Source organism: Neorhizobium galegae (assembly GCF_017877055.1).
Taxonomy (GTDB): Bacteria; Pseudomonadota; Alphaproteobacteria; order Rhizobiales; family Rhizobiaceae; genus Neorhizobium; species Neorhizobium galegae_D.
Genome location: NZ_JAGIPG010000007.1, coordinates 114,491 through 170,557, shown reverse-complemented (window position 1 = coordinate 170,557; position 56,067 = coordinate 114,491). Strand labels below are relative to the sequence as shown.

The following is a 56,067-nucleotide window of genomic DNA, read 5'->3' as shown; positions in this document are numbered from 1 at the left end:
AGAAAGCTCGGGTCCAGCCCGACGAGGGTGACGAGTTCGATCAGGCGCGGTCCGCGAGCAGCACCCTTGTGCAGCCCATGGGCATCAAGCGCTTCCGACAGCACCGCGCGGATGGTCTTGCGCGGGTTGAGGCTGGCATAGGGGTCCTGGAAGATGATCTGCATCTCCTTGCGCAGGCTGCGCATCTGAACCGTCGAGATGCTGTTCAGATCCTGCCCGCCAAAACGCATCACGTCGCTCTGGGAGTCGATCAGGCGCAGGATGGCGCGGCCGATCGTGCTTTTTCCGGAGCCGCTTTCGCCAACGAGGCCAAGCACTTCGCCCGGCGCGACGCTGAAGCTGACATCGTGCAGCACTTTCAGGGATCGCTTGGAGAAAAGCCCGGTCCGTCCGATCGAATAGCTTTTCTCGAGATTCTGGACGTCGAGAAGGGGGGCGGCTGTCATGCGGCCTCCGTCTGGTGGTTCTTCATCAGGCCGGCCGGGGCTTCCGGCGCCCGCAGACAGCGCACGGCGCGCTCCCCATCGGCGCTTGGATAGAGTACCGGCCGGATTTCGGCGCAGGTGGGCATCGCGATCGGACAGCGGTCACGGAAGGCGCAGCCGGAAGGGCGGGCCGACGGCAGCGGCGGCGTGCCGGAAATTGCCGGAAGCCGGTCACCGTCGGTGGAGTGCAGCCCTTCATGCGAGGACGGCATGCTTTCGATGAGCGCGCGTGTATAGGGATGATGCGGATCGCGCAGGATCTGGTTGGCGGGACCTTCCTCGACGATCTGGCCCGAATACATCACTGCCACGCGGTCGGCGATATCGGCGACGACGCCGAGATTGTGGGTGATGAACAGCAGGCTGAGGCCGTTTCCCTGGTCCTGGCGCAAGGTTTGCAGCAGTTCTATGATCTCGGCCTGAATCGTCACGTCGAGCGCGGTGGTCGGTTCGTCGGCGATCAGCAGGCGCGGTTCGCAGGTGAGCGCCATGCCAATCATGACGCGCTGGCGCATGCCGCCCGACATCTGGTCCGGATAGCTGTCGATCCGCCGTTCGGCGTCATTCATGCCGACGCGTTTCAACAGCTGGATGGCATGGGCGCGGGCGTCGGATTTCGACATCGGCCGATGCGCCTGAATGGCCTCGATCATTTGATCGCTGATCTTGTGGATCGGATTGAGCGAGGTCATCGGTTCCTGGAAGATCATGGCGATGTCGTTGCCGCGGATATTTTCGAGCGTACGCGCGTCCAGAAAGCCGAGGTCGACGACTTCCCCGGTCTTGCGTCGCAATTGCAAGGTGCCGGAGGCCTGCCGGATCGCACCAGGCAGGAGGCCCATCAGCGCCAGCGACGAGAGCGATTTACCCGATCCGCTTTCGCCGACAAGGGCCGTGCACTCGTTGGCGCGCAGTGTAAGCGACACGTCTTCGATAACGGCCGCAGGTGTTCCGAAGCGGGTGGTCTCGAGCCGCAGCTTGTTGATGACGGCAACCACGTTCGGGTCCCTGATGGCCGGTGCGTCGGCCAAGGCCAGCGGCTTGGAAACCTCATCCATGCCGCTGCCGGACGCGCCCTTCGGGTCCAGCGTGTCGCGCAGGCGGTCGCAGAAGAAGTTGATCGCGTAGATCGTCAGCACCAGGGCGGCGCACGGGATCATGATGCCGAGCGGGTCTTGGTTCATGAACTGCCGCGCACCGCGGATCATCTGTCCCCAGGAGGGTGCCGGCGGTACGACGCCGAGGCCGAGGAAGGACAGACCGCTTTCGATGGTGATCGCCGCTGCGGCCGTCAGCGAATACTGCACCGACAACGGGCCGGCGATATTCGGCAGGATGGTGCCGAGCACGATGCGGCGCGACGGCGTGCCGAGAGCGCGGGACGCTTCGACGAAATCGAGCGAGGTAACGCGCAACGCTTCGGAAAAGGTGATGCGCGCAAAAGTTGGGAAATAGAGGACGGAAAGCACGGCCACCAGCGTGCCTGCCCCCGGTCCGAACAGGGTGACGACCAGCAGCGCCAGCAGGATGGGCGGAAAACAGAGGACGATGTCGGATAGCCGGCTTGTTATGAATTCTGAGGGGCCGCGGAAATAGGCGCCGATCAGACCAAAAAACGTGCCGATGATGAAGGCGATGGTGGTCGCGACGAAGGCTACGGTCAACGATACCTGTCCGCCATGAAGTACCCGGGCCAGCCGGTCGCGACCGAATTCGTCACGTCCCAGCCAGTGTTGCAGGTCCGGCGCCGCCAGCCGGTAGCGGACGGCGATTTTGATCGGGTCTTCAGCGGTGATCAGCGGAGCGGAAAAGGGGATGATGATCAGTGCTGCCAGCAGGACGCTTGGCAGGAGCATGCGCTTGGGAAAGTTACGGGCCGACATCATTGCAGGCGGATCCTCGGATCTAGCAGCGATGACAGGATATCGATCACCAGATTGATACCGATGAAGATGGTGGAGACGGTCAGGATGACGGCGCGAACCGTCGGGTAATCCCGCTGTTCGACCGCCGAGACCAGCAGGCCGCTGAGGCCCGGCCAGTTGTAGATGAACTCGACGAGAACGGTGGAGCCGAGAAGGATACCGAGTTGCAGGCCAACCACGGTGATGATCGGGCCGAGCGCGTTGTAGAGGATGTGCCGGCGGACCACGCGCTTGCGACGAAGGCCCTTGGCAACGGCGGTGCGCACCCAGTCGTGGCCGCGCATTTCGAGAACGCTGGCCCGCGTCATGCGAAACACGATCGTGGCCAAGTGCAGGCCGACAGTCAGCGAGGGCAGGACCAGCATCTGCAGATGTTGAGCGGGATTGGTCGCGAAGGCGACATAACCGCCGGCCGGCAGCCAGCCCAGGATCTGCGCGAAGAAGTAGATGAACAGGGTGCCGAGCACGAAACCCGGCACGGAGGTCAAGAGCGCGTTGATGGCAGACGTGGCAATGTCGAACTTGCCACCGGCCCGCAATCCCGCCGCCGTGCCTGCCGGAATTGCCAGCAGCAGCGCAAAAATCGTACCGGCGACGATGATTTCCAGCGTGCGCGGCAGGCGCAGAGCGATAACGGACGAGATCGAGCCGTTATCGACGATCGATGTGCCGAAATCCAGCCGTGCCGTGTTGTAGAGGAAGGTTACGTATTGAGTAAGGACGGGCTGGTCGAGCCCCATATTGGCCCGCAGATTGGCAATGGCTTCCGCGGAAGCGGAGCCGCCGCCCGTCGACAGCAGGAGTTCGGCCGGGTCGCCCGGTACAATGATGAGAAGCGAGAAGATGATCGTGCCGATAACCAGCAGCATGGCAGCAGCTGCTGCCATGCGACGAGAGATGAAGGCCAGCATGAAGCGCTCCTTATGCGAATTTGGTCTCGTCGAGTGCGTAGCCTGATGAACCGCTGAGGAAGCCGGGCAACTGTTCGAACCCTTCGACCGACTGCTTCATCGCATAGGCCTGGATGCGCCAGTTGAGCGGAACCTGCGGCACTTCCTCGTAATAGGCGACGACCAGTTGCTGGTAGATCGCCTTACGCTTGTCCGGATCGACCTGGTTGCGGCCCTGTTCGAGCAGGCCGTCGATGCGGGCGCTCTTGAAGCCGAAGGACTGTAGGTAGGACGGATTGCCGGAATAGAGCAGCGACCAGAGCGCATCCGGATCATTGTAGTTGCCCGACGTGCCGTGGACGGCGATGTCGTATTTGCCTTCCTTGCCCGCCGTGACGCGTGTGCCCCAGTCGGGAAGATGGAGCGTCGCATTGATGCCGATGGCGCCAAGATAGGCCTGAACAACGGAAGCAGTGTCCTGATGCATGCCGTAGGTTGCGGTGGCCAGCAGGCGGCATTCGAAGCCGTTGGCATAACCGGCCTCGGCGAGCAGTGCCTTGGCTTTCTCGACGTCGTATTTCCATTCATGGGCCGGATCGGCCAGATCGAATTTGGACCCTCGGGGGTTGGGGAGACCGAAAAGCGGCTCGCCACGGCCGGCAAAGGCGGCATCGACGACATCCTGCCGTTCGATCGCATAGCCGACTGCCTGGCGCACCTTTGGATTGGCGAACGGGCCGCTGGTGACGTTGAACAGCAGGAACATGAACGGTCCCAGCGTGGTCTTCATCTTCAGCGCCTTGGAAGCTTCGACCGCGTCGAACTGGGTCCAGGGAAGATATTCGATGAGGTCGACGTCGCCTGCTTCGAGTGCCGCATAACGCAGATTTTCGTCGGCATAGGCGACGAAGCGGATGCCGTCGACCTTCGGCTGATCCGCCTGATAGAAGTCCTTGAAGCGGGCAACCTCGATATAGACGTTCTTTTCGCTGCCCTTCAGCGTGAACGGACCGGCGCCGATGATCTCGCTGTCGGTGCTCCTCTTCGAAATGACCGGGCAGCAATAGCTGGCCATCAGGTCGAGGAAAATCGCGCTCGGCGCTTTTAGCGTGATTTTTACCGCTTTGTCGTCCACCGCCTCAACTGCCGAGATGATTTTGAGGTCGCTCTTCAGATAGGCCGTGGAACCCTCCTTGGTGACCTCGTTCAGCGAAAAGGCGACGTCTGCGGACGTCACCGGGCTGCCGTCATGGAAGACTGCGTTCGCGCGCAACTTGAAAACGACAGTGGTCGGATCGGTCCACGAGAAGCTGTCGGCCAGTTCCGTCACCAGAGTGCCGCTGGCGTCGTAACCCATCAGGCCGCGGTACAGCATCAGCTTGACGGTGTTGGCAGCGCCGCCGGTGTTGTCGAAGGGCTTGATGGTCGGCGGGAAGGTCGAGAGGCCGAATTTCAGGACAGGGGTCGGCGTCTGGGCCAGCGTGCGCTGCGGCAAGGTGAGCGCGACAATGCTGGCGCCGAGGCTGATCAGTACACTGCGTCTGGTGGGGGTCAGGCAATCGGAAGGTGTCACAGCTACCTCGGGTTTGTTGGAGGAAAAGTGCGGCTTCGGTTGTTCCCGCAATCCAGCTTCCTTGACGTCTGCTGTCCAATCGAAAAAATTTTGATGGGATATAGATTTCTTTGCCGGCCAATGAATTGATGGCGCTGCCTGTTAAATCAGCGATTGATTCTTATGCACAAATCATAATCAGGCATGCTTTGTTGGCAAGCCTGTAGCGTCATCGAATTTTTTCGCCGGCCAACGAATTTTCCGTTCGAACTACGGTGTGAAGGTGTCCGTCAGGCGCTTTGATCATGGTTTGACGGCAGCTGCCTTGAGCGATCCGATCGATTAATGCCAGAGATGATAACCTCAGGCTGAGCATCGGCCGTTAGGGGTGGCAACTGGCCCGTTCCTTGCTTTTGATCTGTCATGAAGACTTCAAAACCCCAGCGTCTGCAAACAGTCACGGACGTCACATGGCGGCGCCTGTTCCGGGCGCTTAACAAGGATGGGCAGGCTCTCAACCTGCAGATCCGCCGGATGATCGTCAACGCGATCGAAACCGGCGTGCTCAGTCGCAATACGAGATTGCCATCGACAAGACAGCTTGCGGCCCTTCTTGGCGTTGCCCGCAACACGGTGACCACCGCCTATCAATTGCTGGCCGACGAAGGTTTCCTGGTCTCCAAGGAACGCAGCGGCATCTATGTGGCGGCGGGTGGAGCGGCGCCGGTGGTCAACAATCAGCCGTCGGGCTCCGTCGGTGATTGGCAGGCGCGGTTCGCCATCCAGCCGTCGGCCCAGCGGCAGATCTGCAAGCCGCGCGACTGGATGGACTATCCCTATCCGTTCCTGTTCGGGCAATATGATCCGGCGCTCTTCCCGACCAACAACTGGCGCGAAGCCGTGCGCGCGGCGTCCAGCGTCAAGGAGATCCAAGGCTGGGCGGGCGACATGATTGACGACGACGATCCGGACCTCGTCGAGCAGTTGCGCAGCCAGGTTCTGCCACGTCGAGGTATCTTCGCCGGGGCCGGCGAGATCATCGTGACGATCGGCTCGCAGCAGGCCCTGTCGATGCTCGTGCAGTTGCTGGTTGGCCGCCGCACGACGGCCAGTGTCGAGGATCCGGGATACCCCGATGTGCGCAACATGGTCAGCCTTGCGACATCGAATATGGTCTGCCTCAATCTCGACCGCCACGGCGTGATCCCCGATGCAGATTTCGCGCGCAGCGACGTAGCTTTCCTGACGGTCAGCCATCAGTGCCCGACGACCTCCGTGATGCCGCTCGAGCGCCGCCGTCTGTTGCTGCAGGCGGCCCGATCCGACGACGTCCTGATCGTAGAGGATGATTACGAGGCCGATCTTTCGATCGAAAGCGACGGCGACATTCCATCGCTGAAGAGCCTGGATAGCGATGGCCGAGTGATCTATGTCGGCAGTTTTTCGAAGGTGCTCGCACCGGGCCTGCGGGTAGGCTACATCGTCGCGCCGCGGCCGGTGATCGACGAGCTGCGGGTGCTGCGCCGGCTGATGCTGCGTCATCCGCCGACCAACAACCAGCGCGCCCTGGCAAACTTCATCGCGCTGGGGCATTACCGCCAGCATCTCAACCGCACCGGAACGGTGATGCTGCAAAGGGCGCAGATCATCGGCGAATGCCTTCCTCAGCTGCTGCCCTCCTGCAAGGTGACGCGCGGCGAGGGCGCAACCAGTTTCTGGATCGAGGGGCCAAAGGATTTTGATGCCCGACGCATGATGGAAGCGGCCCGGCAGGCCGGCATCCTCGTCGAAGCCGGCGACATCTTTTTCCACGACCCGGCGCGGGGCCGCCGTTTCTTCCGGCTCGGATTCGGGTCCATCGCGGCAAACCGCCTCGAAGCGGGGTTGTCGCGCCTGGCGCCATTCGTCGAACCGCCCCGGCCATCGGCTGCACCATCAGCGCCACGCCGCACGTCCGCATCGATCCATACGACCCTCACCGGACCGTGACGCCGTGGGTCCAGAACGGACAATCGATGGTGCCAGAAGCGGGTTACGTCGTCACAAGGCCTGTACCGCGTGTTATTCGAACACTCCACATTCAAGGAGATGCCCCGTGAATTCGGCGATATTACCCAACGATATTCAGGCCGTGATCGAAGCCGACCGCGCCCACGTCTGGCACCATCTGACACAGCACAAGACGTTCGAGACCGTCGATCCACGCATTTTTGTCGAGGGCCGCGGCATGCGGGTCTGGGATGCGACCGGGCGTGAATATCTGGATGCGCTCTCAGGCGGCGTGTGGACAGTCAATGTCGGTTTCGGTCGGGAAAGCATTGCCGACGTGGTGCGCGATCAACTGGTCAAGCTCAATTACTTCGCCAATTCCGCCGGCTCTGTCGCCGGTGCGCTTTTCGCGCAAAAGCTGATCGAGAAGATGCCCGGCATGAGCCGCGTCTATTATTCGAACTCGGGATCGGAGGCCAACGAGAAGGTCTTCAAGATGGTGCGGCAGATCTCGCATCGCCATCACGGCGGGCAGAAGTACAAGATCCTCTATCGCGAACGCGATTATCACGGCACCACGCTCGGCACGCTTGCCGCCGCCGGCCAGCCGGAACGGCGCGAACAGTACGGGCCGTTGCCCGAAGGTTTCCTCGAGGTGCCGCATTGCCTGGAATACCGCAGCCAGTACGGTGACATCGCCAATTATGGCGAGCGTGCCGCCGATGCCATCGAGGAGGTCATCCTGCGGGAGGGGCCGGAGACGATCGGCGCTCTCTGCCTCGAGCCGGTTACTGCGGGTGGCGGCGTCATCGTTCCGCCCGAAGGGTATTGGACGCGGGTGCAGGAGATCTGCCGGAAATACGACATTCTCCTTCATATCGACGAGGTTGTCTGCGGTATCGGCCGGACCGGAAAATGGTTCGGTTACCAGCATTTCGGCATTGAACCGGATTTCGTGACGATGGCCAAGGGTGTTGCCTCCGGCTATGCGGCGATTTCCTGCACCGTCACCAATGAGAAGGTTTTCGACCTCTTCAAGGACGACCCGTCGGATCCGATGTCCTATTTCCGCGACATCTCGACCTTTGGCGGCTGTGTCGCCGGGCCGGTGGCGGCGCTCGAAAACATGCGCATCATCGAAGAGGAAGACCTGTTGGACAACACCACCCGCATGGGTGAACGCATGCGCGCCAACCTGCGTGAATTGCAGGAGCGTCACGCCGTGATCGGCGACGTCCGGGGCTTGGGTCTTTTCTGCGGCGCGGAACTGGTCAGCGACCGGCAGTCGAAGATACCCGTCGAGGAAAAGCAGGTGCAGGCGGTCATCGGTGCCTGCATGGCCGACGGCGTGATCATCGGCGCGACCAACAGATCGCTGCCGGGCCTGAACAACACGCTGTGCTTCAGCCCGGCTTTGATCGCGACGGCTGCCGACATCGACACAATCACCTCCGCTGTCGATCGGGCACTGACAAAAGTGTTCGGCTGACGATTTGCCGATCTCGTTCGTCGGAACAAGGGCTCGGCAACACCTGCCGGCCGCTTGTTCATTTCGGTCAGGCCGGCTGATCGCGGTGGACCTGGAAGGGCGCCCAGGACTGGCTGACGGGCATGATCTCGAGGCTGTTGATGTTGACATGCGCCGGCAGGCTGGAGACCCAGTAGACCGTCTCGGCGATGTCCTCGGGCTGCAGCGGATTGGCGCCCTGATACAGCCGGTCGTAGGATGCCTGGTCGCCGCCGGTCCGCACCAGCGTGAATTCGCTTTCCGAAAGCCCCGGCTCGATCGAGGTTACCCGAACGCTCTTGCTCGACAGATCGCTGCGCAGGCCCAGTGAAAACTGGCGCACGAAGGCCTTGCTGGCACCATAGACATTGCCGCCCGGATAAGGCCAGTTGGCAGCGATCGACGCCAGGTTGACCACAAGGCCGCGGCGCGCAACCAGCGTTTCCAGAAGAAGCCGGGTGATGGTGACGAGACCGGTTATGTTGGTGTCGATCATCGTTTTCCATTCGGCGAGATCACATATGTCGGCCGGTCCGGTGCCGAGCGCCAGTCCGGCATTGTTGACGAGCGCATCGATCGCCTGAAAACCAGACGGCAATGATTGGATCGCATCGCGCGTCGCAGCCTCGTCCTGGATGTCGAAACACAGCCCGAAAGCGCGTGCTGTTCCTCCCAGTTCGATGACCAGCTGATCGAGACGGTCCTTCCGGCGGCCGGTCACGACGACATTCCAGCCTTCGGCCACGAAACGTCGGGCTATGGCCTGGCCGAAGCCCGAGGTGGCGCCGGTGATAAGCGCGATTTTCGACATGATATGTTCCTTTCGAGGGATCAAGCGGCAAGGAATGCGCCGATTGCTTGGACAAGGCCGATGGCGGCGATCAGAACCAGACCGCCGGAGGAAAGTCTATGCCAGAGGTTCGGTGATCTCCGGCGTGACAGGAAAAAGCCGACACCGAAGCCGGCGAGCGTCAGCGGGAAATAGAAGGCAAGCAGTTGCACAAGCTGCCAATCGATCGTGCCGATGAAGAACCGGCTGACGAGACTGGCGATGTCGATAACGCCGAAGAAGACCGCGAGTGTACCGCGAACATGCTGTTTCTGCGTTCCGCCGGCCAGCAGCCATGCGGCAGCCAGTGGCCCGCCGACAGCAAAGGCCGACAACAGCAGTCCGACGGCAAAACCGAACAGGATGCCGAATGGTTGGCTGGCCAGCCAGTGCGGCGGGTTGCGGATCATCGCCACGCAGGCCGCAAGGGCGACGACGATCGCGACCATCATCCGGGCCGTGTTTCCGTCGAGGTGTGCCGCCAGCAACCCTCCGCAAACTGCGCCGCAAAGACCGGACACGAGAAGGATGCGGCCCGCGGCCCAGTCGACCGAGCCATGTTTGCGATCCGTGAGCGTGAAGGCCGTCAGCAGCAGGTCGTTGAGCAGGATGAAAGGCACGCTGATGGCGGGCAGCATCAATGCTTCGGAAATGCCGAGCGAAGCGACCATCGCATACCCGAAGCCGGTCACGCCACGGAACGCCCCCGCGCCGATCGTTGCCATCGCAATTGCCAGCGTTTCCATGAAACCTCCAGAACCAGAGCGGTTCCCATACGATATCCGCACACCGGTCTAGGCAAATGGGACGGCGTGGGTCAGGGCCAGACGACATCAATGATGGGACCAGTGCGCATCCACTGGGCCAGATCGCTGGCGAATTGGCTGCAACTGGCTCTTTCGGCATGGCAATTGCTTCACGCTTAATACGGGCATCCATCCGGTCCTCTTTTAGGAGTGAAGTTCATGAACCGCCTGAGCAAAGCATTTGTATCCGCGGCCGTGACGTGCAGCGTGGTGTTCGGTGTGTCCGTCACCGCTTCGGCTGCGGACAAGAGCGTCACATTCGCCTATCAGGACATGATGACGCCGATCCGCGTCCTGATGGAGTCCGGCAAGCTCGAGGCCGAGACCGGCTACAAGATCAAGTGGGTGAAATTCGGTGGCGGCGGCGATGTCATCCGCGCCATGTCGTCAGGCGACGTCAATATCGGCGAAGCCGGTTCTTCGCCGGTTGCGGCGGCTGCGTCGCAGGGCCTGCCGATCAAGCTGTTCTGGATCCTCGACGACATCGCCAACGCCGAACAGCTAGTCGTCCGCAACGGCAGCAACATCAAGACGATCGCCGACCTGAAGGGCAAGACGGTCGCTGTGCCGTTCGTGTCGACCTCGCACTACCAGCTGATGTACGCGCTTTCCGAGGCGGGGATTTCCTCCAAGGACGTCAAGCTGCTCAACATGCGGCCGCCGGAAATTGCCGCCGCCTGGGAGCGGGGCGATATCGACGCGACGTTTATCTGGGCGCCGGTTCTCGATGTCGCCAAAAAAAGCGGCACTGTCATTGCCAGTGCCGGCGATTTCGCGGTCAAGGGCAAGGCAACATTTGACGGTATCGTCGTCACCGACGAGTTTGCCGGTGCCAATGCCGAGTTCATGACGAAATTCGTCAAGCTGCTGGCCGCCTCCGATGCCGACTATGCCAAGAACAAGGCCTCATGGACGCCGGAGTCGACCGAAGTCCGGGCCGTCGTCAAATGGACCGGCGCCAGCCCGGCCGATGTTCCGGCCGGCATGGCGGCCTACAAGTTCCTGCCGCTCGAGGAACAGGCATCTGCCGCATGGCTCGGTGGCGGCGCTGCTAAGGCACTGCAGTCGACGTCAGAATTCCTCAAGGAACAGGGCCGTGTTACCGACCTCGCGCCCGATTACGCGGCCTTTGTCACCGACGAATATGTGAAGGCGGCTGCCAAGTAAGCCGAGTTTTCCAAGGCCGGACCGATCACGTCGGTCCGGCGCAGTCTTTTCAAGGAGTGAGGCATGATGCTTCAGATACGCAATGTCAGCGTCCACTACGGAGAAGGCGAAAGCGGCACGGTCGCCTTGTCGCGCATTGATCTCGATATCGAGCCTGGCGAGTTCGTGGTGGCGCTTGGCGCCTCCGGTTGCGGCAAGACCACGCTTCTCTCCTGCATCGCCGGTTTCCAGCCGGTAACCGACGGCACGATCCTGATAGACGGAAACCCGGTGACCAGGCCGGGTGCCGATCGCGGCGTGGTTTTCCAGCGCCACGCATTGATGCCGTGGCTGTCGGTCGTCGAGAACGTGGCGTTCGGATTGCGCATGCAGGGCATGCCGAGGGCGGACCGGCTCAAGCGCGCCCGCCACATGCTCGATCTCGTCAGCCTCGACGGTTTTGCCGACAAGAAGATCTACGAGCTTTCGGGCGGCATGCAGCAGCGTGTCGGCATCGCCCGGGCGCTGGCGGCCGATCCGCGTATGCTGCTGATGGATGAGCCGCTGGGCGCGCTCGATGCCTTCACCCGCGAGCAGGTGCAGGAATTGATCCTCGGCGTCTGGGCCAAGACCAGCAAGATGGCCTTCTTCATCACCCACGACGTCGAGGAAGCTATTTTCCTCGCCACCAAGCTGATCATCATGACGCCGCGACCCGGCCGGATCGCCCGGATCATGCCGCTGGAGTTCAGCAGGCGGTTCCTCGACAGCGGCAATGCGCGGGCGGTGAAATCTTCGCCCGACTTCATCGCCGTTCGCGAGGAGGTGCTTGCCGCCATCCACAAGGGTGACGGGATGACACAGGATGCAGCAGCATGAGCGATCTCCCAACAAGCCATCCGGTCGCGGCAACTGTTCCTGTCCGGAAGCAGGCCGCAAGGGCGCGGCGCCGGGCGGGTCCGCTCAGTGGTGTGCAGATCGGCCTGATCAGTCTGCTGATGGTCGTGTTCATGCTGGCCGTCTGGATGATCATAACTCATCTCGGTCTGGTGAAGCAGTTGTTCCTGCCAAAGCCGGAGACGGTGCTGAAGGCTTTTTCAGACGCGATCGACGGCAGAATTGACGGCGCGCCGCTGACGGAGCATGTGGCGATGAGCCTTTTCCGGGTCATCTTCGCCTTTGTCCTCGCCGCCCTAATCGGCATTCCCGTCGGCCTTGCCATGGGCATCAGTCCCGCAATTCGCGCCATGCTCGACCCCTTCATCGAGTTTTACCGGCCGCTGCCACCGCTCGCCTACCTGCCGCTGGTGATCATCTGGTTCGGCATCGGCGAGACGTCCAAGGTGCTGCTGATCTTCCTCGCCTGTTTCGCGCCGGTGGCGCTGGCTGCGCGCGCCGGGGTGCTTGCCGCTTCGTCCGACCAGATCAACGCTGCGCGGGCGCTGGGTGCCAGTCGCCTTCAGCTTCTCCGCTTCGTCATCCTACCGGCAGCGCTTCCCGACATTCTGGTCGGGCTGAGGATCGGCATGGGCGTCGGCTGGACGACGCTGGTGGCCGCCGAAATGGTGGCGGCCTCGACAGGTGTCGGCCAGATGGTGCTAAACGCCTCCAACTTCCTGCGTACCGACATCGTGCTGATGGGCATTTTCGTGATAGGCTTCTTCGCAGTGGTTTTCGAGTTTGCCATGCGCTGGCTCGAGAAGAAGCTGGTTCCGTGGCGTGGCATGGCCTAGGAGGCGCTCCGGCTAGATTTGCATGACGGCGGCTAGGCTGATCTCCCGATTTTCTCGAAGCCGTCCGAATGTTTTGCGCTCACGCTGGCCTATGTTGCGTCCTTATCAAGGAGGTAACGACCGTCATACAGCCTGACGCGACATTCGGCCGGGATGGTGGCGAAAATGCTCGACGTCACGCCGCAGGCGGCGCGGCGGATCGTTGGGGAACTCGGCCTCAGAGAGATAATGGGGAGGGGATTTGCGACTCCAGATCAACTACCATCGATAACCTATAATTCTGGTTGACCGATTTACCCTAGGCGATTTGTCAGTCGATGGTGGACCGCCTGACCCCTGTCGCCACGATCGCCAACAGCCGGCGTAACTGCTCTATGTCAGCGGAGAAGCTCGCGGCCGCGACAACGCCAGACAGAACCACGGTGAGATCGTCTGACCGAACATCGTCCCTAATGGAGCCGTCGACAGATCCTGCAGAGATAAAGGAGGCGAGCGCTCCATCTATGCGTTTCTAGGTGACTGAGGTCGAGGCTTCGCGCGACATCAATGTATCGCGATAGCCATATTTGCAGCGCCTCAAGCGCACTGGTCTTGCTTATAAGTTCCGGAACTCCCGCGATCAGTTCGTCGAGGTCGGAGCGATAGACGGCCTCCGCCAGATGATCCCTGCTTGGGAAGTGTCGATGAAGGGTGCCGATCCCGACACCGGCGATCGTGGCGATCCGTTCTAGAGGGACTTTATCTCCGCCAGCCAGAAACGCATCGCGTGCGGCGGCAATGAGCCGCGCCGCGTTCCGTGCGGCATCTGCCCGGGGTCGCAATTGGTTTTACAAATGGAGATGCCTCCGTTTAATGATTTGGAAACGGAGGACATTCCGTTTTGTAATTCCTAGCACAGGACACTCGTATGACCCAGACCTCGCACCCGACGTCACTTGGTGGAACTGTCAATTTTGCGCGGTATTCCGTCGCGCGCGTGGGATACGGCGCAATGCAGCTTCGAAATAGTTCTGGTGATCGCGAAGCTGCAATTGCACTTGTGAAGCGGGCTATCGCGCTCGGCGTCAATCATATTGATACGGCCGAATTCTACGGTGACGGCTTCGTAAATCATGTGCTGCGGGATGCGCTTCGAGGCGAACCCGATGTCGTGGTCGCGACCAAGCTCGGCGCCGATCCGAATCCGGGTCAGGGATCTCCGATCAGGCTCGCTCAGCGACCCGAGGAATTGCGGGCGAGCGTTGAAAGAAACCTGAAAAGTCTCGGCCTGGAGCAGATCCCTTTGGTTAACCTGCGTCGCGCTGATATCGGTCCACATATTGCGAAAGGGGACCAGCTTGTCGACATCGAAGATTAGATCGCCACGATGGTGGCATTGCGCGAAGAAGGGAAAATTGCGACCATCGGTTTAAGCGCCGTCAGCTTGGACATCGTGCGCCGGGCCTCTTCGGCCGGTATCGCATGCGTTCAAAATGCTTACAGCCTTGTGGACCGGGAGTTTGAGGACGTCTTCAGATTTTGTGCGGAGACCAACTTAGCGTGGGTTCCTTTTTTCCCGTTGGGCGGTGCTGTTCGGGGCATGCCGAAAGTGACCGAGCAGCCCGAAGTGATCGCTGTGGCAGATCGGTTGGGTGCGACGCCCTCGCAGGTCGGTTTGGCTTGGCTACTGAAGCAATCTGAAAATACATTGCTCATCCCAGGAACGAGTAGCGTTGCCCACCTCGAGGAAAACTGCGCCGCGGGTTCAGTGACGCTTGACGAGGATGCAATGCGCGAACTCGATGCAATCAAAGTCGGCCAAGGGGCAATCTGCTAAAGCGAGGCTGTTCGGGTAGCGCAAAACCGTTCGGGATGTCAGTGAATAAGCGGCCGATGTAGGTGTTCTTGTGGGATCAACTCCGCTGCAGATGCAGGTCCTTTGGCCTCCCGTGGGCTCGGATGAGCAATCATGGTCAACGTCTAATACCCTCTTGAACAGGCCCGGCCAGGCGACCGAGACAATTCTTCAATCCAGCAAGCCCCTTTCATTCGAAGCGTCAAACTTCCTCACATCGCCCCGCATGCGTCCCTGCCACCGCGCAACGAAAGCTTTGGTCTCCTCCGCATCAAGATGAGCGCTCAGCGCCTCCTGATCGGCCCAGCGTTCCGTGATCAGCAGCCTACCCGTCTCGGGATTGTCAAGTGCCGCATCATAAGAGATGTTTCCGGGCCGCTGTCTCGTCACGATCGCAAGAACCTTCAGTTCCGCAAGAAATTGCGGAACCTCAGTCGGATCGGTGTGCATATATCCTGTTACTATCAGCATCATGCCTGCCTTAGTTGTAGAGCCTTCAGTGGGGTGACCGCACTCATGTGACCTGGCGTCATCAAACCGCCTTGAGTACGATCTTGCCTTGAATGCTCCCTTGCGAAGCGCGCTGATGGGCAGCAGATGCTTCCGCCAATGGAAACTCGCTGTCGATGACGACTCGAATTGCGCCGTCGTCGAGCAATCGACCGATTTCAGCCAGTTGCGCGCCATTTGATCGGACCTGGGTGGATGAGACGGTAATCCCACGCCTCGCAGCGTCCTCCTGGCCGGAGAAGCCCAACGGATTGACGAGGAAGAGAGCCCCACCCGGCCTGATAACGCTCAAGAAGCGTTCAATGTTCGGGCCACCAACGGCATCCATTACCAGATAGAAATCCTGTCCGACTGCTTCGATGGAAGTCTTGGTGTAGTCGATGAACTGGCTTGCGCCGAGTTCGCGAAGAAGCGTCTCGTGCTTCCCAGAGGCGACCGCAGTGACATTGGCACCCTTCCATTTCGCAACCTGAACCGCCAGGTGGCGGACGCCCCCGCCTGCGCCATTGATCAGGACACGTTTGCCCTCAAGCGGGATCGGGGCATGAGGAAATGGCTGGAAGGGGTTGGGTGCATCATGGCCAAGCTCCACGAGGAACTGCCAGACTGTAAGAGCTGACATCGGCGCGCCGGCCGCGTGGAGGTGATCGATCCCCGATGGCTTCTTTGCGAGTTCCGATGCGGGCACGCTCACATAGTCAGCATAAGCGCCACTCCCTTTCATCAGGTCGTCCGGGAAGCGGACCATGGCGTAGACCTCATCCCCAACACTGAATTGCGTAACCTGTTCGCCCGTTGCTGCAACGAGCCCGGATACGTCGGTGCCAAGGATCAGCGGAAATTTTGCATTGGGCCGCCATTCGGGAGGCAGAGCCCGATAGCCGTCACGCAAATAAAAGTCCGGTGGATTGAGGCTGGCCGCGTGGACACGGACGAGCACTTCGCCACTCGCTGGCACGGGTCGAGGAGCGTCCTCATAAACTAAAACATCGGGGCCACCGAATTCGTGCAGTCGGACTGCCTTCATCATCTCAGTCATTGTAACCTCGTCTGTGAAATTCCGTTGTCTCCAATCAAATAAGGAATAGTCCTGATATTGATAATCAGGCTGCATTTCCGTTTAGTAGTTCCATGACGGAACAAATCGGTTTGGACAGATTGACGGGTCTCATCGCGTTTGCAAAAGCGGGGTCTTTGGGAAGCTATACGGCCGCGGCCCGATCACTATCTATTTCCCCCTCAGCCGTCAGCAAGAGCGTCCAGCGCCTTGAACAACGTCTCGGGGTTTCGCTGTTCACCCGCACGACACGCTCGCTGACGCTGACCACCGAGGGGCGAGAATTGCATGAGCGGGCACTTCGCCTCCTGCGCGATGCAGAAGAAATCGAGCAAGTGGCAAAGGCCGCCCGCGCCGCACCCTCCGGCAACTTAAAAATTGCAGCGTCGCTTCCAATCGGCCTGCATGTCATCACTCCAGCCCTTGCGGAGTTCAGGAAGCGGTACCCAAGCGTGACGATTGACTTGCGTCTCAGTGATCAGATGATCGACCTTATCGCTGAAGGCATTGATCTAGCTATCCGCATCGGCGAACTTGACGACTCGCGTCTCCTATCGCGGCGTCTGTCTCCGCATCGGCTGTGCTGCTACGCATCGCCTGAATATTTGGCTGAACATGGTACTCCGCGGCATCCTGACGAGTTGGTGGAGCACGAGACGGTCAATTTACGTTACAAAAACACCGGCCAGCTTTTTCGATGGCCGTTCCGGGTAGGGGAGCGTGAGGTTGAAATCGTTCCGTCATCGGGTATCGTTGTCGATGCAAGCGAAGGCGTCATGACCGCAGTCGCGGCCGGCGCGGGAATAGGAATGGCCACAAGTTTTGCCGCGACCGCCTGGGTCAAGCGCGCGCGGTTGACGCCGATCCTTTCTGAATTTGCCGTCGAGAGACACAATGTCACTGCGGTTTGGCCTCAAAGCCGACGCACCAATCCGGCTGTTCGCGCCTTTATTGAGATGTTGATCGCCGCCGCCTAGCTCAAGCACCGGTCTGTGCGGCACGTGGTGCGGCCCTGAGTGGAGACAACGGGAGGCCACATAATCGGGCCTTCCGTCGATGATTAGATAACGGCGGTTGGAGGAAATCTCCGAGAACTGTCATGCGGCGGCAGCTTTTCGACCAAAAAGGACCTTGCTTATGCGGGACGTCTAAAAAGAGGGCCTCGTGTTCGTAAGCGTACCGCCAGAACCAAGGCAATGATCGCGACGACAATCACATTGAGCCACAGAACCGAAAACTCTTGTCGAGAGACATGAAAGGCGATCGCTGCACATTGTAGGAGGGCCAAACCCGCGGCTGCAACTGTCGTCAGCCAAGGGAGGATCCCAAGTGCGACAGGTAAAATGAGGCCTATCGCACCCAAGCTCTCTGCAGAGCCGATCATTGTAATCAGCCAGGTCGGAACTTCCAGGGTCCAATTCCAGCCCATCGCGGCCATGGCTTCCGGAGTCTGCGTCAGCTTCGTCCAGCCGGCGTAGCCGAAAAACGCGGCAAGCAGGATTTGGCCGGTCCAAGTGACAATAGTTGTCTTGTTCATGCTGGCTCCAAGGGGGATGTGTTAAACCCCGCCGTGATTGAACACTATGAATTTGATAGTCCAGACTATCATATGGAGTCAACAGCATGCGTGAGTGGCCGGAAAGTCACCCCAAGGCCAAGGCTATGGCGAGGCGAAAGAGCGAGATCATCGAAGCAGCCAAACGCTGTTTCATCAGAACCGGTTATGCCGGCACCACGATGGAAACAGTCGCTGAAGCCGCTGCTATTTCGCTCATGACACTTTACAGGTTTGCAGAAAGCAAGGAGGACCTCTTTGCGGCAACGGTCACGGACGCTTGCCGCGCCCGCGATGAAAATGAGCGGCAATACTATGAAAGTCTCGTGCACTTGCCGGTCCGAAAGATGCTGATCACCAGCGGCACCGAGATGCGTCTCAAGATTCTGCATCCTGACAGCATCGCACTGATGCGCCTTGTAATCGCCGAGGCAGGTTCTTTTCCGGCTCTGTTACCACTCGCCTACAAGGCGTTCATACAACATTTCGAAGAACTGGCGTTGCAAGTCATCAGGATCGGGTTTCCTCATTTCTCCGGAGATGCCGATATCCTGTCTCGCAGGTACGTGGACTGTCTTCTTGGTGCCGACGTTCTCCGCATATTGCTCGGCTGCGACCCATCGGGAGACAGTCAAGATTTTTCAAAAGCGGTACTGGCTGCCGATATGGTGCTGAACTCAATGGGTTGAGATTCTATCGCGATCTGGGTCTGCGAGGTCGCAGCGAAGACATGGCGGGCTGTCAATCGGACGACTCACTCTAAATCCAATACAGCATGTACCACCTGTATCCTGATACCGCGCGGACGACGGGTATGTTCTCGATGAAATCGTATGGAAGCCTCACGACACCAGGCAGCAAAACGACTGCTGGCCAGGCTGTTGAATAATGTCTCGCCCCGCTCGTTTCAGCTTTGTGACCCCGTGATCATCATGCGCCGTCGATGCTCATGTGAGCCCTCCATCCATCGTTGCGGCATCGGGAAATAGAAGCTGGCCCTGTTGCGCCGGCATCTGGCGGCACCTGCCTCGCTGAGAGGCCGGTCCGGGCATGCGCGCAACAAGCGCCGTCACCGGCAGCGCTGCCTGCCAAAGTTACACGCTCACGCCTTGGACCGAGGATGCGAGCGGCGCAAGCGCTTCCATCTCGGGCTCCGTCAGTATTACGGACGCCGCAAACTGATCGGTCCGTCATCTGTCCAAGTGGTTACTGCCGCGCTTCGCTTTGTCGCGTCGCGCAGGTTGGGGGGAATTCGGAGCGGCATACGCCACGCGGTTGCGCAGAAAGAAGCCGTCCCGAAAAGATGTCTGGCACCTGGATGAAGTGGTGATTTCCATCGGCGGCCGTAAGCGAAGCGAGATGTGATGTCCGCTGTCGAACATCGATCGCACAAAGGCCTGAACAATCGCGCGGAAAACTCCCATCTGCCGCTCCGAAAACGAGAGCAGGTGATGCAGGGTTTCCGATCTTTCGAAGGCTTGCAACGTTTCATCTCGGTCTTTTCCGCGGTCAGAAATCTCTTCGTCGCCCCGCACCGTAAACGCTCAGCCCTGGACACCCACATTCATCGAATTCGTGCAATGGCGCAGTTGAAAGCTGTGACCGCAGCAGCTGTCTGAGTTCAAGGGAAAGCACGTCATGCGTACTCAACCAAACAACGTGACAACGCCTCGGCTGGGCATCGCGATCGTGACTTCAAAGATCGGCGCAATCACGACTTTAATGTCGTCGGCGCCTGGGATGACCTGCGAACGGCGCATTGACATATAACACAGACTTTGCAGTCAAGGGTTGCCGCATGGCGATTCTGAGGGGCTGGCGAAATATACCTTCCACGCCATCCTTGGCTCGATCATTGAGCCTGCATTTTCCTCTTCGACATTTCCTCTTCCGAGCTGCATGTAACAAAGGAAACTTCGCAGCGTCCCGTTTGGCATTTAACCTTAAGCCACCCGCTCTACGGTGACCGATTGGGGAATGACGCGCCGCAAACGGGCGCCCAAATCGTGGAGATGGCGTTCGATGCTCTCTTCGCTCGTGGCGACCGAATAGACATAGTGGTCCGGTCGGACGATCGCCGCGCTTGTCTTCTGTTGGTCGAACCACTGGCCGAGAATACCGCTGTCTTCGACCAAAGGTATGATTTCGCCATCGGAGGGAACATCGATGGAGCCCAGATACAGTACGGTCATTCCGAGCTGGCGGGCCTTATCGGCGATAGAGGGCGAAAGCGCGCCGAAGCGACGGGCATCGACGATCATCCGCCACCCGCCGCCGCAGATGGTGTCAAGCAGTCCTTCTCTGCCGCGAGACATCACTTTCGGCTGCGGAAAGAGCTCGCCGGTTCCGGCACCGCTCGTCGAATCGATGAGGCCTTGACGGATTGGCGGGATGATCGACTGGCGAAAGATCGTCCTCGGCAATCCATCGCTTTCCAGCAGGATACGCTCGTCGCGGCATATTGCGGCTTCTGGATCGCGTTCACACAGAACCGCACCGATCTCCTTGATCTTCAAGATCAGTTCGCGAACGTGTTCACGACGCTCCTTGCCGTAGGTGTCGAGAAGCTCCGACGGGGCATTGTCTTTTAGGGCTGCCTCGATCTTCCAGCAGAGATTGGCGACGTCACGCATCCCCTGACACATACCCTGACCAAGGATCGGCGGCTGCTGGTGGGCGGCGTCACCGGCCAGAAAGAAGCGCCCTTCTTGCCATTTTTGGGCGACCAGGGCATGAAACCGGTAGGCGGCCGAGCGCCAGATCGTCGCATCGTCCGGCGTGATCCAACGGTCCAAGAATTTCCATACCCATTCCTGCTTCTCGACATCGCGCGGGTTTTCATCCTCCCGCAACATGATCTCCCAGCGCCGGTGGTTCTGAGGGCCGACGATGTAGGCCACCGGACGCTCGGGATTGCAGAAATGCGACGAGTTGACTGGAACGCGATTGAGCTTGTCCGGATTGACAAGAACATCGACCACCACCCAAGGCTCATCGAAATTCAAATCTTCCAGCGTCAAGCCGAGCCGCGCACGGGTCTCGCTGGAGGCGCCGTCGCAGGCGATTACGTAGTCTGCCGAGACGCTTCGTTCGGTCCCGTCCGACTCCCGCAATGAGACGACGGCCTTGTCCGAGACATTCGAAACAGCAGTGACTTCTGTTCCGAGCGCGACGGTCACACTCGACCACTGCGCCGCATGGGTTCGAAGTGCTTTCTCCACCGGCGGCTGGGTAAAGACCATGGTCGGCGTATAGCCGAGCGGGTAGGGCGCGCCGACCATCCCGACACGGCGCAATAGCTGCCCTGAGACCCCGAAATGTTCCGAGAGATCGAAGGGGGCGACGTGCCCCTCGATGTCCTCGCGGAGGCCGATATTGTCAAACAGCCGCATGATTTCATGGTCGAGAGCTATCGCGCGGGGCTTGTCGTAAACCTCCGTGGTGCGATCGACGCAGAGTGTGGTGATACCGGCTTTGCCAAGGAGGTTGGCAGCCATGGCTCCAGACGGGCCGAAGCCAATAACGATGACCTGGTAGTCGTTCATTCTCATCTCTTTGCTTTTAGTTGTTGAGATCGATGGAGTAGGCGCCTTTGGTGCCAGCAGGCACTTCCGGAACGTTGATTGTCAGCAAGAGCGCGGGGCCTGCGCCATCGTTGGAATTGCTATGGATCAGCCCGGCGGGAAAGACGACGATATTGCCTTCGCTCATCCGGCTGGTATCGAAGCCGAGACGCACAGACAACTGTCCATGCAGGACGTAATAGAATTGGTCAAACGGGTGGACATGCAGTCCCATTCCGCTGCCGGGATGAACGAGCGAAACGAAAGCCTTGATGTTTTTGGAGCCCATCTTGCGATCGACAAGTGTCTGGGTATCGAAAGCCCTGCCTTCGGCACCATGAGTGGTATGAACCGAGAATGCATTTTCATCGACGCGGCCCTTGATGGCGGGTGGTGCCTTTGCCTCATCGGGTGAGAGGCACTCTCTCGAAACCGGTACTTGGATGTCGAGCAGCCGTGCCGAGCTGTCGGTTGCCATCACGACGATGGTGCGTGACCTCGGTACGAACAGGAAATCGTTTGCTTCGAGCCGGAATACATTCGGGCCCTCCTTGAGCGAGGCCGCCCCCGCAAGCACATAGATCAACCTTTCCTCGGTCGGAGAATGCAGGTGGACAGGTGAAGCCGCTGCGGAGAGAACAATGTGGTCGATGCGGCATGTTCCGATCGCGCTCAGCGAGTCGACGACGGCAGTCCGGCCCTCTGACGAGTCCTCCGCGTCGATGTCCGATTTCAATTTTTGAACATACCGCATCGCCAAATACTCCTTGTTAGATATGCGTGGCAGCGATTCCGCTCACGTTTGTCGCCTGTTTGCGGTTGAGCATGCCGACGGTCACCACGGCGATCGTGAGGATGGTCGCCGGCACGATCGGTAGCATCAGGATGTCGTGGGCTGCCCACCCGCCGGATACCATCAGCCACCCAATGAAGGATGGCGAGAACGAGGATCCAAGCCGGCCCACGCCGCTAGCCCACCCAAGGCCGGTCGAACGGCTTGCGGTCGGATAGGCATCCGTCGTCAGAGCGTTGATGACGCCAAGGCCGCCCATGATCGTCCAGCCGGTGACGAAGGAGCTGAACAGCAGAAGCATCTGCATATCGCGCGACGAGGCTAGGGCGATCATTCCCGGAATGATGACCAGAAAGTTGATGGCTGAAACCCTGTAGACGCCCCATCTTGCCGCCATCGGTCCGAGGACGATCGAACCGACCATGCCGCCGAGATTGAATACGGTCGACGCATAAGTCGCCATCGCCGGAGAGAAACCGAATTCCCGCGCCAGGGTCGGAAGCCACTGGAACAGCAGATACATCGTTGAAAGGATCAGGATGTAGCTGACCCACAGGACGATGGTGGTAACCGCCATCCCGCCTGCGAACAGTTCCCGGAAAGTGCCTGCCGTTGGTCGTTCGCTGACGATCCAGCGGGCGTTCTGCGGCATGTCAGCCACGGGCGAGACCCGCTTGAGAAGGCGATGCACGTCCGGATGGGCCGGGTTGCGGGCGATCAGGAAGCGAATCGATTCCGGCAGAAGGACAATCGCGACCACCAGCGCGACGATCGTTACGCCGCCCGCGACCATGAATAGCGACCTCCAGCCGAATGCCGGCTCGATGAATGAGGCCAGAATACCGCCGAGCATCGCGCCTGCGGCGATGCCGCCGCTGACCACCAGGACGCCGGTCTGTCTGTGCTTGTTCGGCGAATATTCCGATACCAGGGCGCAGATATTCGGCAGCAACCCGCCAATGCCGATCCCTGCGAGAAAGCGAAACAGGATCAGCATGTTCAAGCCCTGCGCATAATGGATGGCGAGGGTGAAGATGCCGAAGAAGGCCGTGCAGGCAAGCGTTGCGGGACGCCGTCCCCACTTGTCGCCAGCCGGTCCGAAGACCATTGCTCCGACGGTCAAACCGACAAGCGTTGCCGTGAAAACGGAAGCGAGGTCGGTCTTGGGAATTCGCAACTCGGCGGACAATGCCGGAGCGACGAGGCCGAGCGTCACGTTGTCGATGCCATCGAGCATCGCGAGCAGCACCGCCAGCGCAAATACGGCGATGCGGTATCCTCCGACAGGCATCTGGCCGAGCACTTGCTCGACATCCACTCTTGTTTGGGCATTCATGTCCGGCCCCTCCTCCACAGACGGTAACTTGGTTCAATCAGGCATTTTGGTTGCTTGACGCCGACACCCGCTCCCCCCTCGGATACGGGTTGATATGATACGCATCCTTCGCAAAGGCGTAGAGATCCTGAAGACGCTTCCAGCGCGCGGTGTGTGGCGGCGTCACGCCCCAATGATCCAGCCGGCCAGGTGGCCAGGCCCAGTACTCCGGACCGTGGTACTCGTAATTGTCGTCAATCTGGTCAACGTCGGACGTGTATTCCAAAGGCAATTCCTCCGGCCCTGCGAAATAGGCGAAGGTGTTGTGCGCACATCCATGGCGACCAGGGCCCCACTCGATCGGATAGCCCGCGTCGATCATCCGACCGGCGCCGCGCATGACCGCATCGAGATCTTTCATTTCGAAGGAGAGGTGGTTGAGGGTGCGCCACGGCGCTTCGCAGACCACGATCGAACTGTGGTCCGGGCTGTCGCAATTCAGGAATATTTGTCGTCCTGCACGATCACTGACGCGAAAGCCGAGGGCATCGGCGAGAAAGGAGACGAGGTTTTCCGGTTGCGGGTCATTGAAATTGATATGGGCGATCTTGATTGGATGATTGCTCGAGCCGAGAGCAGGCTTGTGACGGATATCGTCCGTGACCACCGCAAACGCCCGACCTTCGGGATCCTCAAAACCGAAGCCGTATCCGCCGCCGACGCGACCCAGAAGCCCGGGATTTTCGACAGCAACGCCTGTCGTCACGACACGGGCATGCAACGCATCCACCACATCGCGATTTGCGGCATCCATCACGGTCCGACGGACGGCGCCGGGACCTTTCGCGGGATGGATTGCCAGGATGTGATGTGCATCGCACGTGCCGCGCAGATAAATGCTTCCTTGGTCCCGGGCGACGATCTCGAGCTTCCACACATCGACATAGAATCGAGCCGCACGCTCAGGGTCCGCCATTTCTATCTCGACGCTTTGGACGCTCTTTACCGAAATTCTCACGACTTGCTCTCCCACGGCATCACTTCGAGAAATCGTCGTCCTGATAGGCGACGATGTTGAGGTAGTCCTCACGGGCCGGACCGAAGATATCGACGTTGATGGCCACCCCATCCTCGGGAGACGGCGGATCGACATAGTGTGTGTGATGAGGCGGGATGCGGATCACCGTTCCCGGTTTGCAGTCGAAAGTTTGTTCCTCGACATGCAACGTGACTCGACCCTGGATCACCATGAAAATCTGGTCGAACGGATGGCTGTGCGGCGAACCCTTGCAGCCGGGCTGCAGGTAGTTGTAGGTCACCATGACACCATCGCCGCGGAAGCCACGCTGTATGATGCCGGGCTTGAGTTCACGTTCAGGGATATCGTCCCAGTTATAGGCTTTGATCGATTTCTTCATGGCAATCTCCACTGCATCAGGATTCACATGCCAAAGCCACGTCGGCATGGAGTTTTACAAAATCGGCGATCACGGCGGGTTCGCGGGCGGCAAATCCACTGCGCGCAGCAAGCGCGAACTCCGGGAAGCCTGTCCGGGCAAGCGCGATGCGGCGCATCGCACCTTCCACTCCGTCCGACAGGTGGATCAGGCCGAGGCAGAGCCGGCTCTCTGACCGTAGAGCAAGGCGCCGCAGGGGTGCGAAGAAGCTCTCGTCGGACACCACGAGCGGAACCGGGATGTGCAGGAGATCGATCCGCCTGACGCACCGCTCCTGCAGGCGGTTTGACAACTCTGCCATATCCACAAAATGCATCGGCTGGATCTTGAAGCCCGCACCGTCCCGGCAATTCATGTGCACCGCGACCGGAATGGTTTCCGGCACGGCATCGATGATATTTGTGACGGAATCCAAAAGAGCGTCTGAGAGCGTACCGTTTGCCGTATCGGTTCCCGCGGCCTCGGCCAGGTCGGCAAAAGGCAGCTTGATCTGGACCGCCAGGTCGGCAGAAGACGAAGCGAGTTCTGTTACGACCCGTTCGATCTCTTTCGTCAGCCATGCGCCGTAGGCCCCATCCGCGTCCGGTACGCCCGGGTGCCCAGGCCTAGCGAAACGCGATATCCGAAACGGAGCCAGGATGCTGAGAGTGGCGCGGGCGCCTGATTGCAGGCCGACTGCCTCCTTCAACGCCTTGAGGGCATTGAGCGAGTTGCGCGCCTGGTTGGAAAGCCGGGCTGCCTCGTGGTCTCCGGCCAACCATGTCCTGATGTGATCGCCGTCCACGACGCGCGTATCGGGATAGTAGAGAAGCCGAGCACCGAGCTCTGCATGACACAGCTTGTAAATCTCGTGCTCATTGTGCAGCGGAAAATCGCCGACAAGATGGATGCGGATGGATGCGGGGAACCTGTCGAGTACCATGGTTCCTCCTTGGCCCTTCAGATTTTCCGCGATAGTGCGAGATCACCGCTATTATGTAAAATACGGATATATGAGCTTTATATAGGATTCAGCTATACAAATCCCGCCGCCAATCACTTGAGTTCGGCGCCTATCTGCTTGGCGATCTCGATGAAGCGCTTTGCAACGGGACTGGGGTCTCGGGACTTTAGGCGGTGGATCCCGAAAACGCGCGGTGTCATGCGTTCCGCCAGCGCAACAGTCACGAGGGATCCTTCGGCAAGCTCCGCTCTGACAATGTGATCGGAGAGGATGGTGACACCGTCGGTCTGCTTGACGATTTCTTTCAGAACGCCAAACGGTGCGGCCTCGATCAGATTTTGTGGCACGGGAAGGCCAGTAACCATGAAGCCGGAATCGATCAGCGTGCGAATAATGCTTCCGCGCGGCGGCAAAACCCACAGGGCATGCTGCAGATCCCGCAGCGACAATGTCTTCTCCAAGGCAAAAGGGTGCCCTCTTCGAACGACGGCGGAGGTTTGCGCCGAAAAAATCGGTTCGCTGGCTATGAGGCCAGTCCCGTTCGATTCGAGCACCTCGGCTCGCATCGAGGAAATCACCACATCGATCTCGTTGTTCAGCAGGCCCTTGATCAGGTCCTCGTCATACGCCTCCACCACGTCGCATCGGATCGGTGTAAAATCCGGCACCAGCTTGGACAGGATCTCGGGAATTATGCTGGCGGTCGCCAGCGGTGTTCCGCCAATGACCATTGGGCCGCTAACGCCGAGGGAGAACAGACGTAACTCCGCCAGGGCATTTTCCAGGGCATTGTCGACAGATTCGGCATGCCGAACCAGTATCTGCCCCGCCTTTGTCAATGAGGCGCCGTGCCGTCCCCGATCCATCAGCTTCTGGCCGACAATATCCTCCATGCGCGAAATGCTGACGGAGAGGGAAGGTTGGGCGATGTTGAGCGCCTTTGCGGCAGCCAGCAGCGACCCGGCCTTCGCAACGACCTGGAGATATTTCAAGTGCCGTGGGTTAAGGGCTGTCATGATTGGGCATCCCAATGAAATTCGAAAATGTGCGGCAGGGCCAGCCGATCACTCTCAGGCGATTGCAGCTTCAATCCGCCGCACCAAACCTGCCATGCTGAGTTTCGTCTGAGCTTACTGACCAATATAGGTCGCTTTCCAACGGCCGCATCGAATGCTTTCCTTTGCCGACATCTGCAGCATTTCTATGAATCGTCTTGTCGCCAGTGTCCGCTCCGCGTTTTGTAACAGTGCGATCAGCCAGGTAATCTCCAGGTTCTCAACGGGTGCAAAGTCCAGGTGGCTCAAGGGTGAGTTTATCAAGGAGCAGTACGGCAGCAGAGTAAAGCCAACGCCAAGCCGGATGAGATCGGCGACAGGAGCGTATTCCGTCTCGACAGCGATCCTGGGCCTGCGACCAATTCGTCCGAGTTCACCGTCTATCAGCATTCTCAGTCCATCAGGCCGCGGCGTCAGAATCAGCGGTCTGTCCGCAACCGAATGCAAGGTCACGGCTTGATCGGCAGAAAGGCCACTATCCTTGGGGCCCACCAGAAACATTTGCTCCTTCAGCAAGGGTTCGATGTGCAGTTCCGGTTCGGACAAGGGCGCTGCCAGGATGCCGACATCGATTTCTCGAAAGAAAAGAGCCTCCCTCAGATGAAACGAATGAGCGCCCCGGACGCGAAGCGCGACGTGGGGAAAATTTCTGACATAGCTTGCGACCAGCTCACCAATCAAAATATGCCCCATGAACGGAGGAGCACCGAATGCCAATCGCCCGAACGGCGTATTGGTTGCGTGCGTCACCTCCTCCGGAACCCTGCCAATCTCATCGAGGATCGATTCGGCTCTGGCCCGGAATATCTCGCCGGCTGGAGTCAACACCAGGCCACGTCCTGTCCGGTGAAACAGCGTGGCGCCCAGTTCCTGCTCCAGGGCTGTAATCTGTCGACTGAGTGCAGGCTGTGAAATGTCAAGCTTCTCGGCGACGCGCGAGAGATTTCCAAACTCCGCAGCCTTCAGGAAGTATTCCCATTTCCGCAGGTTCATCGCTCCATCCCGCTTCTATCGTCACGTCGATATGCATTTGAAGTTATATCTGAACTGTCGTTCTGTCTATTGATGTAAGGCGACGCACTTGGGATAGTCGCGCAGGGTTGAGGAGCCCACCTATCGTGGAGGAGGTCATTAATGTTCAAGCCCGCAATTCTCATAGCCAGCTTTGTTACCGCGGGTGCGGTACCATCACTTGCCGAAACCAGCATAACCTTTGGATCACCGCCGATCGCTGAGGTAGAAGCGGTGTTTGTCGCAAAGGAGCTCGGCATTTTCGACAAGAACGGTCTCAAATTTGAGGCGTTACCCAGCACCTCGAACCAGGCAATGGTTGCCGCCCTGGTTTCAGGATCCCATCAGATTGCCGCCATCTCGCCGACAGTTCTGTTGCAGGCGATTGACAGTGGGATGGATCTCGTCGTCGTTGGCACCTGTGGCGTCACTTCCGCACGCACAGCGAAAAACATGGGCCTGGCCGTTCGCGCTGGCGTCGAGATATCGAAGCCGGAAGACCTCAAGGGAAAGAAAATTGGTGCTCCAGGTACCAACGGTACAATCGACGTCCTTTTCAAGCAGTGGCTCAAGCTCAAGGATATCCCGGAAACGAAGCTGACCTTCATCGAAGTTCCCATCCCCAACACCGCGGACGTGTTGAAGGGTGGCACGATCGATGCGATCATCGCCGGCCAGCCTTCGCTTGGGCGGGCGGTCAGCCAATCAAACGGCAAGGTCGCATTTCACTATATGTCAGAGCTCCCTGAAAACCTGCCATACACGACCTTCGCAACAACTCGGGAATGGGCGAAGGCGAATTCGGACGCAGTCGAGGCTTTTCAGGCAAGTCTGGCCGAAGGGGCAGCGTTTGTGAAGGCCAACCCCGACAAAACCCGCGAGATACTTTCGAAGTACACCAGGCTACCTATCGAGGTGCTCAGCACGTTCGAATTGCCGGAGTGCAAGACGGTCCCGACCAAGGAAGGTCTTGACTTCTTCGACAAGGCCATGCGCGATGAGGGCCTGTTGACCGGCAGTATCGATACTGCCGGTCTGATCGTACCCTGAGCCGAAGCGGCCGGGGTGCATCAAGGCTCCCCGGCCATATTCCCAGTTTTACAGGTGATATCATGGTCCAGATGACCGGCGCGGAAGCGCTGACCCGTTTGCTCGTTCCAGAAGCCGTTCCGTTCGTTTTCGGCATCGCCGGCGGCAAGTTGAACCCACTTCTTCATGCGATCTCTCGCGAACCGTCGATCCGTTATCTCGGTGTGCGCCATGAGGCATGCGGACCTTTGATGGGGGCTGCCATCGCGGCGGCCAGCGGACGGATCTGCGTGGCGCTCGGCGAAATGGGACCCGGATCTTCCAATCTGATCGGCGGTCTCGGTACGGCTTTCAACAACAACCTGCCGCTTCTGCTGGTCACGTCAAACAACCATCATGCCGCGTCCTATCCCAATCGTGGCATGTTCATGGATCTTGATACTCACGCGCTGCTGAAGCCGCTCACCAAGTGGAGTGCTGTTGTGCATGATGGACGCCGTTTGCCGGATCTCGTGCGCGATGCCTTCCGGCAGGCGCTGACCGGGCGACGTGGGCCAGTTCATGTCGATGTGCCGCAGGAGATTTTCGCCGCCAAGTTCGACTTCGAGGAGGAAGCCCTTTCTCTTCCGCCGGAGGCTTACCGTGCTGTCGAAGGCCCCAGAGCCTCCGCCGCTCAGATCACCCGCGCGGCGGAGATGCTGGCTGAAGCGCAACGTCCGGTTCTAGTCGCAGGCGGCGGCGTCGTCTCGGCGAATGGCGGCGACCTGTTCCGCGAACTCATTGGTGTGATGAAAGCTCCGGCACTTGCAACCCAGATGGGCATTGGAACGGTTCCGTCGGATTCGCCCTTTTTCATCGGCCACGGCGGCATCATCGGCGGCGACGCCATTCCGGCTGCACTGGCGGAGGCGGACGTCATTCTGGCAGTCGGCTGCCGCTTCTCCTCCTGGCTCTGGGACGATGGCGGCGCGCTTGCAAGGGGCGGTGCCCAGCTCATCAACATCAACATCGATCCAATGAGCCTCGGTGCGAACACTCCCCATGCGCTCGGCATTTGGGCGGATGCAAGAAGTGCGATGGCCGATCTTATCGTGGCACTCAAGGGCCGTGCCGCGCCCGACCGGTCTAAATGGCTTGCACGGCTGCGCGACGTCTATGCCAGCTATCGCGGCAAGCTCGACCGCATGAACGAGGACGACGGAACGATCATGCATCCGGCTCGCCTCGGCGCGGCACTTGGAAAGCTTCTGCCGGAAGACTCGCTGATTGCCTATGACGGCGGTCATACGTCCTTCTGGAGCAACGATTTGACGCCAGCGACTATCGAGCGAACCCGCTTCCATGAACCAGGCATGTGCCAGCTGGGTTTCGGCACTCCCTATGCAGTGGCGCTCAAGCTCCTCCATCCAGAGCGGCCTGTCTTCAACATCTGCGGCGACGGCGCCTTCGGCTTCACGCTTTCCGAACTGGATACGGCGAGGCGCTATGGGCTGCCGATTATCAACATCATCCATAACAATGCCTCCTGGGGAGTCATCAAGATGGGGCAGCGCAAGACCTACGATTTCTCTTTAGGCGCCGATCTCGACGGCGTGGACTATGCCGATGTGGCCCGCGGCTTCGGCTGCCATGGGGAGCGCGTAACGACGGTAGACCAAATCGGCCCTGCGCTTGAACGTGCCATCGCCTCCGGGCTCCCGGCGGTTATAGACTGTCATGTGCGTTTCGAGGCTCATCCGAGCATGCCCTATTTCGCGAAAATGAATGCTTACGGCTTTCAAAAGAGTGCGGGTGGCGGGCCGCACGCGGCTCTCGTGAAAGGAGCATAACGTGGTTGTGACGCAGCTTTCCACCCGCCCGCGGCATGGCGAGGGCAACTCCACTCCGGCATCCGGCGAAGCGCGAATTCGTATTTTCGACGTCACGCTTTCCTATGGCTCACTGCAAATCATCGGTGGCATCAGTCTTGATATCGCGCCGGGCGAGACCATTTGCGTCATCGGGCCTTCCGGCTGCGGCAAGACGACGTTGCTACGCATGCTGGCGGGACTTGCCCGACCGACCTCCGGCAGCGTCGAACTCGACGGATCTGTGCTTGGCGGACCCAACCGTTCCGTCGCGATCGTCTTTCAGGACTATGGAAAGGCACTCCTGCCGTGGCGCACAGCAGCCGGCAATGTCTCGCTGGCACTCGAGGCCCGGGGGTGCCCCGGCGCCGAGCGACTCGCGATCACTCGCGAAATGCTGGAGAAAATCGGCCTTGGCCGGCATGCCGATAAATATCCGGCTGAGATGTCCGGCGGCATGCAGCAGCGTCTGCAGATCGCTCGTTGTCTGGCGCAGGAGCCGAAGGTGCTCTTGATGGACGAACCGTTCGGCGCTCTGGACGCGATGACGCGTCAAGCGCTTCAGGACGAGGTTCTTGGACTGGTGGCAACGACCGGCGCCACCATGGTTTTCGTCACCCATGATCTCGAAGAGGCGATCTATCTCGGCGATCGCATTATCTGCCTTCAGCCCAATCCGGGGCGTGTCGGCCGTATCGTGGATGTTCGGCTGGCGCGGCCGCGCAACCAGTTGCTGACCCGGGAGAATCCGGAATTCCTGCGTCTGCGTCGCGAGCTTTACGACCTCATCAAGGACGACCACCAGTGAGGGCGGCAGGTCTCCTCAAAAACAGTTGGCGCGCGGCGCTGTTGCCGGTCACGTTGATCGTTCTGGCTCAGGTCGCAGCAACTGTTACCCAACTGGAGAGCGATACTCTCGCCAGCCCGTTCGATATCGCACGGGCCTTCGTTTCCATCATGGCCGACGGGTCTCTCTTGGGGGCGACGCTGGACACGCTGAAAGCGGCCGCGGCCGGCTGTATTCTGGGCGTCGGGGCGGGGTCCTTGCTCGGCATCGTTCTCGGCCTTTCCCGCCTTGCCGACGACGCGCTCGATCTCACCATCGAGCTGCTGAGGCCGGTTCCGGTCGTCGCGCTGATACCGGTCGTCATGATGCTGCTGGGCTTCGGTGCGGAAATGGAGATCGTCATTATCGCACTCGGTCTGTTATGGCCGTCTGTCGTGTTGGCGCGGGCCGCCGTCAAGGAAGTGGAACCGCGCCTGATGGAGGTTTCGGACGTATTGCAGCTCGGCTTCCTGGCCCGGCTGACGAAGATCGTGCTGCCCGCGATACTGCCGCAGCTCTTCATGTCGCTGAAGCTTGCTGCCGGCTACGCGCTAGTCGTGGCTGTAACGGTGGAGATTACCGCCAATCCCCGTGGTCTCGGTTATGGAATCATGATGGCGCAACAGGCGTTGCGGCCAGCGGAAATGTTCGCCTACCTGATCTGGATCGGCGCTATCGGCTGGCTGATCAGTTTGCTGCTCAATTCGGTGCAGCGCGCCTTCTTTCCGGTCTTTGTGAAAGGAGAGGGACGATGAAGCACTTTTCCCTTCGCAAGCTGTTCCTCGGCTGCGGCGCTTTGGCGCTTTTCATCCTGGCATGGAAGCTCGTTACCGACGCGAAACTCGTCTCGCCGATCTTCTTTCCCGGTCCGGAGCGGACTTACGCCGCTCTGGTAAAGGGCCTTTCCGGCGGTGCCATGCTGTCGCAAACCCTGGAGACGGTCCAGCGGATGCTGTTGGGCTGGTTGCTCGCGTCCTTCGTGGGCGTTTTTCTCGGCGTATTGATCGGCGTGTCCCGGCGCGCGCGGGCGTTCATCGCCCCGACGCTCGAGCTGCTCCGGCCATTGCCCGCTTCAGCCATGATTCCTATCGCCATCGCTTTTTTAGGTTTCTCCGACAACATGGTTCTGGTCGTGATCGCCTTCGGGGCGCTCTGGCCGATGCTGCTCGCTACGATTCATGGTTTCGCGGCGATGGAGCCTCGTCTCTATGAAGTCAGCGCCTTACTTGGCCTCAGCCGCGCCCAGGTGATCTGGAAACTCGCATTGCCAAGCGCAATGCCGATGATCCTCGCAAGCTTGAGGCTGGGCCTGACCATCTCGCTCATTCTCGCCGTGGTCGGTGAAATGCTGGCGAGCCGCCAGGGACTTGGCCAGAGCATTCTGGCGGCCAGCCGCAGCTTCCGATCACCCGATCTGTTCGCCGGCATCGTCATCCTTGGCGCGATCGGACTTGTCGGCAGCCGTCTGCTTTCCTTTGCCGAAAGACGTCTTCTGCGCTGGCAGGCCGTCAGCCGGTAGTTTCCTCTCCTCTCAACTTACTGGATTTAGACATGTTCAAGCTCACCGACGCGTCAACCATCATTGATACCGCAATCGCCGAAGCCCGTGCCCGCTCGTTTGCTCCGCTCGCTGTGGCGGTGCTCGATGCAGGCGGGCACCTGGTCGCCTACAAGCGTGAGGATGGTGCCGGCATCGTCCGTTTCGACATCGCCTATGGCAAGGCCTGGGGATCGCTCGGCATGGGCTTCGGCACCCGCGAACTGACCGAGCGTGCTGCGAAAAATCCGGCCTTCATCACCGTGCTTGCTTCGGTCAGCGCGGGGCGCATGGTGCCGTCACCGGGCGGCGTTCTCATTCTCGACGAGGCAGGTAGCGTCATCGGCGCCGTCGGTATTTCGGGTGATATCGGAGACAATGACGAGCTTTGCGCCATCGCCGGCATCGAAAAGGCCGGCTTCCGCGCGGCTCCGAAGCTCGTGGCTTAACAAGACTTCAGCTTAACTGACAGACGGAGGCTGCAATGCAGCAGAACGTATCCACTTCCGGAAAATCCGGCCAGTTCGGTCGCCTCAACCCCGTAACTGGCGAAATAGCCAGCACGGCGCAGGCAGCAACCGCTGTGGAGGCCAATGCCGCGGCGGACAAAGCCGCTGCGGCTTTCCCTGCCTGGTCCGAGACCGGCCCGAATGCTAGGCGGCAGCTGCTGCTGAAGGCATCGCAGGCACTGGCCTCTAAGAAAGACGAGTTTGTCGCGCTCATGCAGGCCGAGACCGGTGCGACCGCAAGCTGGGCCGGCTTCAACGTGATGCTGGCCGCAAGCATGATCGCCGAGGCGGCATCGCTGACGACACAGATCAAGGGAGAGGTCATTCCCTCCGACAAGCCCGGATGCCATGCCATGTCGGTGCGCGAAGCTGTTGGCGTCTGCCTGGGCATAGCGCCTTGGAACGCCCCGATTATCCTTGGCGTTCGCGCTATCGCAACCGCCCTCGCTTGTGGCAACACGGTCGTGCTGAAAGCTTCGGAAAAATGCCCGGCGGTGCATAGCCTGATCGTCGAATGCTTTCAGTCTGCGGGCTTCCCGGAAGGCGTTGTCAATGTCGTCACCAACGCTCCGGAGGATGCAGCCGAAGTGGTAAATGCGCTGATCGATCATCCTGTCGTCCGCCGCATCAATTTCACGGGCTCGACGGGTGTCGGAAAGATGATCGCGCGTCGTGCGGCGGATCATCTGAAGCCGGTCCTGCTGGAGCTTGGGGGCAAGGCGCCGTTCGTGGTTCTTGACGATGCCAATCTCGATGAAGCCGTGGCGGCGGCTGCCTTTGGCGCTTTCTTCAACCAGGGCCAGATCTGCATGTCGACGGAGCGCATCATTGTCGTCGACGCTATTGCGGATGCCTTCGTGAAGAAATTCCAGGCCAAGGCTGCCACGCTAGTCGCCGGCAATCCGGCGGAAGGCAAAGCGCCTCTCGGCGCGGTGATCGGTACGGAAACCATCGAGAAGGTCCAGGCGCTTGTGAAGGATGCTGTTTCCAAGGGCGCAAGTCTGGCGACTGGTGGAACCGCAGAGGGTGTCCTGATGCCGGCGACGGTGGTCGATGGCGTTACCAAAGACATGCGCCTTTATGGTGAGGAAAGCTTCGGTCCGGTTGTCGCGGTGCTGCGCGCACGCGACGAAAGTCATGCCATCGAACTGGCCAATGACAGCGAATACGGCCTGTCGGCTTCGGTGTTCACAGGCGACGCAGCGCGCGGTCTTCGCGTTGCCCGCCGTATCAAATCGGGCATCTGCCACGTAAACGGACCGACCGTTCACGACGAAGCGCAGATGCCGTTCGGCGGCGTCAAGGGGTCCGGCTATGGTCGCTTCGGCGGTCCAGCGGGCATCGCGGAATTCACTGAACTGCGCTGGATCACCATTGAGACGCAGCCGGGACATTACCCGATCTGATCCAGGTCGCTGTTTGGCGATCCTTAAAATAAGCATGCGGGAGGAAAACATGCGATTGCTTTACTGGAGTTTGCTCATTGGAGTAGCGGGTATTGTCTCGCCGGCCCACGCACAGATATCGGCGAACCCGCCGTCGGTCGCAGAGGGTGTTCGCGCCTTCGGCGATCGGTTGGGGCCGGACGTGGTGAAGGGGGTGACCGAGCTCTACAAGCCGCTTCACGAGGCGGCTTCGAAAGAAGGCGTAACCGTCCCCAAGGACATTGCGTACGGGAGCGGCGAGCGCCAGAAGCTCGATCTCTACGTTCCTTCCAATCTCCCGGCTGGGGCGAAAGTCCCCATGCTGGTATTTGCGCACGGCGGCGGTTTCGTGCGCGGCGACAAGAAGGACGTTGCCCATTTCGGTACCTATTTTGCGCAGCATGGAATAGTAACTGCGCTGATCAACTACACCTATGCGCCACAGGCGAGCTTCCCGTCCGGCGGCGAGGACGTCGGCAAGGCGGTGGCGTGGCTGCGGGAGCATCCGGAAGCGCTTCCAGGTAATGTTGGTTCGATCTTCGTATCGGGCAATTCCGCCGGTGCCACGCATGCGGCGACCTACGGGTTTCTCACATCAGCCGGCAAGCCGGATGATGGCGTGCGCGGCTTGATCCTTATTTCGATACCGACAGCCGACGCGGAAGATCTTGCCCAGCAGGACAAGGTCTACTACGGCGAGGACGCATCGAAATATTCCGGCATGTCAATCATCCGCCACGTCGCCGACCGGAAACTGCCGATCTTCCTGGCTGTGGGCGAAAACGACATGCCTTCAATCCAACGCCAGAACAAGCGTCTCGTCGACGCGCTGTTTGCCCGCGATGGCAAGCTTCCGAACTACAAGACGGCGCTCGGCCACAACCATATTTCGATCATCGAACATTTCGGCACCGCCGACGAAAGTCTCGGTCCCGATATCCTCGAATTTATCCGCGAAAACGCGGGCAAGTGAATTTCCGGTTTCGTGAAGATCAGGCCGGCGTCGTGTCGCCGGCTTCAGTCGTTTCCAGATCGGCCCGGATGATTTCGGCTGTCTGCTCATAATGTCGCTGCAGAAGGCGCATGGCCCCTTCGCTGTCGCGATCCAGGACCGCCTTCACAATATCCGCATGTTCTTGGCTCACCTTGCGCACCCTGAATGCCTTGCGGCTGGAAAGCGCGCGATAACGGCCAAGCCGGTCTGCAAGCTGTTCACAGAAACCGATCAGCGGACGCGATTGGCAGCCGCTGATGAGAATGGCGTGAAAAGCCTTGTGCAGGCGCTCCCATTCCGGGTTGCTTTCGAACCGCTCGGGATTGAGCGAGCGGGGCGCCCGATCCAGACGGTGATGGGCCACGATAAGGGCTTCTTCCCAAGCTGGTTCGGCATTGGCGATCGACTCGCGCAGGGCCAGGCCTTCTACCCAGCACCGGGTTTTCGTCAGCTCTCCGAGTTCCTCAAGACTGATCGGTTTTACGAAGAAGCCGCGCTGCTCCTTGCCTATGACGAGGTCCTCAGTGGTGAGGCGGTTTAACGCTTCCCGCAAAGGTGTTTGCCCGGCTTCGTATTGCTCCATCAGAAAACGCAGCTGTAGCTTACGGCCTGGTTCGAGCCTTGCCGACAAAATATCGACCTTCAGTCGCTCGTAGATGCTCGTGGCAAGCGTTGCTGGGCTTTCCAGCCCCTTGTTCGGCGCATCGACGTTCATGTGGCTCCACCATCCAAATCGGTTTTTATATACACGATCATATCGAAATCGCAAAATTTATAAATTCGATCTTTACGCGTCGAAGTTTGTATATTATCGAAATGCCAACACAGGAGGAGAGCGTGGGCGAGGAAAAGGCAAAACGCTTCAGGAGCGGTTGTGGCTGCGGCGGCATCGACGTCCACTGCCATGTTGTGCCGTCGCGCTTTCCGTTGCCTGCTGGCGGCGCCTCTGTGCGTGGCTGGCCTTCCATGATCGCGGCTGGCGATTGCCATGCGACTGTTGTCATTGACGAAAAGCCCTATCGCACGGTCAGCGATGCTTGCTGGGTTGCTGAGCGACGCCTTGAAGAAATGGATCGTGCTGGCATAGATCTGCAGGCTCTATCCCCAATGCCGGAATTGTTCGGCTATTGGATCGACACGAATGCGGCTAACGATCTCGTGCGTCACGTCAATGACTCGATCGCTGCCTTGGTGATGGAAGGTGAGGGCTGCTTCGTCGGGCTTGGTGGTCTGCCGATGCAGGACATCGACCTTGCAATTGCCGAATTGCATCGCGTTGTCGGTGAACTCGGCTTTCGCGGCATCGAGATCGGCAGCAACATCAATGGTGTCGCAATCGGTGATGCGCACTTCCATCCATTTTTTGCGGAAGTGGAAAGGCTCGGTGCGGCGGTATTCGTCCATGCAGTACGGCCGGCCGGCATGGACCGGCTCGTCGGACCAGCGCCGCTTCAGCAGGTTCTTGGGTATCCGACCGATGTTGGCCTGGCGGCGGCTTCGGTGATCACCGGTGGACTGTTACAGAAATTCCCGAAGCTCCGGATAGCCTTCAGCCATGGCGGTGGAACCATCGCTTCGTTGTTACCGCGCCTGGAGCAGGGTTATTTTGCATTTCCGGCGGTCAAGGACATCATGCCGGAAGCGCCCTCGGCGCAGGCGCGGCGCCTTTACGTGGACTCGCTCGTCTTCGATGCGGACACATTGCGGCGTCTGGTCTCCGTCTTCGGCGAAGAGCGGGTGTTGTTGGGTACCGACTACCCCTTCAATTTCCGCGAAAAAGAGCCTGTTGCACGTATCGACGAGGCTTTCGCCGATGTCGGACTGCGCGAACGCCTGACATTCGCGAACGCGCGAGCTTTCCTCGCTCTGGATGAGGTTTGATCAGATGACCGATTTTCCTGTTTCCGCCCTGCGTAGTGTCGAGCTGGGTACGCCCGATCTCTGTGCTTCCGTCGATTTCTACACCCGCGTTTGGGGGCTGGATATCGTAGCCGAGACAGAGGACAGGGTCTTCTTGGCGGCGACCGGCGACGATTTTCACGTGCTGGAGCTAAAGCGGAGCGACCGTTCGGAGCTGCGCAAGACCACTTTCCGCGTACGCTCCGCCGAAGACCTGCATTCGCTTTTTGCTAAAACGGTCGCAGCGGGTTGTGTCGTGCTGAGAGAGCCGGGGCCTGCCGATGCACCTTCCGGCGGCGAGCGTTTCGTTATCCGGGAGCCACAGGGTTCGGTGCTGGAATTCGTGCATGGAGATCGCCGCCGACAAGGCGCGATCGTCGCCAACCGGCCGCACCGCCTCGCCCATGTCAATATCAACAGCGCGCAGATCGAGGCACTTTCGAGCTTCTACCGGGATGTCCTCGGCTTCCGCCTGACGGACCGCTCCAAGCTTATGACGTTTCTGTGCTGCAATGCCGACCATCACGCGGTGGTGCTGGCGGAAGCGCCGGCCAACGGACTGAACCATGTCGCTTTCCTGATGCCTGACCTGGAATCCGTCATGCGCGGTTCCGGGCTGGTCGTGGACCAGGGGTATCCGATCGGCTGGGGCGTTGGACGGCACGGCCCGGGGGACAATGTCTTCGCTTATTTCATCGATCCGCAAGGCGTGGTGATCGAATACACCGCCGAAGTGCTTCAGGTCGATGACGGCTATCGTGTCCGCGGGCCGGAAGAATGGGTGTGGCCGCCGGGCCGGACAGACCATTGGGGCATTGCGCCTCCAAAAAGTGACGCCTGCAAGAAGGCGCAGATTTCCATCGGATTTTCCGGCGCCTGACACCGCCGCTTCAGTTTGCAGAGGCTTTCCCGTGACGAACGAGAACGATATTTCGAACCGATATGACGTGCTGGTGGTGGGCTTCGGTCCGGCCGGTGCAGTTGCCGCCGGCATGCTTGGCGCACGGGGACATTCCACACTCGTTGTGGATCGGCTGACAGATATCTACGACAAGCCGCGCGCCATCGCGATTGACCACGAGATCCTGCGGCACTTTGACAATATGGGTATCGCCGACCAGGTGCTGCCATATATCGCGCCATTCACGGCCTCCCAGCATTTCGGCGCACAGGGACAACTTATCCGCCGCATCGACATGGTGCCGAAGCCTTATCCGCTAGGCTACACGCCGAGCATGGTATTCACCCAGCCGCCGGTCGAGGCTGTCATGCGGCAGCATGCCGAAAGCTTCGATTGCGTGACGGTCGAGCTTGGCACGGAAATGATCGGTCTCGATCCGCAGGCGGATGAGGTCTTCGCGACGCTGAAGGACGCCGCCGGCAAGACCCGGAACGTCGCGGCGAAATACGTGATCGGCTGCGATGGAGCATGGAGCCAGGTACGCGAACAGTCCGGCATAAAGTTCGAGGACCTGGTCTTCGACGAACCGTGGTTGGTGGTGGACGTGCAGGTTCATGAGGACGCCCTGGGCAAGCTGCCGCAGACATCGGCGCAGTTCTGCAATCCGGCACGGCCGACAAGCTATATCATGGGGCCGAAAAACCATCGCCGCTGGGAGATCATGCTCCTGCCGGGTGAAAATCCGCGCGAAATGGAAAAGCCGGAAAATGTCTGGCAGTTGCTGTCGCCCTGGCTGACCCCTGAAGAGGGCGACCTCTGGCGCGCAGCTGCCTATCGCTTCCATGCACTGGTGGCTGACGATTGGCGCCGCGGGCGCGTGCTCATCGCCGGCGACGCCGCGCACCAGCAGCCACCGTTCATCGGACAGGGCATGTGCCAGGGTCTGCGTGACGTTTCCAACCTCGTCTGGAGGCTTGATCGAATCCTGAGGGGGCAGTCATCAGAAGCACTGCTCGATACATATACGATTGAACGCAAGCGGCATGTGCAGACATTGACCGGCAAGATCAAGGCGATCGGCCAAACGATCTGCGAGCGCGATCCGGAAGCCGCTGCCGCACGCGATGCCAAGATTCTCGCCGATGGCGGCGGCAAGCCGCTCACCATTACCCGCCAGGAAATCGTCCCGTCCATTGAGGATGGATTGATCGCAAAAGAGGGCACCCCGGCACGAGGGTTGCTCTTCCCGCAGCCGGCGATCGTCGAAGGCGCTGCTCCGCGCCTGTTGGATAAGTTCACCGGACCGGAGTGGCGGCTGGTTCTCGATGGTCGCCGGATCGGGACGGGCGAGGGCGAAGCGCTGGCCGCAGCGATCGACGGGATCGTGGTCAAGGCCGTTGCCCCGCAAGGAGACGAGAATGCCGACCCGACGGTGCTTCGCGAGAAGGACGGCGTGCTTTCCGCATGGTTCGATCGCCATGGCGCGATCGCCGCGATCGTCCGTCCGGACCACTACGTCTTCGGCGCCGCGCAGAATGTCGAAGCGCTTCGCCAGCAGATAACTGAGCTGCACGCCCGGCTCGTTTGATGCGCTTTCGATAAAGAACCCTATTCAGGAGCAAGACAATGAGACTTTCCACCGTCAAGATCGCCGGCCGCACTACCTGGGGTGTTATCGAAGGCGAGACCTTCCGTGACGCAGGCGCAGCGCTCGCCGGCCGTTATGTCGACCTCAAGGCGGCGATCACGGCGAATCTCGCGGATGTTGCCGAGGCTGCCACTTCCGCCGCCGCCACGCCGATCTCCGAAGTCGAATGGCTGCCGGTCGTGCCCAATCCCGACAAGATCCTCTGCGTCGGCCTGAACTACGAGATGCATCGCAGAGAGACCGGCCGAACCGAAGTGGAAAATCCGACGATTTTCTCGCGTTACGCCAATAGCCAGACCGGTCATCTCGCACCGATCATCCGACCGAAGGTTTCGACCCATCTCGATTTTGAGGGCGAGCTTGCCGTCATCATCGGCAAGCCGGGCCGTTATATTTCCCGCGGCGAAGCGATGAGCCACGTGGCGGGCTATGCCTGCTATAACGATGGCAGCATTCGCGACTTCCAGTACCACACGCACCAGTTCACGCCGGGCAAGAATTTCCCCGATACCGGCGCGTTCGGCCCGTGGATGATGACGCCTGACGAGCTCGGCCCGCTGGCCGACCTGCGCCTGCAGACCCGCCTCAACGGTCACGTGGTCCAGGACGCGACCTTCGCCCAGATGATCTTCGATATCGCCCGCCAGATCGAATATTGCTCGAGCTTCACGCGCCTGGAAGCCGGCGACGTCATCGTCAGCGGCACACCCGGCGGCGTCGGCGCCAAGCGCACCCCGCCGCTCTGGATGAAGGCTGGCGATATTGTGGAGGTGGAGATCGACAAACTGGGAACGCTACAAAATTCTATTGTCGACGAGATCCGCTAACCCGATCAGCGCTCGGCGACCACAATAACCTGGAGGAGGATAGTATGCTAAAATTTTCGAGACGCATGATCGTAGCTTGCCTTGGCTCGCTACTAGCTTTCGGGGCGGCAGAAGCTGCAGACTGGCCACAACGACCGGTCACAGTCGTTGTATCCCAGGCAGCGGGAAGCAGCCCCGATGTTCTTGCCCGCATTATCACCGATAAGTTGTCGCGTACGTTGGGACAGCAATTCATCGTCGAAAATCGGCCCGGTGCCGGCAATGTCGTTGGTACACAGTCGGTCGCTCGTGCCAACGCCGATGGCTACACTTTCCTGTTCGGCACCTCGGCAGCCCTGGTCACCAACCCTTTTACGGTCAAGTCGCTTTCTTACGACCCTGCAAAGGACTTCATTGCCGTATCCAAGGTGGCCCGCAGCCACCTGCTGCTTCTGGTGAACCCCAAAATTGCGGCCAACAACCTGACCGAACTGCTTGCACTGGAAAAGGAAGCACCAGGCACGCTCAGCATTGCGGTGGACGGCCCTCGGAATATTTCCGGGCTGATCGCCCAGTCGATCAACAAGCAGTCCGGCTCCAAATTCGTGCTGGTGCCCTATAACAACATCAACAACGCCGTGCAGGATAGCATCACCGGCCGAACCCCGGTGACCATCCAGTCGGCGTCGGTGGTCGAAGCATTTATCAAGGATGGATCGCTGCGTCCTATCGCTGTGGCTGGCAACCAGCGGGTTCCGTCGCTCCCCGACGTGCCGTCGATCTCGGAGAACTTCAAGGATATCGATCTCCAGGGTTGGTTCATGGTGATGGCGCCCGCAGGTACGCCTGTGGCAATCGTAGACAGCATGAGTAAGGCCATTGCCAGGGCTCTAGCGGAGCCAGATGTTCTTGCTCGCGCTCCCACGCTTGGGTTTGAAATCGAGAGCGGCGACATTGTGACGCCGGCAGGTGCAAAAGCCTATCTCGACGCGCAACTGGTTTCCACGGGAAAGGTCATTCATTCCCTTGGCGTGGAGCCGAACTGAGCGGTTTCCCGTGACACGACGAGAAACTCGAAAGAGGGATGAAGCCATATGACCAGCCGACTGAAACATCGCGCAAAGGGGCTCAAGGCACCTCAAAACTTGGCAGGCGGTATCGCACTTGTATCGATTGCGGCACTGACACTGTGGCTTACCCGCGACCTCGATCCGGGTACGCTCAGCGCCATGGGATCGGGCATGTTACCCCATATGCTGGCATGGGCGGTCGGACTTTGCGGGGTCGCGCTGGTCCTATCGGCATTTTTGCACAGCGGTGAGCGTCTGGAGCGGGGGAATCTACAAGGCCCGCTCCTGATCATCCTCGCAATCTTTGCTTTTTCTGCAACTATCCGGCCTTTGACCATCGGGCCGGTGACGACACCGGGTCTAGGCCTCATCGTCGCAGTTCCAATCGCCATCATCATCGGAGGTATGGCGAGTGCCGAAGCGCGGATCCACGAGCTTGTGATGCTTTCGCTTGGGCTTACGCCCAGCTGCATGCTCGTGTTCTGCGATATGTTGAACCTTCCCATCCCGGTATTCCCGCAAGCTGTCATCGAAATATTTCCCGATGGCTGGGATGCGAAATCAATATTGCGGATCTCGGCGCTGGTCATGATCGCAGCCGCCGTAATGATCTTTTACACGAGCCGAAAGCCCGTTCTTGCCGATCGCGGGGAGAGCGAGTAATGGAAACGTTTCTTTCCAACCTGTCGCTCGGATTTTCCGTAGCGCTCGGACTTCAAAACCTTGGACTTGCCTTCCTGGGATGCCTCGTCGGTACGTTGATCGGTGTACTTCCCGGCGTGGGACCGGTCGCCACGATTGCCATGCTGCTGCCCATTACATTCAGTCTCGATCCTACTGGGTCACTGATCATGCTCGCTGGCATTTACTATGGCGCGCAATATGGCGGTTCGACCACGGCGATCCTGGTCAATATTCCCGGCGAAGCCACCTCAGTCGTGACGGCTATCGACGGTCACGAAATGGCGAAAAAAGGGCGCGCCGGAGCCGCCTTGGCGGTGGCAGCGCTCGGCTCGTTTTTCGCGGGCTCCGTCGCCACTCTTGTGATCGCTGCCCTAGGAGCGCCCCTTACGAAGATCGCTCTGATGTTCGGCGCGACAGAATATTTTTCCTTGATGATCATGGGTCTGGTGCTTGCCGTCGTTCTGGCCGGAGGTTCTGTCCTAAAGGCTGTTGCGATGATCCTAGTGGGCATACTTCTATCGACCGTTGGTACAGATTTGGAGACGGGCGATGAGAGGATGACCTTCGGCTTGATCTTTTTGTCAGATGGAATCGATTTCGCTGTGTTGGCGATGGGCATCTTTGGAGTGGCGGAGATCATGCGCAATCTGGCACAACCGGAGAGCCGCGACGTCGTCAGAAAGCCGATCGGTCGATTACTTCCAAACCGAGAAGAGCTTCGCCAGTCTTGGGCTCCGGTAGTCAGGGGAACGGTTATGGGATCCATACTTGGCATCCTGCCTGGCAATGGCGCAGTCCTGGCTCCTTTTGCCTCCTACGCGATGGAGAAGAAGCTTGCAAAGGACCCCACTCGTTTCGGAAAGGGTGCTATTGAGGGCGTCGCAGGTCCTGAATCGGCCAACAATGCCGGCGCACAAACCTCGTTCATTCCTCTGCTGACGTTGGGAATTCCGGGCAATGCGGTCATGGCGCTAATGGTTGGTGCGATGACAATTCAAGGTATTATTCCTGGACCTCAGGTCATGACCGGCAATCCAAGCTTATTCTGGGGTATGATTGCCTCCATGTGGGTCGGCAATCTGATGCTTCTCGTCATCAACCTGCCGATGGTCGGCCTATGGGTGCGGCTTTTGAAGGTCCCCTACCGGCTGATGTTCCCGGCAATCCTCGCATTCTGCTGCATTGGTATTTATTCTATAAACTCACTGCCGACCGATGTCATGTTTATAGGGCTATTCGGTTTTGTCGGCTACTTGCTGATCAAATGCGGCTTCGAACCAGCGCCTCTTCTGCTTGGCTTTGTACTCGGCAAGTTGATGGAGGAAAACATGCGCCGAGCGCTTATTCTATCTCGCGGATCTCTTTCGACATTCATCACCGAACCGATCAGTGCAGGTCTCCTTCTCGTTTCAGTCGTTCTGCTTGCCGCTGCGATTATTCCGAACGTTCGCAAGGGGCGAGACGAAATGTTCGTAGAGTAGATAAAATCCGTGCTGGATGCCCCGCCAGGCCAGCCAGGGCCAGCAAGGCGAGCAGCATAGGGATACCGACCCCCGCGTGACGGGACACGACGAGCAAAGCAAGAGGGTGATGTCAGATTAACTTGGGCTGAAAGGTTGCGGGTAACTCGCCGTGAGGAGCAAGAGCCCCGTCAGCTACAAGCGCCATCGGTTTCCTCCCGCTTTGATCGCCCATGCGGTCTGGCTGTATTTCCGATTTCCATTGAGCCGGCGTTTGGTCGAGGAGATGCTTTTGGAGCGGGGCATCGTCGTTTCCTATGAGACGATCAGGTGTTGGGCAAAGAAGTTCGGCCCCGACTATGCCTGCCGCTTGCGGCGGAAAGCGCCGAGCCCAAATGACGTGTGGATGGACTAGGATGCTCGGCCATGACTGACCGAGATCCTCTTTACCGCCGCCATCGTTTTCCCGCCGAAATCATCGGCCATGCCGTATGGCTCTATTTTCGGTTTCCACTCAGCCTGCGAATGGTCGAGGACATGCTGGCGGCCCGAGGGATCATCGTTTCGCATCAAACGGTCAGGCTGTGGGCGGAAAAATTCGGGCGAATCTTCGCCAACCAGATCCGTCGACGTTCGCGCGGCCAGCTCGGCGATAAATGGCATCTCGACGAGGCCGTCATTTCGATTGGAGGCGAGAAACATTGGCTGTGCCGCGCCGTTGATCAGGACGGATTTGTGCTGGAGGTGCTGGTGCAAAGCTGCCGCAACGCCAAGGCAGCCAAACGCCTGATGCGCAAGCTGCTGAAGGGCCAAGGCCGTGCGCCACGCGTGATGGTGAGCGACAAGCTCCGATCCTATGACGCCGCAAGACGAGAGATCATGCCGGGCGTCGAGCATCGATCCCACAAGGGGCTCAACAATCGAGCCGAGAATTCCCATCAGCCAGTGCGACAGCGAGAGCGGATCATGAAGCGCTTCAAGTCACAGAGACACTTGCAGCGCTTCGTCTCCATTCACGATCCGATTGCCAACCTATTCCACATCCCTCGCCACGACATTTCCGCCAGCCACCATCGCGAACTACGCGCCGCTGCCATGAACATGTGGGCGGTGATCGCTCGCATATAATCGCAGGTCGAGCAGGAGCACCAGCGGTCGCCTGACGGACGTTAAGTTTACGGTGCCTCAAGCTTCTATTCCGAGGGGGCATCGCACGGAAATCGAACGCGAAAGGAGGTCTGTGGAATAACGCCGACTGTCGAAGCGATCATGGCGGAGCGTGGCGTGACGTCGGAATTGTGGGTCGTCGACAGCTTCTACCATGAGCGGCTCGAGGCCGAAGACAAGCTAGCCGTCCTTCTCGAGAGCGGCCGGCTGAAGCCAGTCTGCAACGTCTACGAGGGATTTGAAATGCTGCCCGCGGATCTTGCGAGCCTGTACCAGAGCGGCCGGGCAAGAAAATTGCAGGTTCGCTTTGCCTGATCAGGCGGCCTGGATGGATCCGTCTTCGTATCGGTCCCCAAAATGAGGGTCGATATAGCTCCTCAGATCCTGTGGCGGATGCCCGAACATGCGCTTGAACGTCTGGCTGCAGGAGGTTCGCGACCGATATCCGTTGTCCTCTGCGATTGTCGCGAAGGCGAGATCCGTCTCGATTAGCGCCCGGCGAACCCGCTGCATGCGCCAGCGCGTCACATAGTCGAGAGGCGCTACCCCGACGACGGACTTAAACTTCTCCGCGAAAGACGACCTCGACATGCCCGCAGCCGACGCCATCGATGCGACCGACCAGTCAGCGGCCACATCGTTGTGAAAGCTGCGCATGGCGCGCGCGAGCTTGGGATCGGCAAGGCCGGCAAGCCAGCTTGCCTGGCCCGGACCGGTCTCGGCGAGATAAGCCCGGAGCGCCTGAACAAGAAGGATGTCGGCAAGACGGTCAACGATGACATTTTCCCCTGGTGCTCCTCCACCAGCCTCCAGTCCGAGCAGCTCCAGCGTTCTGCGCAATGGCCCGGCCGCTGGCGACGATGCCCTGATGTGAATGATCTGCGGAAGAGCGCTGCGAAGCCAGGCCGCGCCTTCCTCGTCAAAGACAAATCGGCCGCCGATCACGACCTTGTCGACCGGGCCCTCGCCCAACCGGATTGTTCCGTCTTGTCCCCGGGCGCCGGCAAAATAGACGTTCCCGTCGATTTCTGTCGCCTCGTCCGAGTTCGACGTTCTGTAGGGCAGGCCGTCCGTCAAAAGATAGCAGTCGCCGGGCCCAAGCTCTACCGGGGCCGAATTGCCCTCGACCCACAGCCGGAGGCTGCCCGAGAGAATCGCCCCAAACTTGATGTGATCGTATCCCGCGAACCTGAGAGCGTATGGGCCGGAAGATTCAAATCGGATCGTAGCAACGCGCTGGACTGTAAACATGGTCAGAATGTCGGATAGCGGATCCATTTCACACCTTTGGACGATTGGATACTCATAACGGACTATAGAATACGTATCGTCCATCGCGCAAGGTCTCAGGCGGTGTTATCTGTCTATCACCACCGCAGGAGAGACAGATGCAATACAGTCAGCTCGGTACGACAGGCACATTCGTTTCACGGCTCTGCCTCGGAACGATGACGTTTGGAGGTAATGCCAATCCCATCGGCAATCTGTCGTTGGAAGAGGCAGACCAGATTGTCGGCAGGGCGATCGATGCCGGTATCAATTTCATCGATACTGCAGACGTCTATACGGGCGGCGGTTCAGAAACTGTGCTTGGAGGCACGCTGACCGGTCGCCGCCAGAACCTGGTTCTGGCCACGAAGGTAAGTAGCCGCGTTGGACCCGGCCCGAACGATGTCGGGCAGTCCCGGACACATATTATGGCCGGTCTTGAGGCAAGCCTGCAGCGGTTGAAGACCGACTATATAGATCTCTACCAGCTCCACAATTTTGATCGTGTCACGCCGATGGAAGAGACACTCCGCGCCCTCGACGATGCGGTCCGGCAGGGAAAGGTCCGCTACATCGGTTGCTCGAACTATATGGCTTGGCAGGTCCTGAAGGCGCTTGGCATATCCGATCTGAACCGGTCGGCACGCTTTGTCTCCGTCCAGTCCTATTATTCGCTGGCTGGGCGCGACATCGAGCGTGAACTCGTTCCGGCGGTTACTGATCAGGGGCTTGGATTGTTGTGCTGGAGCCCGCTGGCAGGGGGTTTGCTCTCGGGCAAATTCGACCGCAGCGGCACTGAGGACAAGGACTCGCGACGCGCCAATCTTCAGTTCCCACCTGTTGAGACCGAGCGCGCGTTTGAAGTCGTCGATGTTCTTCGGGAGCTTGCTCCCAAGCATGCCGCGACGCCGGCGCAGATCGCGTTGGCCTGGCTCTTGTCTCGTAAAGCGGTGACGAGCGTCATCCTCGGCGTCAAGCGTCTTGGCCAGCTCGAAGACAATCTCGGAGCGACTGGCGTCTCTTTCGACGCGGACGACCTGCAACGGCTCGACTCGGTCAGCCGACTGACGCCGTCCTATCCGGGATGGATACAGACCTACCGTGCGAGTTCGCGCGTCCCGCAAGGTCATCCGTTCGCTGGTCCGAGCTGGGGACCGGGCGACGCGCCCATCTGATTTCTTAGCAATACGATCACATTAAGGAGATGACCATGAAAGCCTGGCAGATCGACGGGTTCGGAACCCCGTTTCAACTTCGCGAAGTCCCAACGCCGCAAGTCCGTCCGGGCAGCGTCCTTGTCAAGATCGAGACGTCTTCGCTGATGTCCTATTTGAAGGAGTATGTCGAGGGCAAGCTCCCAACATACCGGCCGCCTCACGGCGCCTTCACGCCGGGCGGCAATGGGTTTGGCACCATCGAGGCGGTTGGCCGCGACGTGTGGCACCTGAAGCCCGGCCAGCGCGTCGTTCTCTCTTCCCACCTCGTCACCAACGAGAATGTAGCCGACAAGACGCAGATCCTGATCGGCGTCACGAACTTCGGCGGCGCTGGCGAGGCCCAAATGGCCGACTGGCCCAACGGCACGCTGGCAGAATACGCGCTCTGGCCGGTCTCGGCGGTAACGCCCGCAGATGGCCTTGATCATATACCCGCGGAAGACTTCTCGATTTTCAGCCGCTGTGTCGTTCCTTATGGCGGCCTGGTGCGCGGACGTCTGTCGGCCGGCGAGACCGTCGTTATCAATGGCATCACAGGTGGCTACGGCACGTCAGCAGCACTCGTTGCTCTCGCCATGGGCGCCGGCAGGGTCATTGGATCCGGACGCAACGCCGCCAAGCTCGAGGCAATTTCCAAGGCGACGGGCGGCCGAGTGACGACAGTTCCGATGACGGGTGACGTCAAGGCGGATGCGGAGGCTTTGAGGGCAGCAAGCGGCGGTGGCGCAGAGCTTGCCTTCGACATGGTCGGCCAGGCAAATGATCCGAGCACGACGCTGTCGGCCCTTGGTAGCCTTCGCCGCAATGGCAGGCTCGTGCTGATGGGAAGCATGACCGTGCCGCTGCCAATCAACTACATGCAGATGATGGGCAACAATCTGGAGATCATTGGCCATTTCATGTACGAGGCGGACGCCCATCTCAAGCTCCTCAACCTACTCCGTATTGGGCGTCTCGATATGAGCCCGATCAAGGCGAAGGTGTACCCGATGAGCGACCTGCCTAACGCAATGGAAGTCGCCCGATCGGCCGACAGCCTCGAATGTGTGGTCGTCCGAAACGACCTCGGCTGAAATCTGCCGGGAACAATACGTGGAATCAATATCTGAAAGGAGAACGCGATGAAGGTCGCTGACATGGTATTTCGTCTTTATGTGGAGACGGACAAATTCGAGAGCACGATCGCATTCTATGAGACTGCCCAGGCGGCCGCATGCGAATTGAGGTTCGAAAACACCGAAAAGCGTGTCAAGGGCGCCAAGATCGGCAAGGTTTTGATACTCGCTGGCGCCAGGGAGGATTTGGCGACAGTCAACGATGTATCGGCAATTTTCTACGTGGACTCCCTTGATGCGTTTATTCCTTGGCTAAAGGATAACGGCGCAGCGATCCTGCATGATCCGGTGACCATACCCTTCGGCCGAAACATGACCGTCCGCAATCCCGATGGCCTCGTGGTCGAATATTTCGAAGCGAAGGCAAGTTAAGGCGCCGAGGTCAGCCGCCGTCAGGAAAGCCGACGACACCCCCTTGGTCGGGCAACCTGCTGGCGGCTGCACACCCGATCGTTAAAACTCCGAAGGAGCACTTTGCATGGCCTCAAGACGAATTGTGATGGACGTCGATACAGGAACGGATGACGCCGTGGCGATCATGTTCGCCGCGCTGCATCCAGACATCGATCTCGTCGCGATCACGACCGTTAACGGAAACGTTCCTCTGGAGCAGACGACCGACAACACGCTTCGGGTCCTGGAATGGATCGGACGAGGCGATATTCCCGTTTACGCGGGAATGAACAAGCAGATCGCTCGACAGGATTTTCCAGCTCCTAGGGCAAAGCGCCGCGATCCCAAGGTTCACATGCCAGTTCTGCCTCTACCGGAGCCGAAGGGAAGCCGTCAGGCGACGTCGGCACCTCAGTTTCTCGTCGACGCCTTTGCCGCAGATCCGGGTATGACGCTGGTCGCCGTTGCGCCTATGTGAACCTGGCAACCGCAATTGCGCTGGACCCCGCATTCGTCGGCAATGTCGGTGAACTTGTGATCATGGGCGGCGGCATCTTTCGCTCCAACATGACCGCCAGCGCCGAATTCAACGTGTGGGCAGATCCGGAAGCTGCCGCTGTCGTCTTTTCTGCAGGGTTTTCCAAGATTACCCTTATCCCATTGGACGCCACGCATCAGGCGCGGGTTTCACTCGCTCAATGCGCTGCTCTCCGAGAGCTTGACACGCCAGCATCCAAAGTGGCCGCCGAAGTTATCGAATTCCGGATCCACGGCTATCAATTGAACGCGCTGGCTGGAGAAGTTCCGGATTCAGCGCCCGTCCGCGACGCGCTGTGCATTGCAGCGTTGCTGGAACCTTCCGTAATCGATCTTCGCCGCGTGAATGTCGTCGTTGAGACGGTCGGTGAATACACGATCGGAGCAACTGTCATCGACCACGCCTTTCTGACCAAGCGGGAGCCGAACTAGATCAACCGCCTCAAGATGCTGAAGCGAGCAATGTACGGTCGCGCCGGCCCAGAACTGATGCGAGCGAGAATGCTGCCGATGAATCACAGAAATTGAGGATGAACCCGGTTAAATGCAAAACGACACCAGCGATTGATTGTACTGTGGTCGACCTCGAAGCCGCGCTCGCGGAACATCTCTTCCAGATCTCGATAGCTCAGCGGATAGCGCAAATACCAGGCAACCGTCTGCACAATCAGCCATGCCTCGAAATGCCTGCCTTTGAAATCATCCTTCGACTGGCGCTTCAGCTTCTCGGCAATGGCATTCAGAATCATCTGTTCGCTCCACGACATCGGGAGCGGCAATTTCCGCGCCTATGGTCAACAGCTCGTTAACCATCGAAATTTGCGACAGGCCCGGGAAAGTGATTGAGAAGCGCGTCGGCAGTCGGGGTATAACGTATTCGAATACACGCCCAAAGAAATCGACTTTGACACTTATACACGCGCATGTCTCTATCCTGCGAAAAACAGGAGGTGAACATGAGAATAATAAGCCGTAGACCCCTCAGAGTAGCCACAACAGTGATCGCTCTTGGTTTGGGTCCTGCTATGGCCGGCGCTGATACGCTAAAGGTCGGCATCAATGCGCCGGATATTTCAACTCTAGACCCGACGCGGGCAACCGCGACTGCGGATGTGACGCTTGTGTCGTGGATGTTTAACGGGCTGGTGCGCTTCCCGCCGGGAAGCGCCGATCCAGCGAGGATCGAGCCCGATCTGGTTGAAAGCTGGACCTCCTCGGCCGATGGGCTTGTGTGGACTTTCAAGCTTCGTCCGAATGTCAAATTCCACGGCGACTACGGCACGCTAAGCTCGGAAGACGTGGTTTTCTCCTTGATGCGCGCCAAGGACCCTAAGACATCATCATTCTCCAGCGATTTTGCCGGCGTAAAGTCGATTGATGCTGTCGATCCGATGACTGTCAGGATTACACTGAGTGAACCGGTACCCGGCTTTCTCGGGCTCATCGCCAATTATCATGGCGGCAATATCATCAGCAAAAAGGCCTTTGAAAAACTCGGCGCGGATTTCAAGAGCCGGCCGATCGGGACCGGGCCTTTCATGTTCGAAAGCGCGGTCACGCAGCAGGCCGTCAACCTGAAGGCTTTTCCCGGATATTTCAGGGGCGCGCCGAAGCTCGACGGTATCAGGTTTGACCTCATCCCGACAGACTCCAGCCGCGAGTTGGCGTTCCGTTCCGGCGAGCTCGATCTCATTTACGGCAAGCGCGAACAGCGCTGGGTAGACCAGGCAAAGGCGTGGGATGGTGCGGTCGTCGATATTTTCGCACCCGGCGAATATCGCACCGTATTCCTCAACAAGTCTCGTCCGCCTTTGGACAATGTGAAGGTCCGTCAGGCCGTCGCGCAAGCCATCAATGTCGACCAGATCGTGCAGTTCGTCGGCGCCGGCGTTGGCCCGAAAGGGTGTTCGGTCGTTCCTTCCGGCTATCTGGGAGAGGATTGCAGCTGGACCTATAAATATGATCCCGCCGCTTCGAAGAAGCTGCTTGCAGAGGCCGGGTTTCCCAAAGGCGTGCAGCTTTCGGCCGTCGTGTCCTCGAATTCGTCCCAGCTGCCGATCATGGAAGTCATCCAGGCCCAACTGGCAGAGGCGGGCATCGATCTGCAGATGAAGGTGGTCGATCATCCGACATACCAGGAACAGATCCGCAAGGACCTGGGCGACGTCGTGTTTTACGGCGCTGCGCGATATCCGGTAGCGGATAGTTATCTCAGTCAGTTCTACCATTCGGATGCTGCGATCGGAAAACCGACCGCCGTCACGAACTTCGGCCATTGCGATGCGGCCGATGCCGAAATCACCGCGGCGCGGCGGGCAACCTCGGATGACGAGCGGCTGAAGCAGTGGTCGGCCGCCCAGAAGAAGATCTTCGAGCAGGTGTGCGCGGTCCCGCTTTTCAGCCTGATGCAGGTCTGGGTACACAGCAAGGCGCTCGATTACGGCTATGAACTGAGGGGCTCGCTCAATCTCGCTCCGCCGATCACCGAAAAGACGACGCTGAAACGCTGAACGATCAAACTCCCCTGTCTGGCCTCGGCCTGGGCGTCCGCATTCGTGCGGATGGCACAGTCCGGGGCCTTTTGTCATGGAGCGATCGTCGTGCTCAGTGCCGCGGAATGTGCGGCGGCTACGAAATCCGCGACGAGGCTGCTGTTGCGGGCGCGAACCGGCCGGACGATCTCGTATTCGAACGCAATTTCAGGAACGAAGCGACGGATGGCCACCCGGTCGGCGACAATTTCCATGGAGAGGGGATCGCCGATTGTCACACCGAGTCCGGCGGCTACAAATTCGGCGACATTCGGTGCTGTCGTCGCTTCAATAACGATCCTGGGCCTCAGTCCATAAGCGTCAAACGCTGCATCCACCTTCCTGCGCATCATGCTTGTCGGTCCGAAGGCAATGAATGGTTCGTCTGCAAAGTCGGGCGGGGTCAATTCCTTTTTCTCGCAAAGGCGGTGCCCTTTCGGGAGTATCGCCACCGCCGGCGGGCTCTTGAGAGCTTCACCGACCACCGACGGATGTTCCAGCCCGCTGATGACCATCACCACGTCGAGCCGGCGAAGGAGGACAGCCTCGGTCAGAAACTGTGAACTCCTCGCTTCGACCGACACGAAGACATCGGGGTGGCGGGCTCGGAACAATTTGAGGACCCTGGTTATGAACGGCCCGGACAGCGCCGGCATCGTTCCTATGAGCAGCTGTCCGTGTTCTTCGCGGCGGATGGCCTCCACTGCGCGCGCAAGCTGATGAACTCCACCGAAGATGCGTTCAACCTCTTCGTAGAGCCGCATTCCGCGGCCTGTCGGCACAAGCCGGCCGCTGTCGCGCTCGAACAGTTGCAACCCGGTATCTGCCTCCAGATCCTGGATGAGCTTGCTCGCGGCCGGTTGCGAGATGCGCAGGATTTCCGATGCCCTGCTCACCGTACCGGCCTCGACCACGGCCATCAGGGCCTCCAGTTGCCTCAAGCTGGGATTTCTCATTGGTATAACCCTCACGAATACCAGGGCAAAGTAAGCGACTTTGACTTTCTACCTCTCGGCGCTGATTGTGACAAGAAAGAAGGGGAGAAACGACTTGGACGCAGACGTCATCATTATCGGCGCGGGTGTGGTCGGCGCGGCACTGGCATATGGAATGGCGCTGAAAGGTAAGCGCGTCATCGTTCTGGACGGAGCGGATCGCGACCCGCGTGCTGCCCGGGCAAATTTCGGCCTGGTCTGGGTTCAAGGCAAGGGGTCCGACGCGCCTGCCTATAGTACGTTGACCCGGCAGAGCTCGGATCTTTGGCCCGCATTCAGGGATGAACTTTCGACGGTCGCTGCCGATCGCGTGGACTATGAACGGCCCGGAGGGCTGGTCTACTGTCTGAGCGAAACGGAGTACGCGAACCGGGCCGCCATCAACGAACGAACCCATAATCAGGGTGCGCAGGCCGACACGGAAATGATCGAGCGCGGTGCGCTGGAGCGCATGCTGCCTGCGGTGGGCTTGGGTCCCGATGTCGTTGGTGCCAGCTACTGCAAGCTCGATGGCCATGTGAACCCGTTGCAGCTTCTGGCGGCCTTGCATCGCGCGATCATGCTTCTCGGGGGAAAGATCGAATTTCGCAGTCCGGTCAAAGCGATCTCACCAGTCTCCGGCGGGTTCCGCGTGATCGTACTACATGGCGAGTTGCAGGCGCCGCGCGTCGTCGTTGCCGCGGGGCTTGCAACGCCGGCGCTGACCGAGCCGCTTGGATTGGCCATGCCGATGAAATCGGAGCGGGGGCAGATCCTTGTCACGGAGCGCATCGCGCCCATCCTGCCTTTTCCCGGTAGTGGCTTGAGGCAGAGTGCCGACGGCACGGTGATGATCGGCGCCACGAACGAGAAGATTGCCGATACGAGCGTCACGGCGGCGTCGGCAACCAAACTGGCGCAAAGGGCGACGCGGATCATCCCGGCGCTCGGGTCGGCCCGGCTTGTCAGGCAGTGGGCGGGTCTCCGTGTCCTTCCGCTCGACAAGACGCCGATCTATGCGGAATCGACGGACTATCCGGGTCTCTTCGCGGCAGCCTGTCATTCGGGCGTGACGCTTGCTGCGGTTCATACCGCGGTCATTGCGCCGGCCATGGCCGGCGGCCATCTGCCCGAGGATCTGGCAGCTTTTTCCAATGGAAGATTCAATGTTCAAAAGTGTGCATGAAAGGCCTGGAAAGGCTTCGGACATGACCGTCCTCGTCAATGGCGTCGAAATCGGCGCCTGGAATGGCGAGACGGTGGCAAGCGTATTGTTGCGTGCTCCTGGAGCCGGACGAGGATCGACCGTCAGTCGAACCCCTCGGTTGCCCTATTGTCAGATGGGCGTCTGTTTCGAATGTCTGGTGACCGTCGATGGCAATGCCTCGATGCAGGGCTGTCTCGTTCCGGTCGCGCCGGGCATGAGGATCGAAAGCCAGCACGGGCCGCGGGAGATCTCGAAATGAAATACGATGTGGTGGTGATTGGTGCCGGGCCAGCCGGCATGTCGGCTGCAATCCGGCTCCGGAAAAACGGTTCCTCCGTTGTGGTAATCGACGAGCAGCCCGCACCGGGCGGCCAGATCTGGCGCGGCGTTGAGCGCAATTCCGGGCCGATGGCCGAGGCTTTGGGTACTGATTATCGCGAGGGAGCCGCGCTGGTGCAGGCCTTTCGTGCCTGCGGCGCCGATTATATGCCCGAGACCCAGGTCTGGCAGATCGAAGAAGGCTGGCACCTGTTCCTGACGTCAGGAGGAAAGGCCCGCCGCATCGGCGCGCGCGTCGTTCTGCTCGCGAATGGCGCCCAAGAAAGGCCGGTACCTTTCCCGGGCTGGACTCTTCCGGGCGTAATGACGGTCGGGGCGGCGCAAATCCTGCTCAAGTCCGGAGGGATGCTGCCGCAAGGCGACGTATGGATTGCAGGCGCCGGGCCGCTGCCGCTGCTTTATGCGACCCAGCTCCTCGGTCTCGAAGGGCGTATCGCGGGTTTCCTCGATACGTCGCGCAAGCCAGGTCTCGCGGCTCTGACAAAGCTTACTGGTGCGTGGCGCGACATCCTCGGCTTGTTGAAGGGAGCACGTTGGCTTCGCGATTTGCGCAAGAGCGGCAAGATGGTGCGCGGTTTCCATGACCTCCGCGCTGGGGGCGATGGGCGGCTGCAATATCTGGAATGGCTGTCGGCGGGCGAGCGACGCAAGGTAAAGGCCGACATTCTCCTCGTGCATGAAGGCGTGGTACCGCGCATCCATGAGACCATGGCGCTCGGATGCGCCCAT

55 protein-coding genes and 6 pseudogenes (2 of these 61 only partly in view) are annotated in these 56,067 nt (G+C 59.6%); 38 read left to right on the top strand and 23 right to left on the bottom strand.

All coding sequences use genetic code 11. The features are described 5' to 3' along the window. The 4 genes in view from J2857_RS29995 to J2857_RS29980 are tightly spaced (at most 10 nt apart) and all read right to left on the bottom strand, a layout consistent with a single transcriptional unit that may run on beyond the window. Positions 1 to 446, bottom strand: partial view of an ABC transporter ATP-binding protein gene (locus J2857_RS29995; RefSeq protein WP_210013710.1) — the 5' end (the start) only. The gene continues 523 nt to the left of window position 1, outside the view; 446 of the gene's 969 nt are visible here — the first part of the coding sequence; it begins with the start codon at positions 444 to 446; its stop codon lies off the left edge, out of view. Then, a complete protein-coding gene (locus J2857_RS29990; protein WP_210013709.1) occupies positions 443 to 2,371 on the bottom strand; it encodes a dipeptide/oligopeptide/nickel ABC transporter permease/ATP-binding protein in 1,929 nt (642 codons plus the stop codon). Before J2857_RS29990 ends, J2857_RS29995 begins: the two co-directional genes overlap by 4 nt. After that, positions 2,368 to 3,321 carry an ABC transporter permease gene (locus tag J2857_RS29985; RefSeq protein ID WP_210013708.1) on the bottom strand — a complete coding sequence of 318 codons (954 nt, stop codon included), beginning with the start codon at positions 3,319 to 3,321 and terminating at the stop codon, positions 2,368 to 2,370. The genes J2857_RS29990 and J2857_RS29985 overlap by 4 nt, the downstream gene beginning before the upstream one ends. Before the next feature lie 10 nt (positions 3,322 to 3,331). Further along, entirely contained in the window at positions 3,332 to 4,873 is a 1,542-nt protein-coding gene (locus J2857_RS29980) for an ABC transporter substrate-binding protein (protein WP_210013707.1), read from the bottom strand. Between the two features lie 402 nt (positions 4,874 to 5,275). Here J2857_RS29980 and J2857_RS29975 point away from each other — a divergent pair, with 402 nt between their 5' ends. After that, positions 5,276 to 6,841 (top strand): PLP-dependent aminotransferase family protein, encoded by a 1,566-nt coding sequence (locus J2857_RS29975; protein ID WP_210013706.1) that lies wholly within the window; start codon positions 5,276 to 5,278, stop codon positions 6,839 to 6,841. 106 nt (positions 6,842 to 6,947) lie between these two features. Further along, positions 6,948 to 8,330, top strand: coding sequence for an aspartate aminotransferase family protein (locus tag J2857_RS29970; protein ID WP_210013705.1), 1,383 nt, complete (start codon positions 6,948 to 6,950; stop codon positions 8,328 to 8,330). Between the two features lie 67 nt (positions 8,331 to 8,397). On the opposite strand, the gene J2857_RS29965 is transcribed toward J2857_RS29970, so the two are convergent. Beyond that, positions 8,398 to 9,159: an SDR family NAD(P)-dependent oxidoreductase gene (locus tag J2857_RS29965; protein WP_210013704.1), complete on the bottom strand. Its 762-nt coding sequence runs from the start codon at positions 9,157 to 9,159 to the stop codon at positions 8,398 to 8,400. 20 nt (positions 9,160 to 9,179) lie between these two features. Next, entirely contained in the window at positions 9,180 to 9,923 is a 744-nt protein-coding gene (locus J2857_RS29960) for a sulfite exporter TauE/SafE family protein (protein ID WP_210013703.1), read from the bottom strand. A gap of 219 nt (positions 9,924 to 10,142) precedes the next feature. Here J2857_RS29960 and tauA point away from each other — a divergent pair, with 219 nt between their 5' ends. The 4 genes and pseudogenes from tauA to J2857_RS29940 form a co-directional block, all read left to right on the top strand. Next, on the top strand, positions 10,143 to 11,150 hold the full coding sequence (tauA, locus tag J2857_RS29955; RefSeq protein ID WP_210013702.1) for a taurine ABC transporter substrate-binding protein: 1,008 nt from the start codon (positions 10,143 to 10,145) through the stop codon (positions 11,148 to 11,150). Positions 11,151 to 11,216: 66 nt separating this feature from the next. Next, positions 11,217 to 12,008, top strand: a complete 792-nt coding sequence (locus J2857_RS29950) for a taurine ABC transporter ATP-binding protein (RefSeq protein WP_210013739.1) — start codon at positions 11,217 to 11,219, stop codon at positions 12,006 to 12,008. Further along, a complete protein-coding gene (locus J2857_RS29945; RefSeq protein WP_210013701.1) occupies positions 12,005 to 12,862 on the top strand; it encodes an ABC transporter permease subunit in 858 nt (285 codons plus the stop codon). The genes J2857_RS29950 and J2857_RS29945 overlap by 4 nt, the downstream gene beginning before the upstream one ends. Before the next feature lie 144 nt (positions 12,863 to 13,006). Then, a pseudogene (locus tag J2857_RS29940) lies at positions 13,007 to 13,150 on the top strand (helix-turn-helix domain-containing protein); the annotation flags it as partial. Between the two features lie 22 nt (positions 13,151 to 13,172). Here J2857_RS29940 and J2857_RS31605 read toward each other — a convergent pair. After that, the gene (locus J2857_RS31605) at positions 13,173 to 13,367 is read right to left on the bottom strand and encodes a hypothetical protein (protein ID WP_432420194.1); all 195 of its coding nucleotides are present in this window, start codon (positions 13,365 to 13,367) and stop codon (positions 13,173 to 13,175) included. Then, positions 13,312 to 13,683, bottom strand: coding sequence for a helix-turn-helix domain-containing protein (locus J2857_RS31600; protein ID WP_210013700.1), 372 nt, complete (start codon positions 13,681 to 13,683; stop codon positions 13,312 to 13,314). The genes J2857_RS31605 and J2857_RS31600 overlap by 56 nt, the downstream gene beginning before the upstream one ends. Positions 13,684 to 13,769: 86 nt before the next feature. On the opposite strand from J2857_RS31600, the pseudogene J2857_RS31185 reads away from it, so the two are divergent. Next, positions 13,770 to 14,678: pseudogene (locus J2857_RS31185) on the top strand (aldo/keto reductase). 189 nt (positions 14,679 to 14,867) lie between these two features. Here the strand turns inward: J2857_RS31185 and J2857_RS29920 are convergent. Together J2857_RS29920 and J2857_RS29915 are read right to left on the bottom strand one after the other, a co-directional pair. Then, complete coding sequence (locus tag J2857_RS29920; RefSeq protein WP_245364029.1) at positions 14,868 to 15,170, bottom strand: putative quinol monooxygenase; 303 nt, start codon at positions 15,168 to 15,170, stop codon at positions 14,868 to 14,870. A 58-nt stretch (positions 15,171 to 15,228) separates the two neighbouring features. Continuing rightward, positions 15,229 to 16,245, bottom strand: coding sequence for an NADP-dependent oxidoreductase (locus tag J2857_RS29915; RefSeq protein ID WP_210013697.1), 1,017 nt, complete (start codon positions 16,243 to 16,245; stop codon positions 15,229 to 15,231). 92 nt (positions 16,246 to 16,337) lie between these two features. Between J2857_RS29915 and J2857_RS29910 the strand changes: the two genes are divergently transcribed. After that, entirely contained in the window at positions 16,338 to 17,240 is a 903-nt protein-coding gene (locus J2857_RS29910; RefSeq protein WP_210013696.1) for a LysR family transcriptional regulator, read from the top strand. Between the two features lie 158 nt (positions 17,241 to 17,398). On the opposite strand, the gene J2857_RS29905 is transcribed toward J2857_RS29910, so the two are convergent. Further along, positions 17,399 to 17,800, bottom strand: a complete 402-nt coding sequence (locus J2857_RS29905) for a DoxX family protein (protein WP_210013695.1) — start codon at positions 17,798 to 17,800, stop codon at positions 17,399 to 17,401. 86 nt (positions 17,801 to 17,886) lie between these two features. Between J2857_RS29905 and J2857_RS29900 the strand changes: the two genes are divergently transcribed. The 3 genes and pseudogenes from J2857_RS29900 to J2857_RS29895 all read left to right on the top strand — a co-directional run. After that, complete coding sequence (locus J2857_RS29900; protein ID WP_210013694.1) at positions 17,887 to 18,507, top strand: TetR/AcrR family transcriptional regulator; 621 nt, start codon at positions 17,887 to 17,889, stop codon at positions 18,505 to 18,507. Between the two features lie 118 nt (positions 18,508 to 18,625). Then, positions 18,626 to 18,702 (top strand): annotated as a pseudogene (locus J2857_RS31595) (IS6 family transposase); the annotation flags it as partial. Between the two features lie 358 nt (positions 18,703 to 19,060). Beyond that, positions 19,061 to 19,437, top strand: a pseudogene (locus J2857_RS29895) (DDE-type integrase/transposase/recombinase); the annotation flags it as partial. A 324-nt stretch (positions 19,438 to 19,761) separates the two neighbouring features. On the opposite strand, the gene J2857_RS29890 reads toward J2857_RS29895, so the two are convergent. The 8 genes from J2857_RS29890 to J2857_RS29855 all read right to left on the bottom strand — a co-directional run bounded on the left by J2857_RS29890 (position 19,762) and on the right by J2857_RS29855 (position 27,937). Next, positions 19,762 to 21,315: a bifunctional 3-(3-hydroxy-phenyl)propionate/3-hydroxycinnamic acid hydroxylase gene (locus J2857_RS29890; RefSeq protein ID WP_348635752.1), complete on the bottom strand. Its 1,554-nt coding sequence runs from the start codon at positions 21,313 to 21,315 to the stop codon at positions 19,762 to 19,764. A 64-nt stretch (positions 21,316 to 21,379) separates the two neighbouring features. After that, positions 21,380 to 22,135, bottom strand: coding sequence for a cupin domain-containing protein (locus tag J2857_RS29885; RefSeq protein ID WP_210013692.1), 756 nt, complete (start codon positions 22,133 to 22,135; stop codon positions 21,380 to 21,382). A gap of 16 nt (positions 22,136 to 22,151) precedes the next feature. Beyond that, a complete protein-coding gene (locus J2857_RS29880) occupies positions 22,152 to 23,510 on the bottom strand; it encodes an MFS transporter (protein ID WP_210013691.1) in 1,359 nt (452 codons plus the stop codon). A 37-nt stretch (positions 23,511 to 23,547) separates the two neighbouring features. Continuing rightward, a complete protein-coding gene (locus J2857_RS29875; RefSeq protein WP_210013690.1) occupies positions 23,548 to 24,507 on the bottom strand; it encodes a VOC family protein in 960 nt (319 codons plus the stop codon). Positions 24,508 to 24,526: 19 nt separating this feature from the next. Next, complete coding sequence (locus tag J2857_RS29870) at positions 24,527 to 24,907, bottom strand: cupin domain-containing protein (RefSeq protein WP_210013689.1); 381 nt, start codon at positions 24,905 to 24,907, stop codon at positions 24,527 to 24,529. Positions 24,908 to 24,923: 16 nt separating this feature from the next. Then, entirely contained in the window at positions 24,924 to 25,868 is a 945-nt protein-coding gene (locus tag J2857_RS29865) for a hypothetical protein (RefSeq protein ID WP_210013688.1), read from the bottom strand. Between the two features lie 113 nt (positions 25,869 to 25,981). Then, positions 25,982 to 26,905 (bottom strand): LysR family transcriptional regulator, encoded by a 924-nt coding sequence (locus J2857_RS29860; protein ID WP_210013687.1) that lies wholly within the window; start codon positions 26,903 to 26,905, stop codon positions 25,982 to 25,984. Positions 26,906 to 27,019: 114 nt separating this feature from the next. Beyond that, positions 27,020 to 27,937 (bottom strand): LysR family transcriptional regulator, encoded by a 918-nt coding sequence (locus tag J2857_RS29855; protein ID WP_210013686.1) that lies wholly within the window; start codon positions 27,935 to 27,937, stop codon positions 27,020 to 27,022. A 141-nt stretch (positions 27,938 to 28,078) separates the two neighbouring features. Here J2857_RS29855 and J2857_RS29850 point away from each other — a divergent pair, with 141 nt between their 5' ends. The 8 genes from J2857_RS29850 to J2857_RS29815 all read left to right on the top strand — a co-directional run bounded on the left by J2857_RS29850 (position 28,079) and on the right by J2857_RS29815 (position 36,100). Then, positions 28,079 to 29,005, top strand: coding sequence for an ABC transporter substrate-binding protein (locus tag J2857_RS29850; RefSeq protein ID WP_210013685.1), 927 nt, complete (start codon positions 28,079 to 28,081; stop codon positions 29,003 to 29,005). Positions 29,006 to 29,067: 62 nt separating this feature from the next. Beyond that, a complete protein-coding gene (locus J2857_RS29845; protein ID WP_210013684.1) occupies positions 29,068 to 30,813 on the top strand; it encodes a thiamine pyrophosphate-binding protein in 1,746 nt (581 codons plus the stop codon). Position 30,814: 1 nt separating this feature from the next. Further along, a complete protein-coding gene (locus tag J2857_RS29840) occupies positions 30,815 to 31,639 on the top strand; it encodes an ABC transporter ATP-binding protein (RefSeq protein ID WP_210013683.1) in 825 nt (274 codons plus the stop codon). Next, entirely contained in the window at positions 31,636 to 32,412 is a 777-nt protein-coding gene (locus J2857_RS29835) for an ABC transporter permease (protein ID WP_210013682.1), read from the top strand. Before J2857_RS29840 ends, J2857_RS29835 begins: the two co-directional genes overlap by 4 nt. Next, positions 32,409 to 33,176, top strand: a complete 768-nt coding sequence (locus tag J2857_RS29830) for an ABC transporter permease (protein ID WP_210013681.1) — start codon at positions 32,409 to 32,411, stop codon at positions 33,174 to 33,176. The genes J2857_RS29835 and J2857_RS29830 overlap by 4 nt, the downstream gene beginning before the upstream one ends. Positions 33,177 to 33,208: 32 nt before the next feature. Further along, complete coding sequence (locus J2857_RS29825; protein WP_210013680.1) at positions 33,209 to 33,643, top strand: GlcG/HbpS family heme-binding protein; 435 nt, start codon at positions 33,209 to 33,211, stop codon at positions 33,641 to 33,643. Positions 33,644 to 33,678: 35 nt separating this feature from the next. After that, entirely contained in the window at positions 33,679 to 35,109 is a 1,431-nt protein-coding gene (locus J2857_RS29820; RefSeq protein WP_210013679.1) for an aldehyde dehydrogenase, read from the top strand. Positions 35,110 to 35,158: 49 nt separating this feature from the next. Beyond that, on the top strand, positions 35,159 to 36,100 hold the full coding sequence (locus J2857_RS29815) for an alpha/beta hydrolase (protein WP_210013678.1): 942 nt from the start codon (positions 35,159 to 35,161) through the stop codon (positions 36,098 to 36,100). Positions 36,101 to 36,119: 19 nt separating this feature from the next. Here J2857_RS29815 and J2857_RS29810 read toward each other — a convergent pair whose 3' ends face one another. Further along, on the bottom strand, positions 36,120 to 36,836 hold the full coding sequence (locus J2857_RS29810) for a GntR family transcriptional regulator (protein WP_210013677.1): 717 nt from the start codon (positions 36,834 to 36,836) through the stop codon (positions 36,120 to 36,122). 122 nt (positions 36,837 to 36,958) lie between these two features. Here J2857_RS29810 and J2857_RS29805 point away from each other — a divergent pair, with 122 nt between their 5' ends. The 10 genes and pseudogenes from J2857_RS29805 to J2857_RS29760 all read left to right on the top strand — a co-directional run bounded on the left by J2857_RS29805 (position 36,959) and on the right by J2857_RS29760 (position 46,071). Then, positions 36,959 to 38,002, top strand: a complete 1,044-nt coding sequence (locus J2857_RS29805; RefSeq protein ID WP_210013676.1) for an amidohydrolase family protein — start codon at positions 36,959 to 36,961, stop codon at positions 38,000 to 38,002. Positions 38,003 to 38,006: 4 nt separating this feature from the next. Then, a complete protein-coding gene (locus tag J2857_RS29800) occupies positions 38,007 to 38,900 on the top strand; it encodes a VOC family protein (RefSeq protein ID WP_210013675.1) in 894 nt (297 codons plus the stop codon). A 31-nt stretch (positions 38,901 to 38,931) separates the two neighbouring features. Further along, positions 38,932 to 40,509 (top strand): bifunctional 3-(3-hydroxy-phenyl)propionate/3-hydroxycinnamic acid hydroxylase, encoded by a 1,578-nt coding sequence (locus J2857_RS29795; RefSeq protein WP_210013674.1) that lies wholly within the window; start codon positions 38,932 to 38,934, stop codon positions 40,507 to 40,509. A gap of 38 nt (positions 40,510 to 40,547) precedes the next feature. Continuing rightward, on the top strand, positions 40,548 to 41,396 hold the full coding sequence (locus J2857_RS29790) for a fumarylacetoacetate hydrolase family protein (protein ID WP_210013673.1): 849 nt from the start codon (positions 40,548 to 40,550) through the stop codon (positions 41,394 to 41,396). 44 nt (positions 41,397 to 41,440) lie between these two features. Beyond that, positions 41,441 to 42,421, top strand: coding sequence for a Bug family tripartite tricarboxylate transporter substrate binding protein (locus J2857_RS29785; RefSeq protein WP_210013672.1), 981 nt, complete (start codon positions 41,441 to 41,443; stop codon positions 42,419 to 42,421). 48 nt (positions 42,422 to 42,469) lie between these two features. Then, a complete protein-coding gene (locus J2857_RS29780) occupies positions 42,470 to 43,108 on the top strand; it encodes a tripartite tricarboxylate transporter TctB family protein (RefSeq protein ID WP_210013671.1) in 639 nt (212 codons plus the stop codon). Beyond that, positions 43,108 to 44,610 (top strand): tripartite tricarboxylate transporter permease, encoded by a 1,503-nt coding sequence (locus J2857_RS29775; protein WP_210013670.1) that lies wholly within the window; start codon positions 43,108 to 43,110, stop codon positions 44,608 to 44,610. The genes J2857_RS29780 and J2857_RS29775 overlap by 1 nt, the downstream gene beginning before the upstream one ends. A gap of 151 nt (positions 44,611 to 44,761) precedes the next feature. Next, a pseudogene (locus tag J2857_RS29770) lies at positions 44,762 to 44,995 on the top strand (IS6 family transposase); the annotation flags it as partial. Between the two features lie 20 nt (positions 44,996 to 45,015). Continuing rightward, entirely contained in the window at positions 45,016 to 45,717 is a 702-nt protein-coding gene (locus tag J2857_RS29765) for an IS6 family transposase (RefSeq protein ID WP_210013669.1), read from the top strand. A 156-nt stretch (positions 45,718 to 45,873) separates the two neighbouring features. After that, positions 45,874 to 46,071 carry a hypothetical protein gene (locus J2857_RS29760; protein WP_210013668.1) on the top strand — a complete coding sequence of 66 codons (198 nt, stop codon included), beginning with the start codon at positions 45,874 to 45,876 and terminating at the stop codon, positions 46,069 to 46,071. Here J2857_RS29760 and J2857_RS29755 read toward each other — a convergent pair whose 3' ends face one another. Further along, entirely contained in the window at positions 46,072 to 47,034 is a 963-nt protein-coding gene (locus tag J2857_RS29755) for an AraC family transcriptional regulator (protein ID WP_210013667.1), read from the bottom strand. A 110-nt stretch (positions 47,035 to 47,144) separates the two neighbouring features. On the opposite strand from J2857_RS29755, the gene J2857_RS29750 reads away from it, so the two are divergent. From J2857_RS29750 to J2857_RS31335, 5 genes are all read left to right on the top strand, one after another. Next, a complete protein-coding gene (locus J2857_RS29750; RefSeq protein WP_210013666.1) occupies positions 47,145 to 48,200 on the top strand; it encodes an aldo/keto reductase in 1,056 nt (351 codons plus the stop codon). A gap of 35 nt (positions 48,201 to 48,235) precedes the next feature. Then, a complete protein-coding gene (locus J2857_RS29745) occupies positions 48,236 to 49,315 on the top strand; it encodes a zinc-binding dehydrogenase (protein ID WP_210013665.1) in 1,080 nt (359 codons plus the stop codon). A 48-nt stretch (positions 49,316 to 49,363) separates the two neighbouring features. After that, positions 49,364 to 49,729, top strand: coding sequence for a hypothetical protein (locus tag J2857_RS29740; protein ID WP_210013664.1), 366 nt, complete (start codon positions 49,364 to 49,366; stop codon positions 49,727 to 49,729). Positions 49,730 to 49,856: 127 nt separating this feature from the next. Next, a complete protein-coding gene (locus J2857_RS31340; RefSeq protein WP_281068666.1) occupies positions 49,857 to 50,228 on the top strand; it encodes a nucleoside hydrolase in 372 nt (123 codons plus the stop codon). Beyond that, positions 50,225 to 50,719 carry a nucleoside hydrolase gene (locus J2857_RS31335; RefSeq protein WP_210013662.1) on the top strand — a complete coding sequence of 165 codons (495 nt, stop codon included), beginning with the start codon at positions 50,225 to 50,227 and terminating at the stop codon, positions 50,717 to 50,719. Before J2857_RS31340 ends, J2857_RS31335 begins: the two co-directional genes overlap by 4 nt. A 125-nt stretch (positions 50,720 to 50,844) precedes the next feature. Here the strand turns inward: J2857_RS31335 and J2857_RS29725 are convergent. Next, positions 50,845 to 51,036: pseudogene (locus J2857_RS29725) on the bottom strand (IS6 family transposase); the annotation flags it as partial. Between the two features lie 276 nt (positions 51,037 to 51,312). Here J2857_RS29725 and J2857_RS29720 point away from each other — a divergent pair. Continuing rightward, positions 51,313 to 52,797 (top strand): ABC transporter substrate-binding protein, encoded by a 1,485-nt coding sequence (locus tag J2857_RS29720; RefSeq protein ID WP_245364027.1) that lies wholly within the window; start codon positions 51,313 to 51,315, stop codon positions 52,795 to 52,797. A 74-nt stretch (positions 52,798 to 52,871) separates the two neighbouring features. Here the strand turns inward: J2857_RS29720 and J2857_RS29715 are convergent, their stop codons facing one another. Then, on the bottom strand, positions 52,872 to 53,774 hold the full coding sequence (locus J2857_RS29715) for a LysR substrate-binding domain-containing protein (protein ID WP_210013661.1): 903 nt from the start codon (positions 53,772 to 53,774) through the stop codon (positions 52,872 to 52,874). 40 nt (positions 53,775 to 53,814) lie between these two features. Here J2857_RS29715 and J2857_RS29710 point away from each other — a divergent pair, with 40 nt between their 5' ends. The 3 genes in view from J2857_RS29710 to J2857_RS29700 are tightly spaced (each overlapping or abutting the next) and all read left to right on the top strand, a layout consistent with a single transcriptional unit that may run on beyond the window. Next, positions 53,815 to 54,978 carry an NAD(P)/FAD-dependent oxidoreductase gene (locus tag J2857_RS29710; protein WP_245364023.1) on the top strand — a complete coding sequence of 388 codons (1,164 nt, stop codon included), beginning with the start codon at positions 53,815 to 53,817 and terminating at the stop codon, positions 54,976 to 54,978. Further along, the gene (locus J2857_RS29705) at positions 54,959 to 55,258 is read left to right on the top strand and encodes a (2Fe-2S)-binding protein (protein WP_210013660.1); all 300 of its coding nucleotides are present in this window, start codon (positions 54,959 to 54,961) and stop codon (positions 55,256 to 55,258) included. Before J2857_RS29710 ends, J2857_RS29705 begins: the two co-directional genes overlap by 20 nt. Next, positions 55,255 to 56,067 carry the 5' portion of an NAD(P)/FAD-dependent oxidoreductase gene (locus J2857_RS29700; RefSeq protein ID WP_210013659.1) on the top strand. It continues 564 nt past the right edge of the window, so the window shows 813 of its 1,377 coding nt (coding positions 1-813); it begins with the start codon at positions 55,255 to 55,257; its stop codon lies off the right edge, out of view. The genes J2857_RS29705 and J2857_RS29700 overlap by 4 nt, the downstream gene beginning before the upstream one ends.

What these genes read in the sequence shown, in the direction of transcription:
- J2857_RS29870 (WP_210013689.1), bottom strand. Translation starts at nt 24,907, where the DNA reads ATGAAGAAATCGATCAAAGCCTATAACTGGGACGATATCCCTGAACGT.
- J2857_RS29810 (WP_210013677.1), bottom strand. Translation starts at nt 36,836, where the DNA reads ATGAACGTCGATGCGCCGAACAAGGGGCTGGAAAGCCCAGCAACGCTT.
- J2857_RS31340 (WP_281068666.1), top strand. Translation starts at nt 49,857, where the DNA reads ATGGACGTCGATACAGGAACGGATGACGCCGTGGCGATCATGTTCGCC.
- J2857_RS29755 (WP_210013667.1), bottom strand. Translation starts at nt 47,034, where the DNA reads ATGGATCCGCTATCCGACATTCTGACCATGTTTACAGTCCAGCGCGTT.
- J2857_RS29965 (WP_210013704.1), bottom strand. Translation starts at nt 9,159, where the DNA reads ATGTCGAAAATCGCGCTTATCACCGGCGCCACCTCGGGCTTCGGCCAG.
- J2857_RS29740 (WP_210013664.1), top strand. Translation starts at nt 49,364, where the DNA reads ATGAAGGTCGCTGACATGGTATTTCGTCTTTATGTGGAGACGGACAAA.
- J2857_RS29885 (WP_210013692.1), bottom strand. Translation starts at nt 22,135, where the DNA reads ATGCGGTATGTTCAAAAATTGAAATCGGACATCGACGCGGAGGACTCG.
- J2857_RS29705 (WP_210013660.1), top strand. Translation starts at nt 54,959, where the DNA reads ATGTTCAAAAGTGTGCATGAAAGGCCTGGAAAGGCTTCGGACATGACC.
- J2857_RS29765 (WP_210013669.1), top strand. Translation starts at nt 45,016, where the DNA reads ATGACTGACCGAGATCCTCTTTACCGCCGCCATCGTTTTCCCGCCGAA.
- J2857_RS29800 (WP_210013675.1), top strand. Translation starts at nt 38,007, where the DNA reads ATGACCGATTTTCCTGTTTCCGCCCTGCGTAGTGTCGAGCTGGGTACG.
- J2857_RS29860 (WP_210013687.1), bottom strand. Translation starts at nt 26,905, where the DNA reads ATGACAGCCCTTAACCCACGGCACTTGAAATATCTCCAGGTCGTTGCG.
- J2857_RS29915 (WP_210013697.1), bottom strand. Translation starts at nt 16,245, where the DNA reads ATGACTGAGATGATGAAGGCAGTCCGACTGCACGAATTCGGTGGCCCC.
- J2857_RS29785 (WP_210013672.1), top strand. Translation starts at nt 41,441, where the DNA reads ATGCTAAAATTTTCGAGACGCATGATCGTAGCTTGCCTTGGCTCGCTA.
- J2857_RS29865 (WP_210013688.1), bottom strand. Translation starts at nt 25,868, where the DNA reads ATGGTACTCGACAGGTTCCCCGCATCCATCCGCATCCATCTTGTCGGC.
- J2857_RS29920 (WP_245364029.1), bottom strand. Translation starts at nt 15,170, where the DNA reads ATGATGCTGATAGTAACAGGATATATGCACACCGATCCGACTGAGGTT.
- J2857_RS29905 (WP_210013695.1), bottom strand. Translation starts at nt 17,800, where the DNA reads ATGAACAAGACAACTATTGTCACTTGGACCGGCCAAATCCTGCTTGCC.
- J2857_RS29855 (WP_210013686.1), bottom strand. Translation starts at nt 27,937, where the DNA reads ATGAACCTGCGGAAATGGGAATACTTCCTGAAGGCTGCGGAGTTTGGA.
- J2857_RS29790 (WP_210013673.1), top strand. Translation starts at nt 40,548, where the DNA reads ATGAGACTTTCCACCGTCAAGATCGCCGGCCGCACTACCTGGGGTGTT.
- J2857_RS29950 (WP_210013739.1), top strand. Translation starts at nt 11,217, where the DNA reads ATGCTTCAGATACGCAATGTCAGCGTCCACTACGGAGAAGGCGAAAGC.
- J2857_RS29985 (WP_210013708.1), bottom strand. Translation starts at nt 3,321, where the DNA reads ATGCTGGCCTTCATCTCTCGTCGCATGGCAGCAGCTGCTGCCATGCTG.
- J2857_RS29745 (WP_210013665.1), top strand. Translation starts at nt 48,236, where the DNA reads ATGAAAGCCTGGCAGATCGACGGGTTCGGAACCCCGTTTCAACTTCGC.
- J2857_RS29830 (WP_210013681.1), top strand. Translation starts at nt 32,409, where the DNA reads ATGAAGCACTTTTCCCTTCGCAAGCTGTTCCTCGGCTGCGGCGCTTTG.
- J2857_RS29990 (WP_210013709.1), bottom strand. Translation starts at nt 2,371, where the DNA reads ATGATGTCGGCCCGTAACTTTCCCAAGCGCATGCTCCTGCCAAGCGTC.
- tauA (WP_210013702.1), top strand. Translation starts at nt 10,143, where the DNA reads ATGAACCGCCTGAGCAAAGCATTTGTATCCGCGGCCGTGACGTGCAGC.
- J2857_RS29815 (WP_210013678.1), top strand. Translation starts at nt 35,159, where the DNA reads ATGCGATTGCTTTACTGGAGTTTGCTCATTGGAGTAGCGGGTATTGTC.
- J2857_RS29900 (WP_210013694.1), top strand. Translation starts at nt 17,887, where the DNA reads ATGCGTGAGTGGCCGGAAAGTCACCCCAAGGCCAAGGCTATGGCGAGG.
- J2857_RS29890 (WP_348635752.1), bottom strand. Translation starts at nt 21,315, where the DNA reads ATGGCTGCCAACCTCCTTGGCAAAGCCGGTATCACCACACTCTGCGTC.
- J2857_RS29820 (WP_210013679.1), top strand. Translation starts at nt 33,679, where the DNA reads ATGCAGCAGAACGTATCCACTTCCGGAAAATCCGGCCAGTTCGGTCGC.
- J2857_RS29910 (WP_210013696.1), top strand. Translation starts at nt 16,338, where the DNA reads ATGACGGAACAAATCGGTTTGGACAGATTGACGGGTCTCATCGCGTTT.
- J2857_RS29945 (WP_210013701.1), top strand. Translation starts at nt 12,005, where the DNA reads ATGAGCGATCTCCCAACAAGCCATCCGGTCGCGGCAACTGTTCCTGTC.
- J2857_RS29960 (WP_210013703.1), bottom strand. Translation starts at nt 9,923, where the DNA reads ATGGAAACGCTGGCAATTGCGATGGCAACGATCGGCGCGGGGGCGTTC.
- J2857_RS29720 (WP_245364027.1), top strand. Translation starts at nt 51,313, where the DNA reads ATGGCCGGCGCTGATACGCTAAAGGTCGGCATCAATGCGCCGGATATT.
- J2857_RS29975 (WP_210013706.1), top strand. Translation starts at nt 5,276, where the DNA reads ATGAAGACTTCAAAACCCCAGCGTCTGCAAACAGTCACGGACGTCACA.
- J2857_RS29825 (WP_210013680.1), top strand. Translation starts at nt 33,209, where the DNA reads ATGTTCAAGCTCACCGACGCGTCAACCATCATTGATACCGCAATCGCC.
- J2857_RS29880 (WP_210013691.1), bottom strand. Translation starts at nt 23,510, where the DNA reads ATGAATGCCCAAACAAGAGTGGATGTCGAGCAAGTGCTCGGCCAGATG.
- J2857_RS29750 (WP_210013666.1), top strand. Translation starts at nt 47,145, where the DNA reads ATGCAATACAGTCAGCTCGGTACGACAGGCACATTCGTTTCACGGCTC.
- J2857_RS29775 (WP_210013670.1), top strand. Translation starts at nt 43,108, where the DNA reads ATGGAAACGTTTCTTTCCAACCTGTCGCTCGGATTTTCCGTAGCGCTC.
- J2857_RS29780 (WP_210013671.1), top strand. Translation starts at nt 42,470, where the DNA reads ATGACCAGCCGACTGAAACATCGCGCAAAGGGGCTCAAGGCACCTCAA.
- J2857_RS29715 (WP_210013661.1), bottom strand. Translation starts at nt 53,774, where the DNA reads ATGAGAAATCCCAGCTTGAGGCAACTGGAGGCCCTGATGGCCGTGGTC.
- J2857_RS29850 (WP_210013685.1), top strand. Translation starts at nt 28,079, where the DNA reads ATGTTCAAGCCCGCAATTCTCATAGCCAGCTTTGTTACCGCGGGTGCG.
- J2857_RS29845 (WP_210013684.1), top strand. Translation starts at nt 29,068, where the DNA reads ATGGTCCAGATGACCGGCGCGGAAGCGCTGACCCGTTTGCTCGTTCCA.